The organism is Microbulbifer maximicatervae (SeqCode), from assembly GCF_052466985.1.
The window spans coordinates 4,629,217-4,686,887 of the sequence record NZ_CP174298.1; the positions used below are offsets into that span (position 1 = coordinate 4,629,217).

Here is a 57,671-nt window from a genome sequence, read left to right on the forward strand (position 1 = left end):
GCTGGATTTGGTTTCGCCCAGGGTTGCCGGTGAAATTATCCAGTTTTGTACCATAGCTGGCGCCATTAATATGCATTAATTCTATGCCCCAGCGATCGCTGGGTCGCCACACTCCCGATATTTGCCATGCATGGGTCGAGTCGATTTGCCAACTGCTGTTGTATAAATCCCATTGCTGTAAAACTCTATATTTAAGCGCTGTGCCCTCATCGTTTGGCTGGACATAAGTCAGGCCAAAACGAACAATAAATTCACCCCATTCGATATCACGCCAATCATCTTGGGCATGGGTCGATAGTGCTGAGAGAGTGAAAAGTAGAGTAATAATTCCTTTATTAATTCCTTTTGCGGTCATCTCGATATCCATCTCTGAAAATCCGGACACAGGCAAAACAGCTTATCTGCCATAGGTGCTTTGGTTGATAATTATTGGCAGTGCATGGGCCAAGTACCCCAAAAAGTAGCAGGACTGAAAAAGACCGCAGGGAATTTTTCAAAATTTGAGGCCTAAATTATCTAGCCAGGTTTACAGAGAGAAGGGGATTTATAAGAGAGAAAGAATAATGCGCTTGGTGCCTTAGGGGGGTATAAGTGTCTATTTGGGTTTACAGGGAAATTTCCACTGCGAGTCTTGGGTGCAGTGTATTCTTTCCCTCTTTTCCAATGATAAGGCTGGGCTACGGGAGATTACCCAGGGGCACTTTTTCCAGATTGCGGGCGTACTCCAGGAACTTCTGTGCTGCTGGTGATAGCGGACGTGATTTGCGTCGAGCTAAATACCAGTGGGTGACAATAGGAAGTTCTTCGACATCGAGAATTGACAAGCCTGCGCGTCCGCCAAATGCCAGGGTATGCTCCGACAATATAGAGACCCCCAGACCGGACATAACCGCGTGCTTAATGGCTTCATTGCTCTCAATGGTCATACGGAGCTTGAGGTCTACATTGCGTTTGCGCAGGAACTGTTCAATGGCATGGCGTGTACCGGAGCCCTCCTCCCGATGAAGGAACTGACAGCCTGCAAATTCTTGCAGGGAGATTTTTTTGCGGGAGGCCAGTGGGTGGTTCTCAGGCGCTATCGCCAGTAAGCGGTTGGGTAGAAACTCCACCAGCTCCAGGTCCTGGCTCTTTGGAGGGTGGCTGAATACGTAGAAGTCATCTTCATCCTCACCAGTGTAATCAATGATCTGTTGGCGGTTGCCCACCCTGAAGTGGATATCCAGTCGCGGATGCTGCTGATAAAACTCCCCGATCAGGTGGGGGATAAAGTATTTGGCGGTGGTCACTACTGCCAGTTGTAAGCTGCCGGTATCCAACCCTCGCAATTGGGCCAGTTTCAGGTCCAGATACTCGTAACTCTTCAGGATGTCCCGGGCACTTTCTACCAGGGTTTGCCCGGCCTCCGTAAATTGCAGTTGCCTGCCCACCGAGTAATACAGAGGTAAACCCACCGCATCGGAGAGTTTGGCCAGTTGCATCGATACGCTTGGCTGGGTTAGGTGCAGCTTTCTGGCTGCGGCGCTGATATTGCCCAACTCATAGACACAGAGCAGGATCTCCAGTTGTCGAACGGTTCCAATGCGGGCATGGGCACGAGTTAGGGGCACAAAATCACCTGTATAGGTTTGAGTTTATAGTTTACATAATAAATATCTATTTTTATCTATCAATAGCAATTCCGATAATGCGTCAATTTCAATAACCAGTGGGGGCATTATCAATGCAGAGATCACAACTCTTCTTTGGCGTGGTTGTCGGCTTGTTAGTTTTATGCGCAGGCTTGTCAGTAAATCTTGCCGGTATGAACGGGGTTCCCTTGATGGCTGTAGGCCTAGTGGTGGTTCTGGCCAATGCTGCTTACTGGCTGATGGCGCAGCAAACCCCGAAACGCATACGTATCTCCAATAATCGCTCCAGACAGCGCCGGGGACAGCGATAGAGATGCAGTTGGATATTGTTGTTGGTTTCTTTCTGCTGGGCGCCTTTGCCCAGCTGGTTCGCAGTGACCTGCGTTTACCCAAAGGTCTTTACCAGAGCTGCGTTATCTTCCTGCTAATCGCCATCGGCCTAAAAGGTGGTGCTGCTTTAAGTGCGTATTCCGCTGCCACCCTGGTTCCCCAGTCCCTGGCGGTGGTGGCTTTTGGTGCTCTGTTACCTCTGGTGGCTTTCCCTATCTTGCGCTGGATTGGCAAGTGGTCACGTGTAGATGCGGCGGCAACGGCGGCGCACTATGGGTCTGTCAGTGTTGCCACCTACGCGGTGGCTGTGGCCCTGCTACAGTCACAGAATATTGAATATGAAGCGTATTTCCCTCTGTTTGTAGCACTTCTTGAAGTCCCGGCAATCATTGTCGGCATGCTGTTGGCGCGGCAATCGATGGGCAGTTCGAGCAAGCGCCGGGTGTTTCACGAGGTCACCTGCAACCAGGGAGTACTGTTGCTCCTGGGGGGAATCGTTATCGGAGCCTGGGCTGGAGAGCGCACCGCTTCAGTAATGCCTTTGTTTGGGACCCTGTTTCATGGCATATTGGCGCTCTTTCTGCTGGAAATGGGGCGTGTCGCTGCGGCGCGGTTGGCCGATGTTAGAGGGCAGGGTGCTTTCCTGCTCAGCTTCGGCATTTTTATGCCGCTGATTGGCGGTGCCGCTGGCGGTATCTTGGGGAGTTTGTTGGGTTTGTCGCCTGGTGGTATCTTTCTGCTCGCGGTGCTCGGTAGCAGTGCCTCTTATATCGCTGTGCCTGCGGCTATGTCCGTTGCCCTGCCGCAGGCCAATGCTAGTGTGTCCATCACTTTGTCCCTGGCAGTTACCTTTCCTTTCAATGTGCTGGTGGCGATTCCCGTCTATCTGGCGCTCGTTCAATATTGGAGTTAATCGCAAGTGAAGCCGATTCCCTTTGAAAAAGTCACTATCGTAATGGGTTCCCGCTCAGATTGGGCCACCATGAGCAACGCGACTAAGCCTCTGGAAGAGCTCGAAGTTCCCTTTGCTACTGCTGTGGTTTCGGCCCACAGAACTCCCCAGCGTATGGTTGAGTTTGCCAGCCGTGCCCACGAATCCGGTACCGAAGTGATTATTGCCGGCGCCGGCGGCTCCGCCCACTTACCGGGTATGATCGCTGCTTTGACTCCCCTGCCTGTGATCGCAGTGCCGGTTGAGAGCCGTTTTATGACGGGTATGGACAGCTTGTTATCCATTGTGCAGATGCCTCGCGGTGTGGCGGTAGCAACCCAGGCGGTTGGTGCTTCCGGTGCCTACAATGCAGGCTTGATGGCTGCGCAGATGTTGTCTTTGGCTGATGCGGAATTGCAGAAGCGCCTGATCGCCTGGCGCGAGCGTCAGACCGAGCAAGTTCCAATCACGGTAGAGTGATAGGAGATCGTTGTGAGTAAGAGACGAGTCGCCATTATTGGCTGTGGGCAGTTGGCACAAATGATGGCCCAAGAGGGGCAACCTCTCGGAGTAGAGTTCAGTTTCCTGGCTGAGACCGGTGAAAACACCGACTGTGTAAAGGGACTGGGGACTATCGTGGAGATGGAACCGGAACAGGACCCTGAGGCCTTGTATCAGGCACTGGGGCGCCCGGAAGTGATCACCAGTGAGAGGGAGCAAGTGAGCGTTGAGTTGCTGCGCTCTTTTCAGCCCTTCTGTCCGGTATATCCGGACCCGCATATTACAGAGAAGGCCCAGCACCGCTTGCGAGAGAAGCGAGCACTTACAGACTCTGGTCTGCCTGTTGCACCTTTCGCAGCAGCACAGGGTGAAAAAGAGCTGCGGGAAGCGGTCGACCAACTGGGATATCCGGCGTTTATTAAGAGCTGCGAAAATGGCTACGACGGTAAGAACCAGTGGTGCGTGAAGAACGCTGCAGACTTGGATGCTGCCATTCCCCAAGCTGGTGATCAGGAGTGTGTGGTTGAGGCTGGGGTGAATTTCGCCTGTGAAGTCTCCATTATCGGTGCTCGTTCGGCATCCGGTGAAATCAAAGCTTATCCGCTGACGGAAAACCGCCACCGCAACGGCACCTTACTGCTGTCCACCGCTCCCTACGACAACCCGGAGCTGCTCAAGGCCGCAGAGGGTTACCTGGCGACCCTGCTGAAGGACTGGGACTATGTGGGTGTATTGGCCGTTGAGTGTTTTGTCAGTGAGAGCGGCCTGATTGTCAACGAAGTGGCACCGCGAGTTCACAACAGCGGTCATTGGACCTTTGTCGGCCCTGAGGCCAGCCAATTTGCCAATCATATCCGCGCGATACTGGATATGCCCCTGGGCGATACTGCCTGCCCGGTGCCGGTTGCGATGGTCAATATGTTGGGGGTTGATGCAGCTCCAAAGCAGGATAACGATGGTGTTTGGCTGTACGGCAAAGCACTTCGCCCTGGGCGCAAAATGGGTCATGTCATTTTACAGGACCCGGATATGGAGCACCTGCGTCAGCGCAGCGAAAGTATGATTGAAGAACTTTACGGCGAAAAGATTTAGTGCTTACTGAATATTGCGCATCGGGTTCTTGAACTTGAGTTTGTAGCCGGTACCCCGCCACATGGGAGTGCCGGCTCGATAAGCCGCCCGGGCAATCATATGGACACCAATTGGCACTGTAAGTAATAAGAATAAAATAGCGGCAATGGCCCTGGCTGTCACCTGAGCGTCACTAAAAAGAATTGCTACGCCCGCCAGCAGTAATCCGCAACACACCGTAGCCCCTTTTCCCGATGTACTCATTCGAGTGTAAAAGTCCGGCATTCGCAGCAAGCCCAAAGCGGCGCTGAACCCAAAAAAACTGCCCACCAGAATTATCAAAGCGATAAAAATTTCATCAAATGTCATCATGATCCCTATGGCTGTGGGTGACTGTGCGCGAGCCGCTTTTTTCAATAAAACGGGCAAAGGCCACACTCACTAAAAATGCGACCAGGGCCAGGGCGATAGCAGCGTCCAGGTACACGGGTTGTCCCGAGGCGATTGCCAGTAGTGCACAGTAGGCTACCGCCAAAATATTGAGAACATCCAGGGCGACAACCCTGTCTGCTAAGGTGGGGCCCAAAGCGATACGCAGGAAGCACATCACCAGGGCGAGTAACAATAGAAAGGAAGCAATATTGATTGCTACTGTGACCAGTGGCGAATGAATATCGATAATTGTGAGAAACATCAGGAAACAGCCTCCTTAACCCGTTTCTCAAACCCCTCCCTAATCTCCTCGCGAAAGGTTTCTGGATCACTGACAAACATAGTATGTACGATTAAGGCATCATTGTTGGGCGTGACATCCAATACCATAGTGCCCGGTGTCAGCGAAATTAAGTTAGTGAGAATAAAAATCTGGTTTCTATCGAGCCTCTCCATGGGTAGTCGTACTACCAGGGGCCGGCTTTGCAAGCGGGGCGAAAAGACTTCGTAGGCGGCACGCAGGCTGGATAAAACAAGCTCCTCGATAAAGAAAAAGAATAAATGAGCCAAACGGGGCAAGCGGGTAAAGTAAGTCTGTGCCCCGGGTAATATAGGTGAGACTCGCAGTGCCAAAAACCCGATCAGAAAACCAAAGAAAAAATTTGCCATGGAAGCATTGCCGGTCAGGGCTGACCAACTGATCGCGAGCAATAAATTTAATAGAAAAATACGCATTTCTATTTATCCATTCCAAAGTTAATGAGTGGTACCTGGTAACACGGCATTCAGGTAATCATCAGGCTCCAATAACTCTCCGGCAGCCCCCAGAGAGTATTCGATGAAAGGCTCGGGAACCAATCCCAAAGCCAAAGTGATTAATGCCAATAACGCGACTGGCAGCAGCCGCTGGAAGCGCTCTGCGCCGCTGAGGCTATATAAATTTTTGCAGTGCTCCTGGGGGTGTGGCTTCCAGAATGCCTCTGCCCATATTTTACTCATTGAAAACAGGGTGAGCGCCCCGGTAATCAGTGCGACGGCAGCGACGATATAGGCGGCCTGGTCGAGGCTTGCTTTGACTAATAGCAGTTTCGCCCAGAATCCAGATAATGGTGGGAAACCCGCTAAACTAAATGCGGCGATAAAAAAGAAAGTAGAGAGAAGTGGGCTGGCGCGATATAAACCACCAATTTCATTGAGCTCATAACTACCCGTAAGGCGTTGGGCAGTACCGCTGATCAGGAATAAATTTGTCTTTGCCACAATATTGTGGACCATGTAGAACACCGATCCGGCCAATGCTAAAGGGCTGTTCAGCGCTAATCCCAATACCAGGAATCCAATCTGGCTGATGATATGGAATGCGAGTATCTTGCGGAACTCGTACTGTGCCGCTGCACCCAAAACTCCCGTCAGCATAGTAAGTAATGCAGCCCCCAACAAAATATCCCGGGTGAATTCCAAATCATTGGGAAATATTAAAGTAAAGGTGCGAATTAGCGCATAGACGCCGACTTTGGTCAGAAGACCGGCAAATACAGCGGTTACAGCGACCGGTGGAACATGGTATGAAGCGGGCAACCAGAAAAATAGTGGAAATATTGCCGCCTTAATTCCAAAAGCGCAGATAAAAATAACTGCCAATGTCGAAATCGCGACGGGGTTTTGTACCTCGGCCAAAGAAATATGCAGCTGCGCCATATTAAGGGTGCCGGTGAGTCCATAAAGCAACCCGATAGAGGTCAGCATCAACAGCGTGGATACAAGGTTTAATGCTACATACTTGATGCCACCGTCCAGCTGTATTTTTTCCCCCCCCAGTACCAGCAGTGCGAAAGAGGCAATCAGCATCACCTCAAACCACACATACAAATTAAATAGGTCGCCGGTGATAAAGCTACCGCTAACACCGGCCAATAACAGTTGAAAGAAACTGTGAAAGCCAAGTTTCACCCGTTTCTCACTGATATCTGAAATGGCAAATAGAGAGACACACAAACCCACGATGGCACTGATCAACAGCATTACCGCACTGAGCCGATCGGCGACCAATGTGATTCCGAAGGGAGCCTGCCAGTCTCCCATTTGCCCAGCTTGAGGGCCCTGGCTTTCTACCAGGACAAGAATATAAAGGTTAATGCAAAGGGCGGTAAGGCACCCCAATATCGAAATACCAGAGCAAAGGTATCTACGGCCTCGAGCGGGAAATGTGATTAACGCCGTGGCGATAGGGATTAGGAATGGCAGGGCCAATAACCAACTCAAGTGGTCTTCTTCCTCTTGGGTTTCACAGGCTCGGCAATACGCATGCTATCCACATCTAATGTACCCAGCTCACGGTAAGCCTGGGCGATCAGGGCCAGGGCAAAGGCCAGCAGGCCGAAGCCAATTACGATCGCAGTTAGGATCAGGGCCTGGGGTAGGGGGTTGGCAACGATAATTTGTGGGGCTTCCTGGCCCTCGGGTACCAGGGGTGGTGAGGCGCGAGTCAACCGCCCGGCGATAAAAATTGCCAGGTTGGCGGCATTGCTAATTAGTACCAAGCCAAATAGATAGTGCAACAGGTGGCGGGCAAGCATCAAATATACGCCGGTAGCAATCAGAATACCGACGACAACGGCGAGGGGAGACTCCATATCAACTGGCCTCTTCCAAGGCAAAAATGAGTGTGAGAACGGCTCCGAGTACCGTCAGGTAAACCCCAATATCAAAAAACAAAAGATTGCTGATAATGATTCCGCCATCTTCCTTGCTGCCTACTATGGCAAACCACTGTCCGGAAAAGGGACCGTCTCCCCAAAATAGAGCCATCAATCCAGATAATCCGGCGATGACAACCCCCCAGGCGGCGAGAGTCCCTGGAGGTATGCGCAGAGCACTTTGTGCCGCCTCCATACCCCAAGCCATGGCAAATAAGGCAAAAGCAGAAGCGGCAATTAATCCAGCAATAAATCCGCCTCCGGGATAATTGTGTCCACGCAACAGCATATAAATGGAGAAGACCAAGATCAGGGCTACCAACACACGGGTCGCTGTCTGTAGGATAATAGAATTCACTGCTTGCCCCGTCTTAAATGATGACCGAGTAAGGTCACCGCAGCGACAGCCGCGGTAAACACCACAATAATCTCCCCGAAAGTATCCAGGGCCCGGAAGTCCACCAGAATGACATTGACGATATTGCGCCCATGAGCCTCGGGTACAGCAGCTTCCTTGTAAAATTCACTCACAGGGCTCTCGAATGGGGTTTGCAGAACCACCAGAATGCTAATGGTAAATAAAAGGCCAACTGTGGCACCCAGCAGTGCATCCCTGGGACGAAAGCCTTCCTTCTTGCCGGGAGTAAATACGGGCAGACGCGGAAGAATCGCAGCAATTAATACCAAGTAGAGTGTTTCCACCAGAATCTGTGTAATGGCCACATCCGGTGCACCAAAGAAGAGGTAAATTAGAGCGATACCCACACCGAGAGCGCCGAGAGCGCAAATGGCGGTGAGAGGTTTACGCGCAAAACCCGCAGTAAATGTACCTCCTACCGTCAGCAGTATGGCTGCCCACTCTTTTAAATTAAGTCGTGGCGCAGTGTATTCGAGTGAGAAGTGGCCGGTATGAACAAAGGCATAAAAAAGGGCCATCGAGAGCGTAACAAAAATGACTGTGAGATAACGACGCATAATTCCATTTTGCAATATGCGTGTTTGCAGTGCGGCAAAAGCTTTTAATAGTTCTAAGGATTTATCCCACAGTAGATCGGCGCTAGTTGGCGCATGGGTAAAGTCCCAGTTTAGCCAGGCACGCATACGTTTTAAATTGACATACATAATCACCCCGAGCACAAAAGTAAGAATGCTCATCAGGAGTGGAATGTTAATACCGTGCCAGAGTTTCAGGTCGATGGTTTCCGGAAGGCCAAGTATTGCTGTCAGTGCCGGTTCCACCAGTCCGCCACCGACTAAGTCCGGGGCCAAACCAAATGTGAGGCCGAAGGCGCTTAAAACCAGTGGGCTTATCCACAAACCAGGAGGTGCCCAGCGAATACGACTGGCATCTTTGGGGGGAGGGCCAAAGAAAGGTTTGATGGCCACCATGCCGGCTACTGTCACCGTTACCGCATTGGCAAAAATTGCTGCTGTGCCCACCAGTGCGGGCTCTGAAGCTACCGCCAACGCACCTTCATATTTTAGTTCTTTACCAATAAACCCAAGGAACGGCGGGAATCCGGCCATGGATAGGGCTGAAGCCAGTGCAGCTATAAAAGCAAAGGGCAATAATTTCGCCAGACCGTGCAGCCTGGTTAAATCCCGGGTACCTGTCTGCCGATCGATAATGCCCACCACCATAAACAGTGCGGCTTTATAAAAAGAGTGAACCAGCAAGAAAGTAATTGCAGCGGCGACGGCAGCTGAAGCATCAGAACCCAGAAACATGGTGATAGTGCCCAGAGCGATCACGGTGGTATAAGCGAGGGCCAGTTTCAGGTCTGTTTGACGCAGGGCGGCCAATGCCGCTACTGCGGCAGTGGCAATACCGGTGCAGGTTAAAATCCACTCCCAGTATTCAGTGTGAGCCAGTACCGGATGTAGGCGCGCAAGAAGGTAAATACCGGCTTTGACCATAGTGGCGGAATGTAGATATGCGCTCACCGGTGTTGGCGCCGCCATGGCATTGGGCAACCAAAAATGGAAGGGCAGCTGTGCCGACTTTGAGAATGCTCCGATAAGTACCAGTATCAAGATAGGAAGATACAGTGAACTGGATTTAATCTGTTCCCCTTTAATTAACAATTCTTCAAGATCATAGCTATCGACAATCTCTCCCATTAATAGGAAAGCAGTTAGTAAGCAAAGCCCCCCTAAGGCGGTCACTAGTAAAGCCTGTAAAGCTGAGCGTCGTGCAACAGCACTGGAGTGGTTAAAGCCAATCAGGAGGTAACTTGCGACCGTCGTCACTTCCCAAAACACAAATAAAGTAATGAGATCGGATGCCAATACCAAACCCAGCATTCCGACCATAAAGAGATAGAGATAGAGAAAGAAGCGCCGCAATAGTGGATTCCCGCGTAAATACTCAGCGGCGTAAATGGTGATAAAAAAGCCGATACCGCTGATTAATAAGGCAAATAAAAAGCTGAGGCCATCAATATAGAAGCGTAGGGATACGCCCAGTTCTGGAACCCAGCTAATGCCAAAAGAAAACTCTCTACCAGCGGAAATATCGGGCAGATGAAAAAGCAATGACAAGGCGATAATGGCCGGAGGAATCGGAGAAAGCAGGGAGATCCATCTTCCCGGCGTTTTTTTATCGCCATTGCGACTTTCCATGTCGCCTTCTGATCCCATTATTTTATCCCTGGTGACTCGATGCCTGTATACAGCAGTGATTCACTGCCAAGTTAATAGTTTAGGTGTAAACCAGAGATTGTCGCTTTTAGGGTGAGTAGTCTTGTGCTTGTGAATATGAACATGCCGGTTAGATAGAGTTTAATGCCTATTACGAGAAGCGGTATCTTAGAGCAGGTTTACAGCCCAAAAAGAATTAGTCTGTTGATAGATCACCTATTATCGAGGCAAGTCGAACCATAGTGCGATAAGATCATTTTCTGAAGCGGTTAATTCTATTTTTTCCCGATAAATTCCCAAGCCATCTCCCGCCACTAGCAGGTGGCTGCCATTGAGTTCGGCATTACCAGTGATGATATGCAGATACCCTGGTCGCTTTAGAGTATCCAATTTTAAACGTTCACCAGCGCGTAATTGGAGACGAAATAAGCTAGCATTCTGATGAATAGTTAGTGAATTATCGCGTCCATTGGGCGTTACCAATGGAGTTAATGCCCCAGTTTGAGTGATTGCCCTTTGTTCATAGCTGGGCTGAATATTTTTCCGGTTAGGTTGAATCCAGATTTGTAGGAATTTAAGGTTTTTAGTCTTTGAGTGGTTATATTCTGAATGAGTAATACCTTTACCCGCACTCATTCTTTGAATTTCACCAGCGGGAACGACAAAGTGATTGCCTTCGCTATCCCGATGCTCGATCGAGCCCTCCAGAATATAGGAAACGATTTCCATATCCCGATGTCCATGGGCGTCAAACCCGGCCCCTGCTTTTACTGTATCATCGTTGATAACGCGCAGTGCAGAAAAACCCATGTGTTTTGGGTCGTAATAGTGCCCAAATGAAAAGGTATGCTTGCTGTCTAGCCAGCCAAATCGGGCTTGACCGCGTTCTTGTGACGGTCTGAAGTAATACATAGCCAGCTCCTATTAGTGCAGTAAATAGAATATTAAGGCTATGATAGTATTTTGCGGTATAAGGGAATATTGGGTAAAAAGAAGCTTATTATTCGTATCAATAGAATACTCAGCCTTCCTCAGAGGTGGGCATATCTAAAGTGAGTAATCGAAGCTCGCCAATAAACTCCCTCGCCACGGGGCCTAATTTATCCTGGTCTTTAAAGTTCAGGTAAAAGCTGCTGGAGCGCACTCCACCATTTTTCAAGGGGAGTCGATTTAAAGTGCCATTCTCGAGTAGTGTGGAGACCATTGGCAATGGCAGCCAGGCGAACCCCATTCCCTGTACAATTAAATCCACGGATGCCCGTAGACTGCCCACTTTCCAGCGTTGCTCTGCCCCCAGCCAGCCGGAATCCCTATTGGTCTGCAGTGCGGAGTCCCGCACAATAATCTGGCGATAGGACTTCAAGTCTTCATAGCTCAGCTCGTATCCCAGCTGATGTAGTGGATGGTTCTTATGGGCTACAGCCACAAATTCGATGCGACAAATCTCATCGTTGAGGGCATTCTTCATGCGGAAGGCGGAAAGTCCCAGATCTACCAGCCCCTCCTGGATCAACTCATTAGTGCCGGATAGTACTGTATCAACGATATCAATATTCACTTGTGGATAAATTGCGGAAACTCTCTCCAGAGCCTGAAAAACGACACTTTGGGGAAAGGCGCCATCTACGGCAATGCGCAGCTCGGATTCCACTCCCTGGTTAAGGGATCCGGCAATATCCTCAATACGTGAGACTTCATCCAGTAGGTATTGGCCCCGGCGTAGCATTAAATTACCGGCTTCAGTAATTACTACTTTTCTACCCGAGACTTCAAACAATTTTACGCCGAGAGCAGCTTCCAGATTGCTAACTGCATTGTGAATACTGGACTGGCTTTTGTGAACGTGGGAAGAGGCCTGATTAAAGCCGCCGGCATCTGCGACAGCTTTAAACATTCGCCACTGTTCCAGAGTGGTTTTTTGCATCTGGGTACTCTTTGAAGGCTGCGAAGGGCTGTTCCAAGGTTTAAGGAGCCTGGGGCAGCCCTGAATATCCTGACTGGCCCAGGCTGGATAGGCAAGGGTTTTTAGCTGCGGTTGTGAGAGCTGTTGTAATCGATTTCCGGCCCTACAGGTACAACCTGGGTTGGGTTGATCGATGTATGGCTAAAGTAGTAATGACGTTTAATATGGTGGAAATTTACTGTTTCAGCAACTTTCGGCCACTGGTATAGCTCGCGTACATAGTTACGCAGATTAGGAAAGTCCTCCAGTCTCTGGCGGTTGCACTTGAAGTGTCCATGATAGACAGCATCAAAGCGAATAAGGGTAGTGAACAGTCGCCAATCTGCCTCGGTAATTTCTGTTCCGACCAGAAAGCGCTGTTCCCCTAAAATTTTCTCAACCTGGTCTAAAGCAGAGAATAAATTATAGTAAGCACTCTCGTAGGCTTCCTGGGTTGTGGCAAAGCCGCAGCGATAAACTCCGTTGTTTATATTCTCATAGACCAGTTGATTAATGGTATCTATATCCTGCTGCTTCTCTTCGGGGAAAAAGTCCTGTGTATCGCCGGTAATGGTATTAAACGCTCTGTTGAACATGCGGATAATTTCAGAGGACTCATTGCTAACGATACAGTTTTTTTGTTTATCCCAGAGTACTGGTACCGTCACCCGGCCCGAGTAGTCAGACTTGTTACGAGTGTATACTTGGTGCATAAACTGACAGCTAAACAGAGTGTCCCCGCTGCTACCTTCGTCGACGTTAAAGCTCCATCCCTGATCGAGCATATCGGGGCTTACTACCGAAACATCGATATGCTCTTCCAGTTTCTTCAGCTTGCGGAAAATAAGGGTGCGATGGGCCCAAGGGCAAGCCAGTGAAACATATAGGTGATAGCGGCCAGACTCCGCCTTAAAGCCGCTGTCACCACTGGGACCTGAACTGCCATCAGCAGTCACCCAATTGCGCAGTTGCGCCGCTTCGCGCTTGAAGCTCCCACCAGAATTCTCGGTGTCGTACCACTGGTCGTGCCACTGGCCATTGACTAACAGTCCCATTTTTTACTCCACAATCGGTATTTTCTGGTCCAGAGGAATTTATTGCTTGGTGCTTTTGCGGTGATCCAAGCTGAAACGCCCGGCGCCATGGGCTGCCACTACCAAAAAGCCGCCGGCAATCGCCAGGTTTTTGAAAAACATCAAAAACTGCATCTGATCGCCCAGATTGTTATGGAACAAGGCGGCAGTAACTAAGCTAAAGCCAGCAAACGCCAATGCGGTCAGGCGAACCTGGAAGCCGGCGACTAGTGCGAGCGCACCACCTATTTCAAATAGAATAACAAGCGGCAGCAGAAATTCTGGCAGACCGCCATAGGTTAGGTACTGTGCACTGCCCTCATAATTTTGGATCTTGTTCATTCCCGCCAACAGGAAGATCGCCGCCAAGCTGATACGGCCAGCCAAGTCAGCACTTGCGGAAAACAGGGAGCTGCCGTCGATATTGGCGCTTGTGGATAAAGTGGATGTGCTCATGGTATCGCTCCTAAAACTGTGAATTTTGCGCTACTCAGTAGTCGCTGCTGTGAGTAAGAGGCAGTTTACAGAGGATCGATAGAATGAAAATTGGTTAAATTCGACCAAACCATTCGAAAAAATAGAATGGTTGCTGAGCCTATCTTATCATTAGGTGCAATAGGGCCTTAGTTCAGAAATGATAACCGATGCCCACCGAGTAAACCCAAGGGTCGATATCCACATCGACATTGATGCGGTCGTAGTCGTTATCTTCTGTGCGGAAGCGAATTTTTGCCTTGGTATCGATACTTAAGTACCAGATAGCCGCATTAAACAGCCAGTTGCTCTCTCGTCCAAAGGCAATATCTACGCCCACTTCACCTGCCAGGCCCCAGGAATTGCTCAGGCTCAGGGATGCTCTTGAGTCTGCACCCAGGGCCGTATCGAAGTAGTTTTGTGCCGTGCGGCTGATATCTTCATCGAAGAAATGGGTGTAGTTAATTCCCACACCAATATAGGGCTGCACCCAGGACTCGGTGCATACCGGATACCATTGTAAGCTGAGGGTTGGGGGAAGGTGCTTGATGTCCCCCAGGGATACCCGACCCAGTGGATCACCGGTATCCGGGTCCGGTAAACCGCGCACATCAAGATCGTGCCGGAAAGGTACAGCTGCCAGTAATTCCAGTCCCCAATGGTCTGCAAATAACCAGGTACCAGTGATGCTAGCGGAGTAGCCTGTATCCACGTAGACCCGGGTGTAGTCCAAGGGGGTGCCATTTAGGTGAAGTCTGCCAGAGTCGTCGTTTGGATCGACCGCAGCAGCGCCAACGCGAACGATAAAATCTCCCTTTTTATAGTCCGCAACCGACTGACCGGTAAGCAATAGTACCGTGCAAAAAACTAATGTCAGATTGATTCTTTTCATGCCCAACTTTCCAGAAGTACGACTGAAAATATGTAGGAGGGTTGATAGCAACAGGCATACTGTAATCTATCGCTAGATTATTAGTGTAGATGTCTTGGAGGTCTGGGTTTATAGATAGCAAGAGCTGAGGCGCAGTAATTTATTGGTATAACTTAGTAAGCTTCTGCTGGGAATAAATTCCTATTTTCTGAGAAAGATTGCCCAGAAAATGGTTTGGTTTCCTATTGCGGGGATAATTGTAGAATCGGTTAATTTATTGAGTGAAATTGCCCTGTATTATTTTGTGTTTTTACGTTGATATGTATTTAGCGATTCCTGATCAGTGTATTTTGCTTGATGTGCAGTAAAACTCACTATCAATGATCATATAAGACATCAGGCTAGAGATTTAATAACATGCTTAAGATAATACAGGGAGCAATGCAGCTCACAGGGCGACTATCCCCAAAGTTATCGGCAAATATTGCAATGTATCTGTCTTCACGACCCAGACGCTATTCTGACTCCGAGCGTGAGAGGTCGCAGCTGGCCCAAGCCAAGAAGGTTACCTACCGGGGTGCTTTAGGCACAGAAAACACAGCCTGGTCCTGGGGTGAGGGCCCTGTAGTGATTCTATGCCACGGCTGGGAGGCCAAAGCCGCAAAAATGGCAACCCTGGCAATGGCAATTGCCGATCAGGGTTTCCAAGCGGTAGCCATCGATGCTACCGCTCATGGCCACTCTGAGGGCAAGGTTTGTAATTTCGATATTATGGCGAAAGATATCTGCTCTCTAGCCAGCCAGTTTTCGGAAATATTTGCCATCGTCGGTCACTCGATGGGCGGAATGATGACAATGCGTGCTCGGGAGTTTGGACTTAAAGCCCAGTGCTACGCAATACTTGGCTCACCGAGTGCTCCCTTGCCCATTATAGAAATTATGAAAAAAATGCTGAAGGTGAGCCCTGGAACAGCAGAGTTATGCCAAGACAAGATTGCCAGTCAAATAGGATATTCTTGGCAGGAGTTGTTGCAGTGTAAAATGTATACACCGGAAAAGACCCCGCTTCTGATGATTTACGATACCGAAGACGATGAAGTGCCGATTTTTCATGGAGAGAGAATTCATAAAACCTGGCCCGCAGCGGAGATGATCAAAATTAGCGGCGTCGGGCATCGGAAAATAGTTTGGGATGTTGAAGTGATAGAGCTTGTAAATAATTTCCTTCAGCAGCAGAAGAGTAAAAAAATAGTAGTCAAAGGTACTTTAAATAAAATAGCGTGAATACTGATAAAGTCTACATCTTATAAAAATGGGCCTAAACGGCCCATTTTTAGTTGTGTGAAAGAGAGCTACGTTTAGGATTTACTATTTTGGGCTGCCAAAAATTTTTGATATTGATAGGCCGCCCCCAGCATACACAGCCCCACTAACATACAAACGACTATTTTTTGTATTAGTGAGAAGTCCTGCATATCCCAGAGCACAATCTTCAGTGCAGCTATACCATAGATAATTAGTGACAACTTAAGTAACTTCTGGGTTTCAGGCTTTAACGTCTGGAACAGCAGTAGGGTCGCATGGACAACGAGAGCGAAAGAAACTGCCGGTAGCCACATGGCATCAAATAGCTGTGCTAATAGAGCTACGTAAACAATAATCGCGGTAACATGCACCAGCCACATATTTGCCATTCGGTGACCAGACCATACGGCTCTCGTAGGCAGGGTTTTGTGGTAAACCAGCAGGACAGCGATGCAAAGAGAGACCAGGTTATAGGCCCCAATCCACTCGGCATTGTGCGATTTCACAATCACAGCTGCGACTTGAATCAGCGTGATTGATTCAAAAATACCCAGTGTCAGCATGTAGAAGGGCGTAAGCTGGTTGCGTAAAGGTGCCAGTCTGGGCCTGCTGAAAAAGAGGCTTCCAAAATACAGCTGGGTGAGTAGTAATGACAGCACAAAGTCATGAGTTAAAGTGTAACTGACAGCTATCAGCACTGCCGCAAAATAGTAGAAGGCCATCGGGAATACAGGCTTCAGCGCCCAGTGAATAGCATGCTGCCACTCCCTACCTGCGGGGTATCGCTTTAAGCCTTGGCCAAGCCATATGAGCCCTATGAAGCTGGCGACTCCCAGTATTAGCCCCTCCATCGCCTTGCCCTGCCAGCCGACAAACTCTTGTAGGAGACAACCGCCGATAGTGATAAGGCTTGCAGCAGAAATCAAAATGCGAACTTCTTGTTTTAGATGTTCCATCCGCAGCCATGTGTAGAGGAATAGGGCAATACCACACGAGAACCACATAGCAACAGTGAAGTAGTCACTGGCTTTATACAGTATGGTAGGTAAGGCAATAATGGGCAGTAAAGCGTAAAAGAGTTTACGCAGTGCCAATGCCAGCTTCTGCCCTGGTGATTGTATTTTCAGCTGGTGATAAAGCTCCGCAAGCAACCAAAGTCCCAGGAAAGCTTCAATACTGGCGATTTTTCCGTAGGGGATTTGATCGTAGAAATGAAGGTTGCCTACAACCGATGCACTGGCTAACAGTGGGACAAACAACAGAAGGTAATGCCAGAGACCGAGCCACTCGCTAAATGCTGAATTCATGCGCTGGCTACGCCAGATCAGGAAAGTCATTGGCAGTGGTGCCAGCAACCACATCCCTTGCGGCCAGATAATACCCACCGATAGCAGGAAGCTCGCAGATAAAAGCAGTCCGAAAGTATTATCTGCGATATAAGTGAAACGTTGTTCTGCGGGAGTGATTTTACCGGCACTACGGCGTAATAGCTGGGTGAGCGCAAAGGCCCCAGCACTGAGGGTCAGCCAGTTAGTCCAGCCTGCACTCACCTCTAAGGATAATAGTAGTGGAGCAGGAACCAAGCTCTCAGCCACCCATACGAGAGCTTGCAAGAATAAGGTTACGCCGGCGAGGGCTAGAGCGATATAGCCCTCAGTTCGCACACTGACAAAACCAAAATGTATTCCAAGGTAAATCAGCAGGAGGCCCTCCAGGCACCACACAATGCCCAAAAATTCAGGGCTGCAAAGTGCCAGAATAGCCAGGCCTGTTAACAAGCCCCCATGGAGTAAAGCCATTGCGAGGATACTGCGGGCCGAGGCACTATTAACATCGTAGCCGAACAGGTGGCGTGAGTAGATGGCGAGCGCGGCCCAGGGTATTAGGTTGAGTAACCAAACCACACCTAGTGCATTAGCAGTGGGTGCTAGAGACCAGCTAATATGAATAAATAGCACCAGGTTTGCTACCAGCAAACCGAGGCGCCTCCTATCCATTTCCTTGCCACTAAGCCCACCCAGTATGTAATGGGCAAACCCGTAGAAGAAACCATGCAGTATCAGTAACAGACCCCAGTTTGAGCTAGACTCGCCCAAGTTTGCGACTGAAAACTCGAACATCCCTGCGCTGAGCACCATGGTGACCACTGCCAGCTGAGGCCATTGAATCAACTTGGACAAACGCAGCATTGCGAGCGCGAGTACCAACAAGTAGCTGAGATAAATAACTGCGGATGGATCAAAATGATTGGCCACCAAGGGCATCGTGGCTCCACCCAGCAGAGTCACCATGGAAACAACCCGGGTCTCGAATAGTAGGGCGAGTAAATAAGCAACTCCGGTAGTTACTACAAGCAGCCCTACGCCGATGGGAATCGGAACCAACTGATAGTAAGGCCCAGCAAAGTAACCACATAAGTAAAGCAGTATGACCCCGAGAGCGATCAGTCCTGAGCCGTAGTCCGCCATGTTGGGCATGCGCCGCCTGAACATTACCCCACCAGTAGTAGTAGTCGCTGCTACCAGGAAGCCCAAAGTCACTTTACCTACAGGCCCCAAATAGGCATTGAAGGAAAACTGCAGCAGGTAAGCAAAGCCAAACACCAGCGCCAGGATACCGGCAGCGGTCATAAAGAAGACAGGAGCCTTCCCTTGGCTTTGGTAGTGCCGGTAGAAACTCATCAGGGAGCCCCATACTCGGCTAATGGGTTCCAGAGCAGGTTCCAATAGGCTCGGTAGCTCTTCAGATAGCCATTTGGCCTGTCTACTTGGCTTCTCGGTTCTGTTAGGAGCAGCGGCAATAGTACTTGCTGGCTGGGTTGGAGTTTCAGGAGGAGGGGGAGTAGGTTGCTCTATCGACGGGGATCTGGAGGGATGAGTACCCATCAATTGGGATTGCTCATCTTCTGGCTCATCCACTGTCGGGAGCTGGCTTGCCAACTGATCCATTGTATCTTGCTGCATTTGCGCTTCTAGAGCCGATAACCGCTGTTCGAATATCTCAATACGGCGGCGATTGTCTCGCTCCAGCAGGGCCAGTTCCGCGCGAAGTGACTGCAGTTCACTTTCCATATATCTTTCACTATTGTTTTTAGTGAGAGTATCTCTCGTTACGCTCGGCTACAAGTATATGTAATCAAGGTTTTTGAAAGACCTTTTACCAGAGGTTAATCGCACAACGATCTAGTTTCAGTGAGTTGTTCACGTAATATGCCCGAATAGCCAAATGAGAACCCCAGAATGGGTAATGAAATCGATACCTCAAAGTGATACTGATTGTTAATGATTGATTTGCCTGCGCAGATACTGGGTCTCAAGGCCGAGGGAATTGGGATATGAAGAATAGAAACTGACAGGGGAACCCAAAACCAGTTTCCTTCCTCTATGGAAACGCCAAGACGGATATTAGTTATCCCTGTTTTCTCAAGCCAATAACCAGCTTCTCCTCTTGTCCCTATAGGTACAAATTCCGAGATCATCGGATGGCTATTTGAGAAGGTACGAGACCAGATTAATTTATCCGGAGTGTGCTGGATGTTTACTGAAAAAGGAGAAGCATTGGTGTTTTTCGGGACACCCAGCTTTCCTGCAATTCGTTTGCCTATAATTCCAGCTAATCCAGAACCAAACTGAACTTTAACTTCTCCAGAGAGCATTGCCCCTGTTGTATGTAGGCGTTGCAGTGGCGGGTTTAGCTTGCTGAAGTCGGAGCCAAACCAATTGGTGACAGCATTTACCATGCTATTTTGATTGCATTGCTAGTTTCTCAATTAGCATTGGATCTTAGCTGTGTCGTTTCACGGTAGCGTGCTAATTCGTTCAGAAGCCACCTTTGGGATTCTTCTTTAGGCTTATCGGCACACTGAATATGGTAGGGCTTACCACTAAAGGTGCTCTTGGCCGCACTTAGCCTAATAAAATCCTCCGCGCTATCAATTTTGTTGGAGAAATACTTATATTTCTTCTCCATATGCTCCACTGCTTCCTGGCTGGTGTGCTCACTATCGTTGCGGATAAAGGTACACTCTGAAGCAGAGACAAACTCCATTAGGTGGTTTATTTCGTTGATAGGAGTATCTGCCTGAGCCAGGATGGAGGACGTACTTAGTGAGATAATAGTAAGTAAAGTTGAGAGACTTTTAATCATTTTCCCATTACTTGGCTGTGGAGCATCAGGGGAGTTCATTAGTGGGCCGAGAACTGGCATAGGGTCAAGAGGGGCTCTATACCAGAACTATATATCAAAGTCAGCAGCTCGGTGCTTTAAGCGTTCTTAGTGACTACCACTTTTGCAGCGCACTGTACGCTCTTGCTACCTTCCTCTCCAATAACTTCAGAAGATTCAGTCAAAATTTGTGAGACGGTAAGTTCAGAGGCAGAAATCACCTCCATCATTTCCTTCTTACAGTTGGTGATGTTGATTGCATTAGAAAGAGCTGGGTCATAGCTGATTTTATGAGAAAAGTCTCTTTCTTCTTCACCATTACGGCTTCGCTTGATGCTTTGGAACGCCTCTTTACCTGCATCTACAGTGTCCCCGATAACGTTACCAGGCTGTACCTCGAGCGTCATACAGGAAGTGGTGGCCAAGGCTATTGCAATAATGGTTAAGAATTTGTTCATTTCTTGTTTAGGCTCTGGAAATTGTAGTGTTTAACCCTTAATAGAACGGTAAGCCTACCGTTCAGAAGTCTAGAGGATCATTCTACATGAGTGGCCGTATAGAGTCGTAACAGAGCTCGAATTGTAGTTAATAATCGGGTAAGGCTGATTGCATATTGTTCAATTTGGTTGATAAAAATACATGTAAGATAGAGCTTCCTTGCTAGGAACTAGCTCTGGAAGTGGCTCTTAGTGGTTTTTCCATAATTAGTATTATTGAATGGTTCCTAGCTATATTGAACTTATTGTCTTCTACTCAAATTTCGACACTCGTTCGTCCTATAGAAATTTATGAGTCAAAGGGTCGCTGACCTGCGTAGGTATTCAGTTTCTAGTCTTTTCTTTAAAATTCCTGGGGAGATCAAAAAGGTTTTTTCACCCTAGTTATTAATAAAAATGATAAGAAGAAATTACTACTTATCCTCTAGGATCACTTTGTTCAAAGGTCTATACAGTGAATGCCCGGTCATTAACCTAGTTGGTACGATTTGTGTGTAAAATCTATAAATATCCTTAATTTTTCCATAATTTTCTTTGCTAAAGTTGCGCCCCATAAAAGTACAACAAAAAATTTTTGTTAAAAGTTCTTGGGGAGTTCATTTAATGGGTAGCTTTAAAAAAGTTCTGTGCTTCAGCTCTATCATTGCTATTTCCGCTTGTGGAGGTGGAGGCGGCGGTGGCAGTTCGAATGAAGGTGGTTCGGGTGGTTCGGGTGGTTCATCTAGTGGTTCAACTAATAGCGCCCCTGAGTTTGTCTCTGCAAGTGAAGTCACTACGGAGGAAAATAGTACCGGTACTTTGCTTACACTATCCGCTAGTGATGCCAATGGGGACAGCATTAGTTACAACACTATTGGCGGCGAAGACCAGTCCCGATTTCTAATAGATAACGGTAACCAGTTGCGCTTTGGTTTTGCTCCAGACTTCGAGAATCCTGCCGACGCAGATGGAGATAATATCTACCAGGTGACAATCGAGGCTAGCGATGGCAACGGAGGTCAGACGAGCCAGGAAATTGTGGTAACAGTTACTAATGTTAACGATGGCGCTCCCGAGTTTTCATCTGCAACAGAAGTTACAGTCGAAGAAGATGTAAGCGGGGTTTTTTACACCGCTATGGCTCAGGACCCAGATGGAGATGAGGTCACATTTTCATTGAGCGGCGATGCTGATACAGCATTGTTTTCTATTGATTCTGCTAGCGGTGAACTTAGCTTTAACACGGCTCCAGATTTTGAGTCTCCCGCAGATAGTGATGAAGATAACCTTTATCAGTTGTCATTAAATGTGGCAGATAGTGAAGGGTTTTCGAGTCAATTTTCGCTGCAAGTCGCTGTGACTAATCTGCCGACTCCCTCAGCTCGCATTATTTTCCCGACGGGCGGGGCTAATATGGGCGGAGAGCTTTCCAACATTGCACTCTCTACTAGGGTCTTAGATCTGGAAAGTGGTGAAAGTGCCTCCGAGCATTTGGTCAGTATTGCTATTGATGGCCAGTCACCAGCTGAGGATATCACTAGTCCGTCCGTTTGGTATCTCGATAGTCCGATTAATGAAGGTAGCGAGACATACACCCTTTCTGCTCAGTTTGTCACTGGCGAAACGATTGTAGATTCACTTTTCGTAAAGAACGAGCAGTTGATATCGATTCCAGTTAGTGTGTCCTACGATAATTTGCATGGAAACTGGTATTTTGCCGACGGGGGTAGGGACACGATATTTGAGGTCGGCACAGACGGTTCCCGTCGAGTAGTTTCAGGACCGTTGGTCGGCTCTGGTCCGGTTTTAAATCCCATCGATATGGAGAAAAATTTTCCAGAAGTACGTACCGACCCTGCCGATGATTTTTTTGTCGTGCTGAATTACGACGGCAGCATCTACTCGGTACAACGCGACACCGGTGATCGCACACAATTGACCACCTGGCCTCAGCCAATTCCAGAGATTTCCACAGGCTTCAAAAGGCTGACTCTAACAAGCTCTGGAGGTGAAGCTTACGCAGCAAGAACAGTTGAAACTTTTGGAAGTATTGATACTTATGGTGAGATTATTAAATTTGACTTGTCGAGTGGTGATCACTCTGTAATATCCAGCTCCAGTTCAGCATCCCCGGTGGGTACTGGGCCAAATATGCTATCTTCGTTTGGTATCGCATTAGATGAGGCGAATGGACAGCTATATGTGGGTGATCTTGTTTCTGGCTCTATTTTCAGGGTAAACATTGCCAGTGGCGATAGAACAATTATAAGCGGCGATAGTGTTGGCAGTGGTGAATCTGCATTTCCTTCAGATTTGATCGTCGATCTTGACAGTGATCAAATTTATGTCACTGGTGGCGAAAATGTTCTGCAAGTGGACATAGAAACTGGCAATCGATCAGTTGTAACCAGTGGAACTAAGGGCGAAGGGTTACAGCTAGATTACGCAGCAGCAATTGGCCGGGGTGCTGATAGCGATCACCTAGTGGTGTCTGGAAGGGCTGTTGATCCGGTAATTATGTCCGTCGAGATCAGTACAGGCGATAGATCTATAGTTTCCTCCAACAAAGTTGGTATGGGGCCCAGTTACAAATGGCACGATGTAAATTATATCCTCTCGACAGATCAGCTACTGGTGATATCTGAAGGCGGTGGTTCAGCTCCGGGAGAAGGTGGCAGCGTAGCCGCAGAAATTGATTTGCAGAATGGCAACCGTGCGATTGTATATCACTTTGCCCCTAATGATTCTCCTCGCATAGTAGCGTCCACAATTGTCCCCGGCGAGTCAGATGGTCATGCCTATATATTTGATGAGTACTCAGATCGACTGCTCAAGATTGATCTAGTCAACAAAGGGAGTGAGGTAATTTCTGCGGCTGACATTGGTGAGGGCCCAGAATTCTACGGTCTCGTAGCGGCTATGGAGCTTGATGCCACCAACAATCGTATGATTTTGTTGCAGCGCTCTGGTCTGATGAGTGTCGACCTTGAAAATGGCGACAGAGAAATTATCTTCGATAATCATACGGGTTCAGCTCCTTACTTTGATTCTGTCGATGGCTTAGCACTGGATCTCGCTAATAATCGTGCGCTCGTCAGCGACTCTGGAAAAGGTGGCATCTGGCAAGTAGATCTGACTACTGGTGACAGGAGAGCTTTTGCCTCGTCAGTGCATGGCGGCAGTAATACACAGGTCCCTACTGACGTTGTCTTGGACACAATTGGCAATCAGCTTCTGGTGGGCACCGAAAGCGGAAATCTGGTAGCCATTGATCTAGACAGCTTTTCACAATCAACCCTGACTAGTGGTAGGAACTGCGATACTGATTGCCGTGGTGGCGGTATTGCGGTGTCGAGCCTAGACTCCCTTGCTGTTGACGCAGAAGGCCGTCGACTCTTTGCCTATGACAATGGAATGTTTGGTATTAAAGGAGTCGTAGTTATCGACTTGCGTTCTGGTCAACGTGCGTTGGCTTCCAAATAATATCCAGACGGGTCCCGAATAAAAGGGGCCCGATTTTTCTACTCAGAATTGTAAGACCTCTATATCGGACGTTGGATTTACAAGACGATTCTGGATCGGTATTGGAGGCCTTGCTTAAATGGCAAGTCCTTTAAAAAACTGCAATAAATAATTCTACAGTAGCTCAATAAAAGAAGCCCCAGAAAATAGAATTCTCTGAGGCTATCTATTTCTAATCAATAAGCGCTTATGTCTTTTAAATAGCGCTGATAGACTTTAGAAATATTTATAGAAATTCCACTTACAACTAGCAATTCATAATGAACGAGCCCAATCTACACCAGATCACGGCTGGTATAGAGGGTAGTCCGTATACCCCACATCGGTACCGCCATACATAGTTTCCGGATCAACCTGATTGAGTGGCCATTCATTGCGAATACGCGTGGGAAGATCCGGGTTGGCAATAAAAGGTCGGCCAAAGCCAAAGATATCTCCATTACCTGCGTCAAGCACCCGCAAAGCTTTTTCGGGGGAATACTTTCCTGCATACATGATGCGCCCGCCAAAGATTTCACGTACTTCTCGATAGAAATTCTCAGGCAAATCAGGTGCATTATCCCAATCCGCCTCGGCCAATGACAGATAGGCAATTCCAGCTTCATTTAGCAGCTTAATAGCTTCGATATAGGTCTTGTGGGGATCACTCTCTACCAGACCAAGGTAGACTCTGTCCTCATCGGTACTTTCGAAAAGCGGTGCAAACCGAACACCGAGCCGTTCGCTGCCAACTTCTTTTGATACCGCCGCAACAATTTCTTTAAGGAAGCGCAGTCTGTTCTCCAGGCTACCACCATACTCATCATCGCGATGATTGGTATGTTCTGAAATAAACTGGTTCACAAGGTAACCGTTGGCACAGTGTAGCTCAACGCCGTCGAATCCGGCTTCCATGGCGTTGCGCGCGGCCTGGGCATAAAGTTGAACCAGTTCTTTAACTTCCTCTGTTGTCAGCGTACGAGGCTCACTGGGTTCAGCCAGGGTGCCTTGTCCTGGGCCTGTCTCGATAAATACCTTAACAGCGTCTGCGCGGATAGCAGATGGCGCGATGGGTGCTGCATTGCCAGGCTGTAGTGAAGTGTGGGATACACGCCCAACATGCCAGAGCTGGGCAAAGATGATACCGCCTTGATCGTGCACGGCTTTGGTCACTTTTTTCCAGCCTTCGATCTGTTCCTTTGAATAGATTCCAGGTGTCCAAGCGTAGCCCTGGCCCCTGGGTTCGATTTGTGTGCCTTCTGTAACCATAAACCCAGCACCAGCACGCTGTGAGTAATAGTTAGCCATCAAGTCATTGGCAATATTACCAGGCTGACTACTACGTGATCGGGTCAGGGGTGGCAGAACAATACGGTTTTTCAGGGTGTAAGGGCCCAGGTTGATCTCACTGAATAGTGACTCGTTTTTCATAATGACCTTCCTGTTAAAAACTGACTGCAGTGAGTGTTTGAAAAGACACAGGTAAAAAGCAGCGGTGATAAGGGCAACTGAATAGCCCCAGCCAGTTTTGGCTGTGCCTTGCGATGGTGGGAATACTAGAGATGCAAGCATACAATTTGAAACAACTACTCTTTGTCTCGGTTACAAATATGAATGGTATAAGCCGTTTGGACCTAAAACAGCTACGTATACTAGAAGCACTGCTTCAAGAGAGAAATCTATCCCGGGTTGCTGAAAAGGTGGGGTTAACCCAGCAAGCGATAAGCGAACAGTTGCGTAAGCTGAGAGAAGTGTTTGATGACCGGCTGTTTATCCGGCAAGGCAACGGTATGGTGCCCACCCCTGTTGCTGAGCAGCTGGGAGGCAGGATCAGTAGTATTTTGAAGGATGTAGAGTCACTGTTAACCCCAATAGCGTTTGATCCGGCAACTTATAGAGGGATTTTTAGTATTAGTGCCACGGATTACGCGATTCAATCGGTACTGCCCGAGCTATTAGAGGTCGTCCGTAAATCTGCCCCGGAACTTAAAGTTATCGTCAGGGACTTTGAAACAGATAATCTCAATCAGTTAATGGTGTCTGGTGAGATCGACTTAGCGCTCACCTTTCCTGATTTCATACCGGATGACCTGCCATACAAATTGCTATTTGAGGAGCAGCATGTCTGTATCGCGGGAGAAAAGTCTCCACTGAAGGGTAAGTCATTAACATTGGCAGATGTAGCAGAGCTTCCGCAACTGATCATTTCACCATCACGGGCAAACCTCAAAGGATCACACGATGAGTGGTTTGCGATGCAGGGGCTAAAACGCAATATTGTTATGTCGATACCCAGCTTCTCTGCCGCCCCAGATATAATTGCAGCTACAAACACAATTGCGTTCTACCCCTCAAGACTACTACCCAATAAAAAAGTTATTCCTCTTAAGTTGGACACGCAAACACCAAAATTTGAAGTTATAGCAGCATGGCATAGTCGATCTAACCACAGCCAGCTTCATATGTGGATGGTTGAACAGCTTATGAAACTTTTTAAGTAGCCATGCAATTTAGTTGATAGAAAAAAAGAGTGATATCTTGAATTAAATCGCGGTTGGGAAGTAAGATGGTTTATAGCTAACCATCTTATTTTTGAAAACTAAAATAGGCTATATTTCTATTCCCGTAAGAATAACTCTGCCACTTCCTTTTTAGCGGCAACAACATAGGTAATCATTAGGTTTTTCTGATTAATATCAGTCAAGTAATCGATGTCTCTATGCATTGTTCTCAGAATAGAAAAGTTACTGGTGTCGAGGTCGTATGCCCATAACTGGTCATCTCGATTGATTGAGTAAATCACATTCTCTTTGATCACAAACCTTTTCTCACTGCCCTGATGAATCAGCTCTTCGATTAGCTGGTCTTCCGCAGGGCCGGGCTGCCAGAAGCGGTTCATATGATCCATATAGATCAGCCGGCCATCCTCGCTTCTTTGGGCCCAATTAACTTGGGTATCGTTGATAATACTTACTTCGAGATTATCCAGGTTTACTTCTGCAAACTTTGTAACACCTTTCACCGTTAGAGTTAACAGTGCGAGGTTACTCACACTATCCCACTGAAATAGTCGGTCAACTGGATGCGCTAGTGAGAAGGCTTCTCTGCTACCGTTCAGGGAGATTTTAGTCAGTATCTGATTGGCACTCGCCAGTATGCTTTGGCCGTCGGCAGACCAGTTAATGCCGTAGATATTGGTATCCATTGGAAACTGGCTGACTTGCCGTAAATCGCTGCCATCAGTTATCCACACCTGGTCTTCACCGGAGCGCCTGGATGTAAACGCAATCAAGTTGCCATTGGGTTGAAAAATGCCATCATCTTCCCCCAAAATCGACCGTGTTGTGCTTGGGTAGAGTTCGCTGACATCTTCTTCTGAGGGCGTATCGATCAACTCAGGCTGTCTAAGAGGTATAGAGGCAATGTCACTATCGTATCGGCCCTTAATCAGAAGTGCCCTCTGCCCATTTGGGTGGAATTCCGGCGAGCTGGCAGACTGATCCAGGGGTAAATCAAGCTTACTGACCTTTCCATCATAAGTGAGAGAGAAGAGTCGCCGCCCTGTGCTAAAGATTAACTCATCTGTAAGCGGTGAAAAGTTAGGGGATATGGTCCTGCGTTGGGGGATTTCATCCGGATAGTTGATCGGGTGGCTAGATAAAAGCGCCCCCTTGGAATCCAGCATATCTATATAAAGCTGGCCATCTTGATGATGGCTGGTTACGGCTATTAACCCTTCACTTATTGAGTAATCAAAATAGGCCAGGTTTCCATTTTCCAGGTCATAAAGGACTCGACTGGCATTATCCTTTACTGAATAGTTGATCAACCGCCAACGGTCGGTCTCTTTGTGCAAAATAGCGAGATCATTATTATTTAGCCATACCGGGTTCTTAATCGCGGAATTTCTACAGCGCATTAATACATTTGGCTGCTGTGGGCTGGCTAATGCCTTTTGAAAATCCAGGCTTACCAGGTTGTAACAAGTATTTTGGGTTAGCGGTATGGTGCAGTCTTCTTCAGAAATAAATACCAGTTTCTTGCCATCCGGTGATAGTGTATGGCGGCCATAAGTACCCCATTCTGGAGTTAACTCTGTTTCCTTCTGTGTATGAATATTTCTGGCCCAGATTTTATTAACGCAGAGCTTATCTAAGTAACGATTAAATATAATATATTCACCGTCAGGCGAATAAGAGGGGCTAAACTCTTTACGGTCAGTTGCAGTTACCGCCTGTAATCGATCAAATACAAGCTGAGAGCTTTGCTCGGGCGGAGAGTGTTTAAATATAACAAATACTAATAATACCAACCCGACAAGTGCAAAGATTGGAAATCGATTTGGTTTGATCGTCTGGGTTTGGTGGTTTGGATTAACCGGTGTTATATCTATTTCAGGCTTAGGGGAAGTGGGGGAGGGAGCTTCTTCTTCCGGTGCTGTCTTACCCTGTGGAATAGAATCACCATCTTGCCAAACAATATCGCATTCCAGGCTATAACCCTGTTTCGCATGGGTCCTAATATAAGACTGCTGCTTCCGATCTTCCCCAAAGGCTTTTCTAAGTTGCGCAATACTTCTTTGCAGCGTATTGGGTGTGACTATTGTATCCGGCCAGACCTCAGACAGTAGCTCATCCTGGCTCACAACTTTTCGCTGATGTCTTGCTAAGTGGGTTAAGACAGCAAGGGCTTTAGGGGGGACAGTTTGCGAGTGCTCATGTCGGGTGATCTGGTTTCTGGATAAATCAACAAAGAAGTCACCGACCCAATATTGTGAAGTCATTGATGTATCTACCTGAACAAAATATGAGCTAAATTTTGGCAATGGATACTAGCATAAACCCTGATTACAGCTAAAGTAGACTTTGTAAGTTATTGATAAGTAAGCACTTTATGGTAACAGAACAAAGTCATTCAAAAGTCAGGGGCACTTCAGGTGTTTCATAGGCTCCTTGTTTAGATTGAACGCTTCTTCGATCACATGTAACGGTATAAATACTGATATGAAAAAGCGTTTACTAGTCGCCTTTCTCCTGTTGCTACCTATCGCTGCCCTTGAAGCAGGTGAGCATAAAGCCCTGGAGTTATCCACAATCCAAGTGATACCCATTCAGGACTCCGGCAATAACAGGGAATACGAGCTGTATATCAAGTTGCCTGAGAAATATGAGGAGAGTGACACCAAAAAGCATCCGGTCATTTATTATACAGATGCTTTGTGGGCGGTTGAAATACTATCGGCCACCACAGAGTATGCACTGGAAGATGCAATTTTGGTGGGTATTGGCTGGCGGAAAGGTATGCCAGCTGATGAAAATGAATGGTCGAGTCGATATCGGGACTTTAAACCAGCACTACCCTCAGATGATAAAGCTAACGATAAAGAATCCTTTAAAGGAGAGGCCCATCAGCATCTCGCCTTTATCAGAAATGACGTTATAAAGTATATCGAAAGCAATTACCGCGCGAATCCAGATAATCGGACATATTTCGGTTACTCATTTGGTGGTCTCTTTGGAGTCTATGCCTTAATAAGTCAACCGGATACTTTTCAGAACTACATTATCGGTAGTCCATCAAGATTGATAGGCACTTATATGGATTCTCGTCTTGAATTAGAGCCTAACAAACCATTGATAGAACTACCAAAACAAACCAATGTATTTATTGCCTACGGCGCTTTAGAAAAGGAGCTGGGTGCAACGGTAGAAAGGTTTGTTAGTGAGTTAAAGAGCCAAAAGCTGGCTAACTTATCCATAGAACCGGTGGTTATTGAATCGGCTAATCACACAACGGCGTTTCCAAAGACTTCGGTGCGCAGTATTTATTGGCTTGCGGATAAAGTGAAACACTAATCAATAGTATATCGATCCATATTAATAAACCGTTAAAAATTTAATGCAGGATATAAAATGCTTATCAAGAAGCTAATCACAATCGGGTTAACGTACGGGATATGTACTACTGTAAGCGCAGGAGACCTACAAGCACCAGAAGTCAATATGGCCGACTATAGTAGCGACCTCACAGGCCTGGAGAGATCAATTCCCAAGCTTAAAAAAGCATTTATTGATACAGCCCCAGCGGATAGAAAAGACGGTATTCCTGTTGGTGAAATCGATACCATCAAAGAGAGCTTGGAAAAACTGGCACAGGAAATAGCAGACAACCAACATACACCCTACGATAGCCTACTAATTGCTCAAAATAACAAACTGGTATTTGAATCCTACTACTCCCTTGGTCGTGTTAATTTTCCGCACCCACAAGCCTCTGCCAGCAAGGCCTATACAGCCCTGGCGATTGGGCGGGCGATACAGTTGGGCTATTTAACCATGGAAGACTTAGACAAGCCCGTCACTTCCCTCCTGAAAGGGCTGGATAGGACGAAGCTTGTTAAAGGCGCAGATCTTGTGACATTGAGCCATGCCATGAGTATGCAATCTGGAATTCGTATTGATGAAAAAAAACGGGATGCCTTACTGGAAAATCCAGAGCATTTGACAGGAAAAAAGCTGGCCCAAATCTATTTAAGCCATAGCAAACCGATAACCTCAGAATCGCAAACCTACTTATACCAAGGCTCAGACCCAATGATTGCAATGTTGGTGCTGGATGCTGTGGTTCCCGGTTCCGCGAGCGACTTTATTAAAGAAGAGCTGCTAGAGAAGATGGAGATCGACAACTATCACTGGGAGGAAGCCGTCAGTGGCGTGCCCCAGGCAGGGTCAAGGGCCATGATGACATCTCGCAGTATGGTTAAGTGGGGCACCTTGGTACTCAATAAAGGCAGATGGAATGGCGATCAGTTAATCCCTGAAGCGTTTATTGCTAAGGCCACTGGAAAAGTGGCTGTTCCCACAGATGATGAGTTTGACTATACCAATTTTTCGTACGGCTACTTCTTCTGGCGAACGCCTCTGAAGGTTGGCAACAAGAAATATATCGCAAAGTTTGGCTGGGGCGGTGGTGGCCAGTATGTCATGGCTATTGAAGACCTTGATTTGGTAATTGCCGTCACCGGCCACAGAGATGATGACAAAACCCTGGGCTTGATAGAGCAACGTATTTTGCCGGCTTTTGCTTTATCAATTTAACCTCAAGCGGCTTAAGAAAATGATTTACCGAGGATAGTCGAAAAGCAGTTGTGGGCTCATTGCCTGGTTTTTATAGCCACTTCCTTGAGGTGGCTTTATTTCAGATCGATGATCCTGCCCAGCGACAACGGACACACCACTAAGCGACTGCTTGTTGGTATATAGGTACTTCTTAGATTGCCAAGATAAGTTTCTAGAATCCTCAACTACGGCCTTGTAATATTGCTAACCACTGCCTTTAAAGCCACATTCTAGTTTTACTGGGTTAACTTATGAAGTCACTGTCTCCAGCGTTACAGGCCGCTATTGAGAATGCCTACGATACCTTCGCTCGGTACCCGCGTTCCGCACATGTCAGTGGTTGTCCATGCTGTATCTCAGAGGAAGACCATAAAGCGCTAAATAGTGCACCTCTGGGCGAACTTACCAGCAGTGATCTTGAGAGATATACCAATAAAGCTATGACCACCTGGGGTGGGGTCGAAGATTTCAAGCATTTCCTACCCAGGATTCTTGAGCTTATTGCCACTGATACGCCATTAACGAGCTATAGCGAGATCATCGCCGGCAAACTTGTATATGCAGACTGGAATATGTGGCTAGAGCCTGAGCGAAGGGCCGTGACTCTATTTTTAAACGCATGGTGGCAGTCGGAACGCTGGGATGCCGGTAATGTAGAAACCTGCTTGGCCACACTTGCCTGTGCAGGATGCGATATTTCCAAGGAGCTTAGGGAGTGGTGGGAAGATGATTCTCCTGATTCCCGGCAATGCATCATCGAATTTTTAGCAAGCCAGGTAGATGTACTGACCCAGGGTGAGTCACCCTCACCCTTTTGGAGCGAAGAGGGCACCAAGACTTTGAAAACTTGGTTTCACAAAGTTGTACAGGTGCCCGTATTACTTTCGCTCGCCTTGGAGCATCCCACCGACTCTGAGTATGAATTATATGCAATAGCATCCATGCGTCTCGGGAGCAGCGTTGCTGATACTTGGTTTGAAGAGTACCAAGCCCGCTATCTTATTTAGAAATGATGAGAAGTATCCGTTGCTCAATCATTTCCATCGTCCACTTTCTGTTCCTTTCGGATACGCCTATAAACTTCCTCACGGTGAACCGGTAAGGATTTGGGAGCGATTATACCTACCCGCACCTGATTACCTTTAACTTCTAATATCGTGATTGAGACGTTTTCCCCAATCCTGAGGTTCTCGCCAGTACGGCGGTTTAAAATCAACATATTGGTTTCCTAATGAGACGCAAAGCATTGGCAAACCTCCCGCAACGGGAAGGCCAGGAAAGTAAGAACGGTTGCAGGTATTAGGAGGGGCGCGAGAACGGTAGGCGTAAAAGAAGAAAAGGCGGGCGCTAGACTCCCAGTGCTTGGGGAATCGCCTCAGGTTACTGAATTTGCAACCTTTTATTGAAGACGAGCGGGTTTCTAGCGTACCATTCATGGAGCCACTTTGATAACTATGGTATCAATTTGGTTAGCTGGCCCCGGGTGTTGCCGCACCCTGGGTCAGCGCCTTTTACTTACTCTTACGTCACGCTACCGTTCTCCTTTGAGAATGGGTCTTTTATATAACTCTTGATGTTCTTGTTTTATCTTGGGCTGCTGGCTTGTCGAAGCCGATTTGATCACGGCCCAAAATATTGATAAATATCTTTCGATTCTACGCAGCTTTGACGCTGAAGAAAACTTAATAAAATCCAATAAGATTATTTGTGCGCCTATATTTTATTGGTTGTCTGGTTCTATATCTCACAGGTGATTGGTATATTGGTCTGTAGATTTTTTCTAGTTGATGTGATTTGTATTTTTAACTTGCTAGAATTTCTTGCCTCTTTGATGAGGTGGGGCGGTTTTATCAAAAGAGCTGAAAGGTGGATGATGAAAAGTGGAATTTTAATATTGCTGCTAGCCTCTTTTTCTATGATTGCGCAGGCAGGAGTTCCTGACGTATTAAAAGCGGATAAAGCAGATTTTATGTATTCTCTACCGGAAACATTTGGTGATACGAAACTGTCTTTCCATGTGTCCAGCAACCAGCTTGCAGGTTTGACTGTTGCTTACAAGGACCATAATGTGCGTGCCCAAAAAGAATTACTTAAGGGTATATCTTCGCCTTCATGGGACTCTCTTACTGTGGCTTATGAAGATGTAGACGGTGATGAGGTTATTCAACACTTTTCCTTCTGTTTTTATGAAGAGTCAAAGTTAGGCACTGGTAAGCAGCCGAGATTTATTGTCTATTATGTCTATGAAGAAAAAATAGATAGAAGAATTATTGATGATTTTAGTTCACTGATGGCGGGAAACTGTTGGCCAGTTTTATTGAGCCGCCGAGAATAATAGCGCTAGAGAAACGGATAGATGAAAGGCCGGTAATAGCTGGCATTGGACTCGATGGTGAAAAAAACTTTAAGTGCTGTTAATCCTATTGGATTCTTCAATCCATTGTTGGTTAAAGCCTGTTCTTTTGGTATAGCCGATGAAAATATTCATTAATCTTTCCATGCAGCTCTCAAGATCTACTTCAAACTCTAACTCTTCGTCGGCCTGGTAATCTTCAGCTGCTTGGTCTGCCATGTCCCAGAAAAACTGGGTGAGCTTTCTGGCTTCGTTAGCGGAAGTGATATCATTTACTCCGAGTACGAGATCCTCGGCAAATTGATTTTCTAATTTTCTGGAATAATATAATACCACACCCTTGATAGTGGTTTCGTGCTCGCTAAACTCAATCATCGCTTGCAAATATTAGGTTTTCATTTTGCTCAATATGCTAATTATCTTGTATGGATTAACTTTCCAATTGATTGTGCCACTAACGTACAAATTAGAAAGAGGTTAGGAGGTCTTTGTTGAATATAAGCCCCTTAAGGCCTAGCTCTTCTACTAAACTTTTGAACTTATCTCCACAATAGAGCGCTGAACAGCGGTCAAACTTGCTCTTGAAAATTAGATTGTCTTTAACGCTACTTTCATCAAATCCTATGCTTTTAACTCCCATCCATAAATTATCCACAATGTCTGCTTCGCTTACACTTTTGTCCGCCTGCACAGTATTTAGGCAGTTGAAAACAAAATAAGTCTGATTGTTGATGGTGAGTGGTAGAAACTCCCCCAGTGAGCTGAGGTGGTTTTTCAGTTTGTCATAGGCATACGGGGATAATACTAAGTTTGCGCCATTCCATGTTGTAATATCGGGGTTTGCATCGTTGTTAAGCCCGATGTCTACAAACTTTGCGCCTATATCTACCCAATAATCTTTAAGAGAGATATTGTCCCAGCTATAACTGTAGAACTCATCTTCACCCAGAGTTTCATCAAGAGTATCGCCAAGTTCTTCAAGGTCTAAATCTAAGTTATAGAAATCCGTGTAATTAAAGCTGATTTTATATGTCACTTCGGCCATCCCATTATTCACCTTATATATGGGATGGTAGGATTTTAAGCATTATCAATTTCATCATCCCACTGCTTTTCATAGCCTGCTTCTTCCAGGTAGCCGCCGAGAGTGTTGTAAAGCTTCTCAGTCCAGTATTCAGAGCTTCCTTCGCAGGGGATTTCTACACCCTGGGCCGATTTCTCAATCATGGCCCAGAAGAATTTACTTAGATGAGAGGCTTCTTCTGCAGAGGAAACGTATCCACGTTCGATAATTTCGCTGGCCTTAATATCTTCCAGGATTTCGGCAAAATATATCGCGACGATTTTTTCTTCTGGATATCTATATTCGATCATAGTGTGAATCCTGCATCTTTAATGACCGACATTCGGTCTGCTATCCAATTTAATTTTTCCACTAGCTGGTGCACTAGCATTTTATCGGTAACAGTAAGAAAGTGATGTCCTTTCTTCTTTTGATCTGGCACAAACTTCAAGCCTGGAGGAATGTCCGCTGCCTCCAATACCCAGTAAACATGTACTGCCGTACTAGGATTGTGTTTCTGCATCATTTTATGCAGACCCTTTAAATGTTGCCAGTTTGAAGAAAATGAAAGCCCCATTTGTGAATGGGGTAAAACCCATTGATAGTCGGGAGATAGGTACCAATCTTTTACTCTAAGGCCCTGTACCAGTTTCTCTCCAGGGGGAGTATTCTCCGGGTCATACAGTGTGGGATGGTTTTCTCCGACAGTAGGTCGGGCAACGAACCCCTGGAATTCTTTAATGATTTCCCGAAGGTCCTCCATAGTTCTAAACTGGTGGATGTATTGCTTAGTCATTGCTTCCGCTATCCTGCTAATTCAATTCCTTTTTATATTGCTCTTATAAAGCTAGCCGCCAATTAAAATCAAGTTAAAAGTAACTTTAATCGATCAGCTAATTGATCAGTGCCAACCCTCAGTATTTCAAATCGAAAGTTCATAGAGGGAAAGTAATAAATCAACAAACTCAATGAGCTTAGGCTGGATAAGAGGAGGGCAGCAGAGTGTTTCACCAACTATGGAAGCTGATCAGAAACTAGCCTGTGATGAGCAACTTCACTTAGTAAAGTTCTTCTAGGGTTGGTTACTTATCGATGCAGACACCGCCTCAGCGATCATAATTCAGTCACGCAACACCAAAATAGGGTACTGAGGCCAATACTTGTGCGATATAGGAAAGCCTTCACTCCTTTAAATAGCCGATAAATTAGCCAGTTTTGAACCTTGGCTAATCTAGCTAATTTAGCTAGATTAGCTAGCTGTTTTTACATCATCGAATCCGGACATGTACGAATCCGAAATCTACCAACAAATCCGCACTGCCTTAGAGGCTGCTCCCCGCAACCAGTACACCCAAGAGCTGCACTTACAGATGATCAAGTACGCCGATCAGCTGCAGAAAATCACCTCCAAGGAGTTCTGTGAGGGCGTGGGCCTGCGGCAGAGCTTTGCTACTGAGTTCAGCAAGATGCGTAATCTCACCCAACGCCTGAAGGCCGCCGGGTTAAATACTGAGCAGTTGTAAACGGCTGCGCTCAGAGCGCTCAACGACAACGAATACTTTTAAAGAATACTTAGGAATTACCGCTTAATGGCCATTAAGAAGACCGCTCTCTACTCCTCCCTCTGGGCTAGCTGTGACCAGTTGCGCGGTGGCATGGATGCCAGCCAATACAAGGACTATGTACTCACCCTGCTGTTTATGAAGTACGTATCCGACAAGTACAAGGGCGACCCCTACGGCATGATTGTGGTACCCGACGGTGCCAGCTTTGAGGATATGGTTGCCCTCAAGGGTGATAAAGAAGTTGGCGATAAACTGAACAAAATTATCAGCGCCCTAGCTGAGGAGAATGATCTCAAGGGCGTGATCGATGTGGCCGACTTTAACGATGAGGACAAGCTCGGCAAAGGTAAGGATATGGTGGACCGCCTATCCAAGCTGATCGGCTTGTTCGAAGGGCTGGACCTATCCGCCAACCATGCCGACGGCGATGACCTACTGGGTGATGCCTACGAATACCTGATGCGTCACTTCGCCACCGAGTCCGGCAAGAGTAAGGGGCAGTTCTATACGCCCTCAGAGGTCTCCCGTATTTTGGCCAAGGTGGTGGGTATCACCAGCGATACACCGCAGGATGCCAGTGTTTACGATCCTACGTGTGGTTCCGGCTCCCTGTTGCTTAAGGCCAGCGATGAGGCCCCGCGTGGTCTGTCGATCTTCGGCCAGGAGATGGACAATGCCACCAGCGCACTGTCACGCATGAATATGATTCTGCACAACAATGCCACTGCCAAGATCTGGAAGGGTAACACCCTTTCCGAGCCACAGTGGAAAGAGGCAAATGGCCGGCTTAAAACCTTCGACTTCGCCGTGGCCAACCCACCGTTTTCCAATAAAAACTGGAGTAACGGCCTTAATCCAGAGCAAGACGAGTTCAACCGCTTTACCTGGGGTGTGCCGCCGGAGAAGAATGGCGACTACGCCTTCCTATTGCATATCCTCACCTCACTGAAGAGCACCGGTAAGGGCGCGGTGATTTTGCCTCACGGGGTATTGTTCCGTGGCAACGCCGAAGCGCGTATCCGCGAGAACCTGATTAGACAGGGTTATATCAAGGGGATTATCGGCTTACCGGCCAACCTCTTCTACGGCACCGGTATTCCCGCTTGCATTATTGTGGTGGACAAGGCGCAGGCCCAGGGCCGTGACAGCATCTTTATGGTGGATGCGAGCAAGGGCTTTATTAAGGACGGCAACAAGAACCGCCTGCGCAGCCAGGATATCCACAAGGTGGTCGATGTGTTTACCAAGCAAACTGAGCTGGATCGCTACAGCCGGCTGGTACCGCTCAGTGAGATTGCTGCAAACGACTACAACCTGAATATCCCGCGCTATATCGATGCCTCCGAGCCGGAGGACCTGCACGATCTCAGCGCGCACTTGCAAGGGGGTATCCCCAATGCCGATCTGGACCGGCTCAGCGCATTCTGGGAGGTATTTCCGACCCTGCGCCAGAGCCTGTTTGAACCGCTGCGCGATGGCTACAGCCAGGCCCTGGTGGAACCCGGCCAGGTGAAGAGTACCCTGCTGGCGCACCCAGAATTTAACGCTTTTCGCGATCAGGCACTGGCACCCTTTACCCAGTGGACAGAAAAGCAGCCCTTTGAAGAGCTGCAAGAGGGTGACAAGCCCAAGGTATTTATTCACGAAATCTCCGAGGCGCTGCTGGAGGCCTATATACCGGTGCCGCTGCTCAGCCGCTACGACGTCTACCAGATTCTGATGGACTATTGGGCGGAGACTATGCAGGACGATGTGTACCTGATTACCCAGGGGGGCTGGCCGGCCGCTGCACAATTGCGCGTGCTAGTGCCTAAGAAGGGGGAGAAGCTGCAGGAAACTCCAGACCTGATCGTCAATAAAACCAAATACAAGGCAGATGCGATACCGCCACAATTGATTGCCGAGCGCTTTGCCAGCCAACAGCTGGCCGAAGTCAACGCCGCACAGAGCGCGCTGGACGAAGCCACTGCCGAGCTGGAGAGCTATCTGGAGGAGCACGGCGGTGAGGACGGCCTGCTGAGTGCTGCTATTAACGAAAAAGACAAAATCACCAAGGCCAGCGTTACCGCGCGTTTGAAGGAGATTTTTGATTACGAAGAGGAACAGGTTCTTAAGCAGGCCAAGAAACTGTTCAATGCGGAAGCTACCGCCAAAAAATCCCATAAAGAAGCGAAAGAAGAATTGGATAAGCGAGTACTGGCCCAGTACGGCCAGCTAACTGAGGAGGATATCCAGTCGCTACTGATTGATGATAAGTGGTTAACTAGTCTTGAAGCTGCTATTCAGGCGGAAATTGAGCGGGTGACTCAGCAGCTGGCAAACCGCTTAAAAGAGTTGGAAGAGCGCTATCACGATCCGCTACCGCAATTGACTCAGCAGGTGGAAAGCTTAAGTGACAAGGTGGCTGGGCATTTGCGGGCAATGGGATTGGAGTGGTAACTATGGATACGAGAATATCATCAAGTGGCTACAAAAAAACTGAATTGGGTCTTCTTCCCCATGATTGGGAAGTTCATAGCTTCTCCAAGGTCACCAATTTAATTACATGTGGAATCGCAGCAACTCCGGCGTATGTTCCCGAATCCATAGGTTGCCCTTTTTTATCAAGTTCCAACGTAAAGAATGGACGAATCCTGTGGGATAATTTTAAGTACATTTCCCCAGAATTACATAAGAAACTCTATAGGAACAACCCTCCGTTAAAAGGGGACGTACTTTATTCTCGCGTTGGCACCATTGGTGAAGCTGCTGTAATTGAAGCGGAATTTGAATTCTCTATTTACGTATCCCTGACCCTTATCAAGCCACGAAGGTCTTTTCTAGACAGTTATTACCTCTCACAGCTATTAAACAGTGGGCCTTACAAGGTTAGGGCCCAGGAGCAAGTATATCTCGGTGGAGGTGTGGGCAATCTAAATGTCGATGTTGTTCGGCATTATCCCATCCCGTGTCCACCCAGAGTTGAGCAGCTCGCCATCGCTAACGCTCTGACTGATACCGATACGCTGATCGAATGCCTAGAAAAACTAATCGCCAAAAAACAAGCCATCAAAACCGCCACCATGCAGCAGTTGCTAACCGGCAAGACCCGCCTGCCGCAGTTTGCCAAGCACCCAGATGGCACGCCTAAAGGCACCAAGCAGAGTGAGTTGGGGGAGATTCCGGAGGATTGGGGCACTAGATCAATTGGTGATTTTACTGATTGCACTGCGGGTGGCACTCCTAGCACATCTAACTCTACCTTTTGGGGAGGCGATAACCCATGGATGAGCTCGGGGGAGCTCCATCTTAAACGCGTTTACGATGTAGCAGAAAGAATTACAAACGAAGGTCTAAAAAGCTCTAGTACGAAGTATATCCCGCAAAACTGTGTGTTGGTTGGTCTCGCAGGTCAGGGTAGGACAAGGGGAACTGCTGCGGTAAATTGTATTAAGCTGTGCACGAACCAATCTATTGCTGCAATTTTCCCGAGTGCAGAACATGTAACAGAGTTCTTATTTTACAACTTGGATATGCGATATGAAGAGTTGCGTTCTCTATCAACTGGAGACGGTGGGCGTGGGGGATTAAACCTCACAATAATCAGAGGTCTCAAGGTCGCAATGCCACCACTAGGGGAGCAAGAGTCTATTGCGGGAATACTCACTGACTTGGATCGTGAAATTGATAAATTAAAGGAGGGTATGAAGAAAATCCGCCAGATCAAACAGGGTATGATGCAACAACTGCTTACCGGCAAGATCCGCCTGGTACAGCCGGAAGCAGTTACCGTGTGATGATGGACGCTAAGCAAGCTGGCCCGCTATTTATCGGTTGGGATGTCGGCGGTTGGAATTGTGATCGCAATGCCAGTAGTCGCGATGCGCTGGTGGTACTGGATAGTGAGCGCACTATTCTCGGCCAGCCCTGGCGCGGCAACTTGCGCAAGGCGATTAATGAGGCTGGTAATACCCAGGAATGGATTCGGGCACTGCTGGATTATTGCAAGATTGAGACTACCGCCGATATACCACCGATCCTATTGGTCATCGATACACCACTGGGCTTTTCGCAAGCATTCCGGCAATTAATTTCTGGCGAGTCTGTAGCAGGGCCCATTGAAGACTGGAATACGAACCCCTATCTATTCCGCCATACCGAATGCTTTTTATTTCAGCGTGGATTAAGGCCGCTATCGCCGATCAAGGATATGATCGGCAGCCAGGCCACCAAAGGGATACATGCACTGGCTCGTTTTGCCCCAGAAAATCCAAATACCGGAGTCTGGACCAGTGGTGGCGGGCTGACCGCGATTGAAGCCTACCCCGCTGCCTGCAAACCCTCGCCACTTATTCGTGAATTGCTTAGCAGCTATCGCACGGCACCGGCCGGTCAACAGCTGGACCCGTGGGATATGGCTGGCTTCGGTTTCGGTATTAATCATGAAGACAAGCGCGATGCACTGCTCTGCGCTCTGGTGGCTTGGTTATTTCACTATAAATCAAATGCCCTCTGCCCTGCAGATGTAGATGTGCCAGCAGGTGAGGGTTGGATTTTTGTTCCCGAGGATGCGCTGACAACAATCTAGTGTGAACAGCTTTAGGGAAAGCAACATAGAGCAATAAGGATAAAACACCCCATGACTCCAAAACGCAGTTTTTACCGCATTATGGCGGGTGCTAGATGTGCATTTGCTGACGAATGTCACCGCGAAGGTTATATAGGCGGTGACTTAAGTATTCAGGAAGACCTCTCTGGCCGTTTGCCGGAGAGTTTTCGGGATTTCAATCGGGACTTTATTCCGATCTATCTGTCCGCCAACCCAGATAAGAAAAAAGTCGCCGCCGGCCTCGCCTGTGGCATGTTGCATACCATTTGTAAGGGAATGCAAGTTGGCGACATAGTGATCTGCCCTAGTGGCAGTGGCCTCTATTATGTTGGCGAGGTTAGCAGTGATTATTATTTTGCCCCCGGCACTGCACTGCGCCATCGACGCAAGGTTAACTGGTTTGATAAGGGGATTTCCCGTGAAGAACTCAGCGAACCCATCAGAAATTCTGCAGGCTCCATCGGCACAGTCTGCAATCTCACCAAATATGCGGATGAATTAGAAAGTTTACTTGCGGGTAAACAGCCACCAGCGCTTGTACATACCGATAGCACCGTGGAGGAGCCTGCGGTCTTCGCACTCGAAAAGCACCTTGAAGAATTCCTGATAGCCAACTGGCAGTACACCGAGTTAGGCAAAGACTATGAGATCTTCAACGAGGATGATTTGTCGGGACAGCAGTATCCCACGGATACCGGACCCATTGATATTCTCGCGATCAGTAAAGATCAAAAGACACTATTGGTTGTTGAACTAAAGCGCGGCCGGGCCAGTGATGTCGTGGTGGGGCAGGTGCAGCGCTATATGGGCTATGTGCAAGAGGAGTTGGCGGAATCGGGCCAAACCGTTAGGGGCGTAATTATTGCACTTGAGGATGACCTGCGCATCCGTCGCGCCCTGAGTGTTACCAGTAATATTGATTTCTTCCGCTATCAAGTCAGCTTCAAGCTGTTTTCGAGCTAAGGGGTTGCAGTTGTAAGAAAAGGGTGTTTAATCAACGGGTTGGCGCGCTTTAATTTTCCTAGAAGATTAAGTGATTTTGAATTGGCTTGAATGCAGATGGAGTGGCAATGAGTAACGTTGGACAACGAGAGCGATTGACTCAGCAGCGGGTGATCAAACTTTTTCAGGAAGAACTCAATTATCGCTACCTAGGTAATTGGGAAAAGCGCGAGAACAATCGCAATGTGGAGCAGGTAATTCTGTCGTCCTGGCTGCGTGAGCGCGGTACCAGCGAAGCGTTAATCGCGAGGGTGCTACATCAACTGGGAGATGCAGCCGCCCTGGGTGAGGGTAAAAAGCTCTATTACGCCAATAAAGATGTCTACAGCTTGCTCCGCTACGGGGTTAAAGACAAGGAAGGGGCCGGTGAAACAAATCAAACCGTATGGTTAATCGACTGGGAAAACCCGGAGGCCAATGACTTCGCTATTGCCGAAGAGGTGTCAATTAAAGATGAGAATAGGAAACGCCCAGATATTGTTTTGTATGTCAATGGAATTGCGCTGGGGGTACTTGAGCTAAAGCGCTCTTCTGTGGGGGTGTCCGAAGGTATTCGCCAAAATCTGGACAATCAGAAGAAAGAGTTTATCCGAAATTTCTTTACCACTATGCAGCTGGTGATGGCAGGGAACGATACCCAGGGCTTACGCTACGGCACCATAGAGACGGCAGAGAAGTATTATCTGGAGTGGAAAGAGGATGTGACCAATCCCTATTCCAATCCACTTGATTTCCATCTCAGCTTGATATGTAACAAACGGCGTTTCCTGGAGTTGATTCACGACTTTATTGTCTTCGATGCAGGAGTCAAAAAAACCGCTCGCCATAATCAGTACTTCGGTGTGCAGGCGGCGCACAGACATGTCCGCAGGCACGAAGGCGGCATTATCTGGCATACCCAGGGCTCCGGTAAGAGCCTGACAATGGTGTGGCTGGCCAAGTGGATTCGGGAGCAGGTTAAAGATTCGCGGGTGTTGATTGTTACCGACCGCACCGAGCTCGATGAACAGATAGAAGCGGTCTTTAATGGTGTTGATGAGAATATCTATCGAACCAAGAACGGCGCCGATCTGATCGCTACCCTCAATGACCCGAGTCCCTGGCTTGTATGCTCGCTAGTGCACAAATTTGGTCGAAATGGCAAAGAGGATACCGAGGAAGAAAAAGATAAAGCCACTGATAACTTTATTAGGGAGGTGGCCGGGAGCCTGTCTAGTGACTTTGCCCCCAAAGGGGATCTTTATGTTTTTGTGGATGAATGCCACCGCACACAGTCTGGCAAGCTGCACAAGGCGATGAAGAAGATCCTGCCGGAAGCCATGTTTATTGGCTTTACCGGTACGCCGCTGATAAGGGCTGATAAGAAAAAATCCCTTGAGGTATTCGGCCCTTTTATCCACGCCTATAAATTCGATGAGGCGGTTGAGGATAAAGTGGTGTTAGATCTGCGTTACGAGGCGCGGGATATTGATCAGCGTATCACTTCACAGAAGAAAGTTGACGATTGGTTCGAGGTGAGAACCAAAGATCTGAGCCCACTGGGCAAGACAGCACTGAAACAAAAATGGGGCACGATGCAGAAACTGCTTTCCAGCAAATCGAGACTGGAGCAGATAGTTAATGATATTTTAATGGATATGGAGACTAAGCCCCGGTTAATGGATGGCCGAGGTAATGCGATGCTGGTATGTGCCAGTGTGTATCAGGCGTGTAAGGTTTTTGAATTGTTCAACGGCAGTACGCTTGCTGGTCAGTGCGCTATTGTTACCAGTTATAAGCCTACTGCAGCAGCTATTAAAGGTGAAGAGACTGGTGAGGGGCTGACGGAGAAGCTCTTCAAGTACGATGTTTATCGTAAGATGCTGGCGGATTTTTTTGAGCAACCGGAGGAGGAGGCGGCAAGCCGTTCAGAGGAATTTGAGAAAGAAGTCAAGAGGCGCTTTAAGGAAGAGCCGGGACAAATGCGCCTGTTGATTGTGGTGGATAAACTGCTCACTGGTTTTGATGCGCCTTCCGCTACCTATCTTTATATCGATAAGAAGATGGCAGATCACAATTTATTCCAGGCTATCTGCCGAGTGAATCGTTTGGACGGCGACGATAAGACTTACGGCTATATTATCGACTATAAAGATCTATTCAGATCTCTGGAAAAATCTATCCAAAACTATACGTCAGAGGCCTTTGAGGGATATGACAAAGAAGACGTTACCGGATTGCTAAAAGACCGTTTGTCAGAGGCGAGCAAGGATCTGGATGATGCGCTGGAAATGGTGAGAGCATTATGTGAGCCGGTTAAGGCTCCACGTAATACCGCTGATTATATCCACTACTTCTGTGGCGACGATAAACAGTCTGCCGATGAGCGCACTGAGAAAGAGGCTCTGCGCCTGACGCTATATCAAAGTGTTGCCAAGTTACTAAGGGCCTATGGCAATATCGCCTGCGAGATGCAGGATGCTGGTTACTCCTCTGTACAAGCAAGCAAAATCAAAAAGGAAGTGACTTATTTCGAGAAGGTCCGCGATGAGATTAAGCTGGCCAGTGGTGATCTGGTTGAGATGAAGCGCTATGAGCCGGGTATGCGCCATTTGCTGGATATGTATATCCAGGCCGATCACAGCGAGACACTAATGGACTTCGAGGAGTTAGGGCTAATCGAGTTAATTGTTAATCGCGGTGCCGATGGGCTTGAGAAGTTGCCAGAGGATATCCGTAAAGACAAGGTAGCAATGGCCGAGACCATTGAAAACAATATCCGCAAGAAAATTGTGGATGAGAACCCGGTCAACCCCAAATATTACGAGAAAATGTCTGAGCTGCTGGAAGAGCTGATTGAGCAGCGGCGCAAACAAGCTTTGGATTATCAGGAATATCTTGAGAAGGTAAGGGTGCTAGCAAAGGATGTATTAAAGCCAGATGAAACCAAGTATCCGACATCGATGGATACCCCTGCTAAACGAGCGCTCTATGATAACCTGGGTAGAAATGAGAATCTCGCCACTAAACTTGATACCGCCATCCGCGATACCAAAAAGGATGAGTGGGTAGGAGATCGCTTTAAGGAGCGCGAAGTGGCGAACGCCATTCGAGAAAAGTCAGTTGGTTATGACGTTGATGTGGATAAAGTGATGGAACTGGCCAAAGCCCAAGTGGAGTATCAGTGAGCCGACCTGACACGATCAATATGCAGGTTGGTAGCCTAGCGATTACGATAAACCGTAAGGCGATTAAGAACCTGCATATCAGTGTATTGCCACCTGAGGGTGTGGTGCGTGTCTCCGCGCCTGAACATTTATCTGATATTGCTATTCGACGCGCGATAGTACCGCGCATTCCCTGGATTAAAAAACAGCAGCGTAGTTTTCTTGATCAGCCCCGCCAGTCGGAACGCGAAATGGTCAGTGGCGAGAGCCACTACTCTTTTGGAAAACGTTATCGACTGGCAGTGGTTGAGCGTCGAGGGCGCCATGAAATTTATATTTCAGGCAAGAGTAAGCTGGAACTTCGGGTGAACCCAGGTACTAGTCACCTTGGGCGAAAGAAAGTACTTGAAGACTGGTATCGCAAGACCCTTAAAACTGAAGTTGGCCAACTACTGCCCCGCTGGCTGGATGCAATGGGGCTGGAAGGCTGTGATTGGCGCATTAAGCGAATGAAAACCATGTGGGGCAGCTGTAATATCGAGGCACGCCGTATTTGGCTTAATCTAGAGCTTGCCCAGAAACCATTGGAATGCTTGGAGTTTATTCTAGTTCACGAGCTCGTGCATTTGTTCGAACGCCATCACAATGACAGGTTCCGAGCTTTAATGGATTCGTACTTGCCCGGTTGGCAGGAGCGTCGGCATCTGCTTAATAGTTCTCCTTTGGCAAATGCAGAGTGGAGTTACTAATTCTTTTTCTTTGTTTTTATATCGTCCTTTTCTTTTACCTCGAAGCTTTATGAGGGGGCTAAAAAGAACTAAGTCTTTCGCTAAAAACTTTTGCTAAATTGGTTTCTACACCTCTAGGGTTTTCTGCATCGTTAAGTAGATCAACACTTAATTGGTTGACATGGCAAATAGGGTTTAAAGGTAAATTGTTGCTTGTGAGTCAAGGTTATAGGTATGGTATAGGGCGAAAGAAAGATTATTGAGTTTTTTGAATTTACTCATTTTCTTGAAAATTATCGTGTAATTATTGACAGAACAAATGGCGCACTAAGCTATCCCAATAACTTGTAGCAATGGTACTTCGTTAATTGCAGACAGAACTCGGCTTAAAACTGATTTGTGCCTGCAATGCAAAAAACTGTCTGCTAATGAATTTCCATTTACTTACGATAAAGTTGATAAAAGGCTACTTACTTTTCGTTACTAGGTTGTGCACCACTAAGGTTTGTCGCGAGGTATTGGCGGCGCTGCGTCAAAAGAAGACTGAGCGTGTACACCGTCGCAGAAACCGCATGGGTTGCCCGGGCGTGCAATGGCCACCCGAGCAACCGCGCGATTTACTCCGGTACTGCGATAATTAGGAACGACACGTGCGATTCGCTGTTTTCTTGAGTGTGCTTGCTGTTTCCCGAGTCGCCGTCGCCGATCAGTGCGTGTGGATTGTGCAGTATGACCTGCGAGCCTGACGTGGAATAGGTTTCCGAACCTCCGCCGACTTGCCGGATATCGTGGTCACTGCTGTCGTAGTGGACGCGATAGCCAGACAGGAATACTGCCGCGTCGCTTATGGGCTGGCCCATCTCGACATACACGTCATCACTCGTTTTTTGGAGGTTTGTCACGTACTTTGCGATCAGAGGGGGGCTCTTGCTCAGCTCAATGAGATTGCCATCAATCGATGCGATGGCATTGTTGCCCGAGTCATCGTGCATCTGTGCAGTCGATTGGATACCCACTTCGTAGTTGTTAGGAACCGCGGTGGTTGCATCGAGCTCAATGGTGCGAACGTGGTGTGACTTTGGGGGTTCGCTCGGATCGTTGTCCTTGTGGTACTCGCACGCCCAGCCTCCAAGGGCAGCATAAGCCTCTGGCTCATCGAGGGGGATGTATGGGCTGGTTGATTCATCGGGGATACCGGTGATGGTTCTCGGTAAGATCACACCGTCTTTAGGGCCGTCGACCACTGCGATGCAGGACAATGTCAATTGGGAGGCTGAGGGGCTTAAACCTTTCTTCTGGCCGTACAAAGTGGCGTCAGGAGTGACGGTTAGGACGGCATTCTTGTTGTGAACCTGGGTGAGTGACAGGCCCAGCGTTTGCGTCTGGTGGTCCGTGCTTCCTTCGTACTTGAAGAACCAGTAGGTGGCGGCAACGATAAAGCTCGTCACTTCTGAGCCGTATCTGCTGAAGTCAAACCGGAACCTTCCGCCGTTTTCATCCAGCTGCTGATTGATCTGCATCATCTGAATATTCGGAGGCGCGATTGGGGTGGAATGAAGCTTGATTGGCATATAGGCCCAATCACCACCAACCTGGAGATAAGCGGGCGAATTCGTCTTCTTGACCTGGAAGCCGGGAATCGCGATGTCGACACTCCCTTTCTTCGAACTCAGAATCGAGATGATCAATTGAAGGACCCAGCCAAGCGGTACGAATGCCCACCAGAAGGGGAGCTTCGCTTTGGTTTTCACCTGAATGTTGAGCACATCGTCGTAGGCGTTGAAGCTTATCGTCGCAGAGAGCTTTAGGGTTTGGTAGACCCACAGGGTCATGGCCCCACGCTTCACTCTGATGTCGGCACTGATAACAAGATCGCCGTCGTTGTTGAACGCCGCTTGGAGGTTATTTTCTTTGATTTTGATATGCGCACCCTCAATCACATCCTCGACGTCGGTGTTGAGGTACATTTTTTCGGGGTAGGTATCGGTCACCGTCAGCTGCGATGAGGTCAGTGGCGTTGCTTCAGCAATCGCCGCAGCCACCGAAGTCAAAATGATGTCGTTGGATACGATGAGTGCGGATGTACAGTTGCTAGGGATAGTCTGTGGTAGAAGCGCGTCTATTGGCTGGCGATTCCCACGGCATATCCCAAGTCCGAACAAGTTTGAGTCGGAGCCGCCATCAAAGGCTGTATACATCACCCCGATATCCAGGTTCCCGGCGGGCAGGGGGGTGTGTTGAGCAACCGTGTACTTGATGGGCCAATCAAAACTTGAGATGAGTTGGTCGACTGCTCCTTTCATCGCGTCGGTAATGTCGAGGCCCTTGATCGACTTTGAGAGTTGAATATCGCTGAGGTCAAGTTCCATCATGTCCCAGTTGGGCTTCTGGATGGTCACGGTGACTTGCCCATAGTGGTTGATGCTGGCGCTGGCTTGCATTTTGTCGAGGTCAAGAACGAGCCGGGCGTGACCGGGGCTTTGGCCCTGCGCATCTTCGATATTGCTTGTGATACCTGGGAACTTGATGAACCCTGTGATGGGCAGGTCGAGCGTCGCCTTTTGGTCTTCGGGAGCGATGAAGGCGGGACAATCAAATGCGAACTCGTAGCGAACCTTGGCGGGGCCCTTGCCGACACTTCCGCTGAAGGACCATTGGCCAGAGTCGCCTTCGAAGAGCTCGCTAATCCAATTGTTGACCGCTCCTTGAGTCGAGGCACTGATCAAGTCCCAACCCTGTGAAAGGTCTGGATCTGGCGAGGATTCAACTTCTTGAAGACCTTGCTGCTCTTCAATTTCTTCTTCAATTAAGTCACTTGGTTCTTCTCGGTCAAACAGGCCGCGCAACTCCTCGACCATCTCGACGCTCGGGTCGCATACCCGCTGAAAAGTCGCAATTGGGTCGAGCACGAATTGACGTGCATTGCCTTCAGATTCACCGAGCCACTCGAGCATACGAGCTTCATGTTGCAAGAGGTTGCCCAGGACGGGGTCGCGTTGCAGTGGGTTTGCTTGAGGTGTTGGCGTGAATTCGAAAGAGAGAGAGGTCGAACTATCTAATTGTGTGGCTTGCTTGCCTAGCAGGCGCTGCAGGTCGTCAGGAGAGAGTGTGAGGGACGCGGTTTGCTTTTTGAGGCGGCGCTGCAGGCTGTCGGGAGAGAGTGTGAGAGTCTCTTCCATGATGATGCTCCGTAATCTTCATTAGTTTGATTTTTTTGAAAAGGCGAGTGGCCGAGTAACACCACGAGCCCTCTTTGATGCGGCAATCGAACATCAGGCCTACTAGAAAATTGCCACCCGCCCTAAGTTACTCTTCAAAAGGGCACCAGCCAACAAAGTCGAAGGCATTATCAGGGAAAATGTTGATGTCTTTTGTTTGATAGCATTTTTTGCGCCGTTATTGGGAGGTTCTAAATGAAGCCTTTCGGTGAAAAATTACGGGAATATTGCAGTAGCAAACACTTTTTCCATAGCTCTCGAGGTTATTGCTACTGGATGAGTATTGTGTGACGGATCAAAAATGCTTCATTGGATATGAAAGGCGGAGGAAGGAGAGGGCTAAATAACGTGCCCAAAAGCTGTTATCAGATTTTGAAGAGCTGGATAAGACTGGGCTTTTTAGTGGGGGTGGAAATGCGATGTTGCACGATATTCATGGTGGGAAACCTGCACGACTCTGGTCTAAATGATAAAAGAAAAAATCTAAACCCTATCTGGTAGAATCTAGTCAACATACTGACCTAATGTATACCGACTCTGTGTTAGCTGGGTTTTCTTTTTATCAAGCATTTTTAGCTCACTCTGTAGTGAGGCTTTAGCGGCAGGGCATTCGTAAAATCGAGGGATTGAATGTTCATCCTCTAGGTGCGGCAATGATTATTTTGTTGTTTTTAATTTAATTCCACTTTTATTCAATGTTTTTATGTTTTTTACTCGCCAATATCTTCATGCCAGATTTCAGGGTGCTGCTGGATAAATTCACTCATAAGATTAATGCAGTCAGAATTATTTAGGATGGTTAGGCTTATGCCTTCAGATCTGAGTAATAGTTCATCTCCCTGAAAGGTTTTGTTTTCACCGATAACAATATTCCTAATGCCGTATAGACGTATGGCTCCGCTGCACATAGGGCAGGGTGAAAGAGTCGTATAAAGCGTGCACTTTTGATACTCGACTGCTCGTAACCTTCCAGTTTTTTCCAATGCGTCCATTTCAGCATGCTTGCTAACACTATTCTGTTGGATACGCTGATTGTGGCCTCTGCCAATAATTTCTCCATCACGAACTACTACACAGCCGGTGGGAACACCTCCTGCGGCCAAGCCCTTGCGCGCTTCCTCAATGGCTGCTTGCATAAAAGCTTCGTGCTCAGACTTGCTCATGGCAGTCCTTTATTTAAGTTTTTAAGGGTGCTTGAAATATAGAGTGTAGAGCTTTATTGATACATTAATGACAGCAAAGGTGACGGCGAAGACTATTGCCAATAGGTTTGTATTTTTCGACTAGTGATGGCTCTTACTGATGTGAAAAAACCTTTATCGGTGTCAACAGGCGAGCGGCCTGCTTGATTGTTGATAAACCTTTCTCTCGTGTATAAGTGCATGACATGATCGATGGATGAGGCTTTGTTCCTTTTGATGTGAGTTCTTTAAGATATTGTTTTAAGCAGGTTAATGGGTAGAAATATGGGTATTCCTAACACGATATTGATTTGCCCCGCTTATTTAGAAGGTGCCGACAGGCATTGAGCCTGTCAGATGAAAATGTCCAGCGCCTAGCGAGCTGCCAAAAGGGAAATCGAGATTATCTATTGCTATTCACTCTTTTAGAGCCGACGTACATTGCAAATAAACGAAGGCCGATGGAAATTAAGACAAGCATACTTGGCGCTGTATGAGCGGGTATTGCCTTTAATTGAGTGATTTCTCTTTGAAGGGTCATCGTTTGGTGTGGGTTGGTCTGGTGCTTTGGAACCTGAATGACGTTTTTCTTAAGTAATTTATCGAACGACTCGATTTCTCCCGCAAGCATATCCAGGAGTTCCAATTCGGTCTTGCCTTCCCATGGTAGCTGTGTCCTATATGCGTCAACTGCTTTACCAAGCTTTTTCCACTCTTCTGCGAGGAAGGCTTCAAGTGATGAAAGGGTCCTAAGCTTCGAGTTCATGGATTGATTGACTCGGTAGGCGTTTTGTCCATGAGCGCCGGCCGCCATCACTCCACCAAAGTGCTGTACGTTATGTTTGGCGGTATTCAGGTTCCGGCTGATTAAGTTGAGTTGGTCCAGAGTGCGAACCAGAGTCTGATCAAATCTCGGATCTTTATCCTTAATCGCTGTCAGAGCGGTGTTAACCAGTCGACTCACCTGTATCTTGGTTGCATGTTCGTTGATGGACATATCCCTTTATCCTCGTAAATCCATTGAAGAATGTGTTCCACCTCTCTGATTTGAGATGAATGTGCCACATTCAGGTTTTTGCTTGATGAAAACGCGAATTCTAAATTAAATCTGCCAAGTGTCGCGGTCTAATAGAGTACGGGCCATTGCACGGGAGCCGGGGCGGTCATGGTTTCATTGTCATAGCCCAGTGACCAGGGCTAGAGCCTGTTCAGCAAGAGGGTTAATGTGTGGCTGGCCCATTTTCATTTTTCGCTGGGCAGTTTTATGTGCTTGGCATCCCAATTGATTTCCGTCCACTCAAGTTTTCGCAATTCTCTAGCGGGCAGAGTAAGAGAGGGGGTAGTTTTAGGGCTGCTCTTACTATTGGGGTCGTCTATGGCAGTTAGTAGGCGCCCGATTTCAGTAGGGTCTGCAATAGCTGCCAAGTGCTTTTTCTTGGTGGGGCAGTGGCGCAAACCTGCTCGCCCCCGCAATTAACCCCACTAAAAATGGCTGGATTTGGGTTAGATTAATTGGGATGGCCCAGATAAGCAAAAACCCCGGAAACACTAGGTTTGCGGGGTTTTCGTGGGCTGTCTGAGACAGCAATTTGGTGGAGATGGCGGGAGTCGAACCCGCGTCCGTCAGCACTCTGCCAGAGGCTCTACATGCTTAGCTCCGTCTATTGATTTAACCCATTACAGCCCGGCGGTCAGGACGTATAGGGCGATCCCGAAATTTGTTTAACCGCTTACCCACGGGTATGGCTTGCGGCGATCCAGTTCTGTATAACAGTCTACAGCGCGATACTGGAACCTTGCTGAAGACTGCTAAGGGACGAACCCTTAGTTAGTGCTTACTTAAGCTGCTAATGCAGTTTGTTGGGCACCGTAGTTGTCGTCGTTGGCAACTAATAAAATACAGCTTTGGATTTACGAGATTCGCTGCCATCTCGGCATGCACCCAAGGTTTCGTAACCGGCGTCGAATCCAAGTCATCCCCGATAAGAAACACTCATGTGTGTCACCTAAGTATACCCCAAAATTCACGTTAGCAATAAATTTTATGTAATTGGCATTTGAGCGATCAGAGTCGCTTTAGTCAGGCGCTTTGAGGGAGGGCTTAGGTGGGAAGGGAGTCCCCGGCGGTAAGGTACCGCCGGGAGGGAGATCAGATTAGCGAATGGACTGTACGAAAGCGGTCAGGATTAGCAGTGGGCAGACGATGCGCACATACCAGGGCCAGATCTTCCAGAACAGGGTGTTTTCGATATCTTCATGGCCTTTCTTGAGCTCACTCAGCAGCTGGTCGCGGCGCCAGATCCAGCCGGCAAAGATACACAGGGCAATACCGAGCAGGGGCTGGCCGTATTCAGTACTGATACTGACTGCCAGTCCGAAAAGGGCGTCGAAATTGTAGATGATGCCGCAGCTCACGCCAAAGATGATCAGGCCAACGATCGGGGTGGCGATGCGGCGGGGGATATTCAGGTTCTCGATAGAGAATGCCACCGGCACTTCCAGCATGGAAATGGAGGAGGTGAGGGAGGCGATAACCATCAGTGCAAAAAAGGCGATGGCGACGAATATCCCGGCTTCACCCATGGTGTCGAAGAGTGCTGGCAGCACTTGCAGGATCAGGCTCGGGCCGGCGATCAGGGAACCGTCGGCAGAGAAGATCTGGGTACCGGCTTCCTGGGCTACATACATGGCGGGCAGGATTAGCAAGCCCGCTGTGAAGGCGATGCCCACATCAATCAGGGTTACCAGGGCGCCGAGGCGCGGCAGGCTTTCCTGCTGGCTCAGGTAGGAACCGTAAATCAGCATGGTGCCTACACCCAGGGATAGGGAGAAAAAGGCCTGGCCCATGGCGGAGATCAGCAGATCCGGGGTGAAGTGGTCGAAGTTGGGCATCAGGTACACTTCCAGGCCGGTCAGGGCGCCGGGCTGGGTGAGTACGTAGCAGATCAACAGCAATAACAGGATGATCAGCGATGGCATCAACAGGGTGGACCAGCGCTCGATCCCCTTTTCAACACCACTGGCGATAATCAGCATGGTAAGACCACTGAAGATAGCAGTCATGATCATATTGCGATCGGTGCTGTTGCCGGCCAACCACTGGGCCGCCTCTTGGGCGCCAAACAGGCTGGCGAAAGGTTGGGCCAGGTGGGCCACCATCCAGCCCGCCACAATGGCGTAGAAACTCAGGATTAGGGAGGCCACCAGGATACCGCCGAAGCCGGTCAGGCCCCCGAAAAAGCGGCTGATGGGCCCGTTGGAAATGGAGCGCAGCGCCTGCACCATATTGCGGCGCGCGTGGCGGCCGATGGTGAGTTCGGCCATCAGGGCCGGATAGGCGAGCGCAAAGGCTAGAAATAAGTAGGCGACTACAAAGGCGGCGCCGCCGTTGCTGGCGGCCTTGGTTGGAAAGCCCCAAATATTGCCGAGACCAACGGCGGAACCCGCCGCGGCCATCAAAAAGCCAATATTCGAGCTGAACTGTCCTCGCGGTGCACTCATGGTAAATCCCGTAATTATTCTTCTAATAGTTCACTGTGCACTATTTGTGCGCCGAGCGCATTAGGCGCTGCTTTTCGCGGTTCCAATCGCGCTTCTTCTCAGTCTCGCGTTTGTCATGGCTCGCCTTACCTTTAGCAAGGCAGACTTCGCACTTCACCAGATGCCCTTTCCAGTACATGGCTGTGGCAACCACGGTGTGACCCTTCTGCTCAACAGCGGCGATTAGCTTGGAAAGCTCGCGCTTTGTGAGCAGCAGGCGACGGGTGCGGTCGGGCTCGGTGACAAAGTGGGTGGAGGCACTGGGTAGCGGCTGGATGTTGGCACCCAGCAGCCAGGCTTCACCGTTTTTGAAAATGACATAGCTGTCGGTCAGCTGGGCTTTGCCCTCCCGACAGCTTTTGACTTCCCAGCCTTTCATCTCAACGCCCGCCTCAAACTTTTCTTCAATGAAATAGTCGTGGCGGGCCTTCTTGTTGAGGGCGATGGTATTGGATGTTTGTGCTTTCTTTTTCTTGGCCATGAAAACTACGAGTGACTATATAAAACTGTGTCCAAAAAACTTCAGGGCCACGGTATTGATAAAGATAAGCAGCAGTATCAATGGGATAAAAGTGCCCAGGGAGAAGTTAACGTATTTTTGCGAAAACGAGCCTGCAAAGTTGCTGTCACCTTCTTGCAGCTCTTTATCAAAATTGGATTTCTTCCATTTGTAGATCACGAACAGACATACCAGCAAGCCGTTTAAAGGCAAGATGGTGTCGTAGAAGATGATCTCCACCAAATCGAAGAACGACTTGTTTGCGCCGGCCAGTTGTACAAACTCTGTAAACCAAGTGGCCATACCGAATGATACGGCGCAAGCGATGGCCAGTACAAATTGAACTGCCGCAACGATGTAGATAGCCTTCTTACGCTCCATGTTGCGCTCGTCGCGCAGGGTGGCGATAGGCACCTCGATAATGGAAACCAGAGAGGTAATGGCGGCAACCAGTACCAGGAAGAAGAAGATGGCCGCTACGGCGCTGGCGCCCATGTAGCCGATTCCGTCTTGCAAAGCGAGGAATATCTTCGGCAGGAACAGGAAGATCATACCGGCGGATGAGTCGCTCAGCTCTGTCGGATCAATCTGCGGGTTAAAGTGGAAAATACTCGGCAAAATCAGCAGGCCAGCAGTAAAGGCTACCAATGTGTCAGTAATCGCAACGGCACGGGAAGAACCGGGAATGGAGTCCTTCTTCTTCATATAGGAGCCGTAGGTAATCATGATGCCCATTCCCAGAGACAGGGAGAAGAAGGCCTGGGCCATGGCTTTACTGATTACGTTGCCGTCAATTTTGCTGAAGTCGGGTACCAGGTAGTACTGCAAACCTAGGGCGGCGTTATCCAGGGTTAGTACAAAGAACACCAGTCCCAATAACATTACAAACAGCATGGGCATCAGGGTTTTTGCGGCCCGCTCGATACCGTCTTTAACGCCCATAGCGAGAATGGCATTGATGATCAGCATCAGGACAACCAGGTAAATAAATACCGTGGGTGTATTGATAAAGTGGATAAAGAAATCCGGGGTGGCGAGCTTATCCAAGTTGCCGGAGAAGATTTCTACCAGGTACCCCATTACCCATACGGTGACCACCAGATAAAAAACCGCGATCATAAATGGCGTGATCAGGGCCAGCCAGCCGGGAATACTCCACAGCGTGGAGCCCTTGGATATCTGCCGATAGGCACCGACGGGGTCTTTATCTGAACGGCGTCCCATAGCGAGTTCGGCCATCATCACAGGCAGACAGATCAGAAATACGAAGAGAGCGTAGACCAGTAAGAAGGCGCCGCCCCCGCTCTTGGTGGCTGCTACAGGGAATGCGACCAGGTTGCCAATACCGACGGCGGAACCTGCTGCGGCCAGGATAAAGCCCAGCCTTGACCCAAAATGCTCTCTCACTGCGGTCATAAGTACTCTCGCTATTATTTTTTGAATGCTTGTAGTTTTTGTTACTGCGGCTGGGGCTAAGTGTGGCCCACCGGTAAAAAATGCGATTGTTGCAGGAATTGTCTTGCTTGAGTAGCGCCGACTGGCAAAATTAGCCGTTCAACGGTAATCCCAGGTAATTTTGCCTGATGGACTGGGTTAGACAGTAGGAATGACTGAAATAGAACGCAGTGCGCTGGTGATGTACAGCGCGGAACAAATGTTTGATCTGGTCAACGATGTGGCCAGTTACCCGCAATTTTTACCCGGCTGTCGCGCTGCGGAGATTATCCACAGCGATGACACCACTTTAGAGGCGCGCCTGGATTTGTCGCGCGCGGGTATAAAGCAGAGCTTTGTGACCCGCAATCAGTTGGTGCGTCCCAAGTCGATGACGCTCAAGCTGGTGGATGGTCCTTTCGAGCAGTTCGAGGGACTGTGGGAATTTACTCCACTGGCTGAAAATGCCTGTAAAGTGAGTTTTACCCTTTCGTTTTCGATGAAAAATCGATTGATCGCGGCGGCTGCGGGAAAAATTTTCAGTGACCTAGCCAACCAGATGGTCGCGGTTATGTGTGAGCGCGCGGAAGAAGTTTACGGGAAACCCCAATGACAGAAGAGAAAACAATCTCGGTGGAGGTGGTGTACGCACTGCCCCACGAACAGCGACTAATGCGTTTGTTGGTGTCTGAGGGTACCACTGCGCGGGAGGCGCTAATTCGCTCGGGAATTCCCAAGGAGTATCCTGAAGTCGATCCGGATACGGCAAAGATGGGTATTTTTGCCCAGGTGCTGGGGAGTAAGGGGCTGCCGCCGGCGGAAAGTTATGTCCTGCAACCCGGGGACCGGGTTGAGGTGTATCGCCCCTTGATCGCCGATCCCAAAGAGGCGCGCAAGCAGCGCGCCGAGAAAGCCAAGCGTATGGCTGAGAAGAAGAAAGGCGCCGAGGGGACTTCCGCTTAGGGCCAGCCTGTGGGCTGCCAGTCGCCGCTGGTGGCTACCAGGGAGTCTTCATCAAAGTAAACGCTAAAGGTCTTTTGGGTGATGTTGCCTTTCTTGTCGCGAAGGCGATTGACGTAATCCCAGCGGTTGGGGTTGTAAGTATCTTCCAGCAGCGGAGTGCCCAGAACAAACTGTACCTGGCGTCGCGTCATCCCTGGCTTTAGCTGATCCACCATCTCCTGGGTAATGATATTGCCCTGCTGCACCTCAATACGGTGTACACCGGGGAATTTTACGAGTGTGCAAGCTCCCAGCAAGCTGCACAGGAAGGCGATAGTGAGAAATCTCAGACTAGGCGGCATTCATTGCTCCATTATTCGGTTTCAAACGGCAGCGCTCACGCTGATTTCTTACAAACAGTCAGTTTAGTCTCAAGTGGAGAAAAAAAGTTCCTCCACTTACCAGTTCTGCCCTAAGTGAGCAGTACGGGGTTTCTCTGACTCCGTAGGGCATGGGATAATACCTGAAGAGTTGGCTCGCTGACAGACGGGACTCCAGGGTCGGAATCCTTTATAAATGGCCGCTGTGGGTTTGGGCAACTTCGGATAACTTTTAAAATCCTGCCGGGAAATATTGATACATGTCGAACGAAAACCAGGAATTGCGCAAGGCTGGCCTCAAGGTCACTCTGCCGCGGGTGAAAATTCTGCAATTGCTCGAAAGCACTAGTGAGCAGCATTTGAGTGCTGAGGATGTCTATAAGCTGTTGCTGGAGGCGGGAGAGGATGTCGGCCTAGCTACTGTGTACCGGGTATTGACCCAGTTTGAGAGCGCGGGCCTGGTAGTGCGCCACAACTTCGATGGCGGCCACTCCGTATTCGAGCTGGACCGTGGCGATCACCACGATCACATGGTGTGCACGGATACCGGTAAGGTTATCGAGTTCCACAATGAAGAGATTGAGGAGCTACAGCGCCAGATCGCTGAAGAGCACGGCTATGAGCTGACTGGCCACAGCCTGGTTCTGTATGTGACAGAAAAAGAGAAGTGATTCTTTCGGGTGCGGTATTCACCGCACCCTTCAAATGCTTACGCTGAGTGTTACGACTGGCAGGGTGGGGTGTAAAGCTCTGGGAACTTGCCAATTTTATCCGCGTAAAATTCCTTGAGCTTCAACAGCTCGGCTTCCAGGTTTTCACTGAATTGCGCTATCGGGCCGATGCCCACTTCTTTTTTGGGGAAGCTGATATAGCCCAGTA

The 57,671-nt window shown here is 48.3% G+C and carries 54 protein-coding genes and 1 other RNA gene (2 of these 55 only partly in view); 21 read left to right on the forward strand and 34 right to left on the reverse strand.

Annotated elements, in window-relative coordinates:
• Both ACJJI3_RS20370 and ACJJI3_RS20375 read right to left on the reverse strand, forming a co-directional pair.
• On the reverse strand, positions 1–385 hold the 5' end (the start) of the coding sequence (locus tag ACJJI3_RS20370; protein ID WP_444896092.1) for an OmpW/AlkL family protein. 410 nt of this gene lie to the left of the window's left edge; only the first 385 of its 795 coding nucleotides appear in the window; the start codon lies at positions 383–385; its stop codon lies off the left edge, out of view.
• A 292-nt stretch (positions 386–677) separates the two neighbouring features.
• Positions 678–1,607: a LysR family transcriptional regulator gene (locus tag ACJJI3_RS20375; RefSeq protein ID WP_444940755.1), complete on the reverse strand. Its 930-nt coding sequence runs from the start codon at positions 1,605–1,607 to the stop codon at positions 678–680.
• A gap of 113 nt (positions 1,608–1,720) precedes the next feature.
• Here ACJJI3_RS20375 and ACJJI3_RS20380 point away from each other — a divergent pair, with 113 nt between their 5' ends.
• The 4 genes from ACJJI3_RS20380 to ACJJI3_RS20395 are packed head-to-tail and all read left to right on the forward strand — an operon-like array spanning position 1,721 to position 4,482.
• Positions 1,721–1,939 carry a hypothetical protein gene (locus ACJJI3_RS20380; RefSeq protein ID WP_444918188.1) on the forward strand — a complete coding sequence of 73 codons (219 nt, stop codon included), beginning with the start codon at positions 1,721–1,723 and terminating at the stop codon, positions 1,937–1,939.
• A 2-nt stretch (positions 1,940–1,941) separates the two neighbouring features.
• The gene (locus ACJJI3_RS20385) at positions 1,942–2,871 is read left to right on the forward strand and encodes a sodium-dependent bicarbonate transport family permease (RefSeq protein ID WP_282931252.1); all 930 of its coding nucleotides are present in this window, start codon (positions 1,942–1,944) and stop codon (positions 2,869–2,871) included.
• Positions 2,872–2,877: 6 nt separating this feature from the next.
• Positions 2,878–3,369, forward strand: a complete 492-nt coding sequence (gene purE, locus ACJJI3_RS20390) for a 5-(carboxyamino)imidazole ribonucleotide mutase (protein ID WP_282931253.1) — start codon at positions 2,878–2,880, stop codon at positions 3,367–3,369.
• 12 nt (positions 3,370–3,381) lie between these two features.
• Positions 3,382–4,482, forward strand: a complete 1,101-nt coding sequence (locus ACJJI3_RS20395; RefSeq protein ID WP_444940756.1) for a 5-(carboxyamino)imidazole ribonucleotide synthase — start codon at positions 3,382–3,384, stop codon at positions 4,480–4,482.
• Between the two features lie 3 nt (positions 4,483–4,485).
• Here ACJJI3_RS20395 and mnhG read toward each other — a convergent pair whose 3' ends face one another.
• From mnhG to ACJJI3_RS20455, 12 genes are all read right to left on the reverse strand, one after another.
• Positions 4,486–4,830, reverse strand: coding sequence for a monovalent cation/H(+) antiporter subunit G (gene mnhG, locus ACJJI3_RS20400; RefSeq protein WP_413663319.1), 345 nt, complete (start codon positions 4,828–4,830; stop codon positions 4,486–4,488).
• Positions 4,820–5,155, reverse strand: a complete 336-nt coding sequence (locus ACJJI3_RS20405) for a cation:proton antiporter (protein WP_413663318.1) — start codon at positions 5,153–5,155, stop codon at positions 4,820–4,822. Before ACJJI3_RS20405 ends, mnhG begins: the two co-directional genes overlap by 11 nt.
• A complete protein-coding gene (locus ACJJI3_RS20410) occupies positions 5,155–5,628 on the reverse strand; it encodes a Na+/H+ antiporter subunit E (protein ID WP_413663317.1) in 474 nt (157 codons plus the stop codon). Before ACJJI3_RS20410 ends, ACJJI3_RS20405 begins: the two co-directional genes overlap by 1 nt.
• A 21-nt stretch (positions 5,629–5,649) precedes the next feature.
• A complete protein-coding gene (locus ACJJI3_RS20415; protein ID WP_444925922.1) occupies positions 5,650–7,155 on the reverse strand; it encodes a Na+/H+ antiporter subunit D in 1,506 nt (501 codons plus the stop codon).
• Positions 7,152–7,526, reverse strand: coding sequence for a Na+/H+ antiporter subunit C (locus ACJJI3_RS20420; RefSeq protein WP_444907269.1), 375 nt, complete (start codon positions 7,524–7,526; stop codon positions 7,152–7,154). The genes ACJJI3_RS20415 and ACJJI3_RS20420 overlap by 4 nt, the downstream gene beginning before the upstream one ends.
• A 1-nt stretch (position 7,527) precedes the next feature.
• The gene (locus ACJJI3_RS20425; RefSeq protein WP_444915528.1) at positions 7,528–7,947 is read right to left on the reverse strand and encodes a Na+/H+ antiporter subunit B; all 420 of its coding nucleotides are present in this window, start codon (positions 7,945–7,947) and stop codon (positions 7,528–7,530) included.
• Positions 7,944–10,229 carry a hydrogen gas-evolving membrane-bound hydrogenase subunit E gene (gene mbhE, locus ACJJI3_RS20430; RefSeq protein WP_444940757.1) on the reverse strand — a complete coding sequence of 762 codons (2,286 nt, stop codon included), beginning with the start codon at positions 10,227–10,229 and terminating at the stop codon, positions 7,944–7,946. Before mbhE ends, ACJJI3_RS20425 begins: the two co-directional genes overlap by 4 nt.
• Positions 10,230–10,448: 219 nt before the next feature.
• Entirely contained in the window at positions 10,449–11,141 is a 693-nt protein-coding gene (locus tag ACJJI3_RS20435) for a pirin family protein (RefSeq protein ID WP_444940758.1), read from the reverse strand.
• 109 nt (positions 11,142–11,250) lie between these two features.
• Positions 11,251–12,153, reverse strand: coding sequence for a LysR family transcriptional regulator (locus ACJJI3_RS20440; RefSeq protein ID WP_444940759.1), 903 nt, complete (start codon positions 12,151–12,153; stop codon positions 11,251–11,253).
• A 101-nt stretch (positions 12,154–12,254) separates the two neighbouring features.
• Entirely contained in the window at positions 12,255–13,226 is a 972-nt protein-coding gene (locus ACJJI3_RS20445; protein WP_444940760.1) for a glutathione S-transferase family protein, read from the reverse strand.
• Between the two features lie 39 nt (positions 13,227–13,265).
• Entirely contained in the window at positions 13,266–13,700 is a 435-nt protein-coding gene (locus ACJJI3_RS20450; protein ID WP_444940761.1) for a DoxX family protein, read from the reverse strand.
• Positions 13,701–13,872: 172 nt separating this feature from the next.
• Positions 13,873–14,610, reverse strand: coding sequence for an OmpW/AlkL family protein (locus ACJJI3_RS20455; protein ID WP_444940762.1), 738 nt, complete (start codon positions 14,608–14,610; stop codon positions 13,873–13,875).
• Positions 14,611–15,006: 396 nt separating this feature from the next.
• Here ACJJI3_RS20455 and ACJJI3_RS20460 point away from each other — a divergent pair, with 396 nt between their 5' ends.
• A complete protein-coding gene (locus tag ACJJI3_RS20460) occupies positions 15,007–15,873 on the forward strand; it encodes an alpha/beta hydrolase (RefSeq protein ID WP_444940763.1) in 867 nt (288 codons plus the stop codon).
• A gap of 74 nt (positions 15,874–15,947) precedes the next feature.
• On the opposite strand, the gene ACJJI3_RS20465 is transcribed toward ACJJI3_RS20460, so the two are convergent.
• From ACJJI3_RS20465 to ACJJI3_RS20480, 4 genes are all read right to left on the reverse strand, one after another.
• Positions 15,948–18,965, reverse strand: coding sequence for a DUF2339 domain-containing protein (locus ACJJI3_RS20465; RefSeq protein WP_444940764.1), 3,018 nt, complete (start codon positions 18,963–18,965; stop codon positions 15,948–15,950).
• 95 nt (positions 18,966–19,060) lie between these two features.
• Positions 19,061–19,633, reverse strand: a complete 573-nt coding sequence (locus ACJJI3_RS20470) for a DUF4166 domain-containing protein (protein WP_444940765.1) — start codon at positions 19,631–19,633, stop codon at positions 19,061–19,063.
• Between the two features lie 26 nt (positions 19,634–19,659).
• Positions 19,660–20,040, reverse strand: coding sequence for a DUF5329 family protein (locus ACJJI3_RS20475; RefSeq protein ID WP_444940766.1), 381 nt, complete (start codon positions 20,038–20,040; stop codon positions 19,660–19,662).
• 116 nt (positions 20,041–20,156) lie between these two features.
• Entirely contained in the window at positions 20,157–20,516 is a 360-nt protein-coding gene (locus ACJJI3_RS20480; RefSeq protein ID WP_444940767.1) for a hypothetical protein, read from the reverse strand.
• Positions 20,517–21,158: 642 nt separating this feature from the next.
• On the opposite strand from ACJJI3_RS20480, the gene ACJJI3_RS20485 reads away from it, so the two are divergent.
• Positions 21,159–24,017, forward strand: a complete 2,859-nt coding sequence (locus tag ACJJI3_RS20485; protein ID WP_444940768.1) for an Ig-like domain-containing protein — start codon at positions 21,159–21,161, stop codon at positions 24,015–24,017.
• Positions 24,018–24,341: 324 nt separating this feature from the next.
• On the opposite strand, the gene ACJJI3_RS20490 is transcribed toward ACJJI3_RS20485, so the two are convergent.
• Complete coding sequence (locus ACJJI3_RS20490; RefSeq protein WP_444940769.1) at positions 24,342–25,466, reverse strand: alkene reductase; 1,125 nt, start codon at positions 25,464–25,466, stop codon at positions 24,342–24,344.
• Between the two features lie 131 nt (positions 25,467–25,597).
• Between ACJJI3_RS20490 and ACJJI3_RS20495 the strand changes: the two genes are divergently transcribed.
• Positions 25,598–26,536 carry a LysR family transcriptional regulator gene (locus ACJJI3_RS20495; protein WP_444940770.1) on the forward strand — a complete coding sequence of 313 codons (939 nt, stop codon included), beginning with the start codon at positions 25,598–25,600 and terminating at the stop codon, positions 26,534–26,536.
• Positions 26,537–26,652: 116 nt separating this feature from the next.
• Here ACJJI3_RS20495 and ACJJI3_RS20500 read toward each other — a convergent pair whose 3' ends face one another.
• A complete protein-coding gene (locus ACJJI3_RS20500; protein ID WP_444940771.1) occupies positions 26,653–28,818 on the reverse strand; it encodes a winged helix-turn-helix domain-containing protein in 2,166 nt (721 codons plus the stop codon).
• A gap of 220 nt (positions 28,819–29,038) precedes the next feature.
• Here ACJJI3_RS20500 and ACJJI3_RS20505 point away from each other — a divergent pair, with 220 nt between their 5' ends.
• The 3 genes from ACJJI3_RS20505 to ACJJI3_RS20515 all read left to right on the forward strand — a co-directional run bounded on the left by ACJJI3_RS20505 (position 29,039) and on the right by ACJJI3_RS20515 (position 32,160).
• The gene (locus ACJJI3_RS20505; protein WP_444892003.1) at positions 29,039–29,890 is read left to right on the forward strand and encodes an alpha/beta hydrolase; all 852 of its coding nucleotides are present in this window, start codon (positions 29,039–29,041) and stop codon (positions 29,888–29,890) included.
• Between the two features lie 57 nt (positions 29,891–29,947).
• Positions 29,948–31,132, forward strand: coding sequence for a serine hydrolase domain-containing protein (locus ACJJI3_RS20510; RefSeq protein WP_444940772.1), 1,185 nt, complete (start codon positions 29,948–29,950; stop codon positions 31,130–31,132).
• Between the two features lie 272 nt (positions 31,133–31,404).
• Complete coding sequence (locus ACJJI3_RS20515; RefSeq protein ID WP_444940773.1) at positions 31,405–32,160, forward strand: hypothetical protein; 756 nt, start codon at positions 31,405–31,407, stop codon at positions 32,158–32,160.
• 23 nt (positions 32,161–32,183) lie between these two features.
• Here the strand turns inward: ACJJI3_RS20515 and csrA are convergent, their stop codons facing one another.
• Positions 32,184–32,372 (reverse strand): carbon storage regulator CsrA, encoded by a 189-nt coding sequence (gene csrA / locus ACJJI3_RS20520; protein WP_444940774.1) that lies wholly within the window; start codon positions 32,370–32,372, stop codon positions 32,184–32,186.
• A 651-nt stretch (positions 32,373–33,023) separates the two neighbouring features.
• Between csrA and ACJJI3_RS20525 the strand changes: the two genes are divergently transcribed.
• Positions 33,024–33,488: a hypothetical protein gene (locus ACJJI3_RS20525; protein WP_444940775.1), complete on the forward strand. Its 465-nt coding sequence runs from the start codon at positions 33,024–33,026 to the stop codon at positions 33,486–33,488.
• A gap of 69 nt (positions 33,489–33,557) precedes the next feature.
• On the opposite strand, the gene ACJJI3_RS20530 is transcribed toward ACJJI3_RS20525, so the two are convergent.
• The 4 genes from ACJJI3_RS20530 to ACJJI3_RS20545 form a co-directional block, all read right to left on the reverse strand.
• Positions 33,558–33,890, reverse strand: coding sequence for a hypothetical protein (locus ACJJI3_RS20530; RefSeq protein WP_444940776.1), 333 nt, complete (start codon positions 33,888–33,890; stop codon positions 33,558–33,560).
• A gap of 82 nt (positions 33,891–33,972) precedes the next feature.
• The gene (locus tag ACJJI3_RS20535) at positions 33,973–34,551 is read right to left on the reverse strand and encodes a hypothetical protein (protein ID WP_444940777.1); all 579 of its coding nucleotides are present in this window, start codon (positions 34,549–34,551) and stop codon (positions 33,973–33,975) included.
• Between the two features lie 35 nt (positions 34,552–34,586).
• Positions 34,587–34,880 (reverse strand): hypothetical protein, encoded by a 294-nt coding sequence (locus ACJJI3_RS20540; protein ID WP_444940778.1) that lies wholly within the window; start codon positions 34,878–34,880, stop codon positions 34,587–34,589.
• On the reverse strand, positions 34,877–35,365 hold the full coding sequence (locus tag ACJJI3_RS20545; RefSeq protein WP_444940779.1) for a hypothetical protein: 489 nt from the start codon (positions 35,363–35,365) through the stop codon (positions 34,877–34,879). The genes ACJJI3_RS20540 and ACJJI3_RS20545 overlap by 4 nt, the downstream gene beginning before the upstream one ends.
• A 487-nt stretch (positions 35,366–35,852) precedes the next feature.
• Between ACJJI3_RS20545 and ACJJI3_RS20550 the strand changes: the two genes are divergently transcribed.
• The 7 genes from ACJJI3_RS20550 (at position 35,853) to ACJJI3_RS20580 (ending at position 45,619) form a co-directional block, all read left to right on the forward strand.
• Positions 35,853–36,092: an HTH-like domain-containing protein gene (locus ACJJI3_RS20550; protein WP_444940780.1), complete on the forward strand. Its 240-nt coding sequence runs from the start codon at positions 35,853–35,855 to the stop codon at positions 36,090–36,092.
• 66 nt (positions 36,093–36,158) lie between these two features.
• Positions 36,159–38,573, forward strand: a complete 2,415-nt coding sequence (locus tag ACJJI3_RS20555; RefSeq protein WP_444940781.1) for a type I restriction-modification system subunit M — start codon at positions 36,159–36,161, stop codon at positions 38,571–38,573.
• A 2-nt stretch (positions 38,574–38,575) separates the two neighbouring features.
• Positions 38,576–39,910: a restriction endonuclease subunit S gene (locus tag ACJJI3_RS20560; RefSeq protein WP_444940782.1), complete on the forward strand. Its 1,335-nt coding sequence runs from the start codon at positions 38,576–38,578 to the stop codon at positions 39,908–39,910.
• Positions 39,910–40,701, forward strand: a complete 792-nt coding sequence (locus ACJJI3_RS20565) for a hypothetical protein (protein ID WP_444940783.1) — start codon at positions 39,910–39,912, stop codon at positions 40,699–40,701. Before ACJJI3_RS20560 ends, ACJJI3_RS20565 begins: the two co-directional genes overlap by 1 nt.
• A gap of 51 nt (positions 40,702–40,752) precedes the next feature.
• The gene (locus tag ACJJI3_RS20570; protein ID WP_444940784.1) at positions 40,753–41,685 is read left to right on the forward strand and encodes an endonuclease NucS domain-containing protein; all 933 of its coding nucleotides are present in this window, start codon (positions 40,753–40,755) and stop codon (positions 41,683–41,685) included.
• A gap of 107 nt (positions 41,686–41,792) precedes the next feature.
• Positions 41,793–44,891: a type I restriction endonuclease subunit R gene (locus ACJJI3_RS20575; RefSeq protein WP_444940785.1), complete on the forward strand. Its 3,099-nt coding sequence runs from the start codon at positions 41,793–41,795 to the stop codon at positions 44,889–44,891.
• Positions 44,888–45,619: a M48 family metallopeptidase gene (locus tag ACJJI3_RS20580; protein ID WP_444940786.1), complete on the forward strand. Its 732-nt coding sequence runs from the start codon at positions 44,888–44,890 to the stop codon at positions 45,617–45,619. Before ACJJI3_RS20575 ends, ACJJI3_RS20580 begins: the two co-directional genes overlap by 4 nt.
• Positions 45,620–46,215: 596 nt before the next feature.
• On the opposite strand, the gene ACJJI3_RS20585 is transcribed toward ACJJI3_RS20580, so the two are convergent.
• The 7 genes from ACJJI3_RS20585 to ACJJI3_RS20615 form a co-directional block, all read right to left on the reverse strand.
• Positions 46,216–48,777 carry a hypothetical protein gene (locus ACJJI3_RS20585; RefSeq protein ID WP_444940787.1) on the reverse strand — a complete coding sequence of 854 codons (2,562 nt, stop codon included), beginning with the start codon at positions 48,775–48,777 and terminating at the stop codon, positions 46,216–46,218.
• A gap of 749 nt (positions 48,778–49,526) precedes the next feature.
• Positions 49,527–49,979, reverse strand: coding sequence for a nucleoside deaminase (locus ACJJI3_RS20590; protein WP_444940788.1), 453 nt, complete (start codon positions 49,977–49,979; stop codon positions 49,527–49,529).
• Between the two features lie 421 nt (positions 49,980–50,400).
• Positions 50,401–50,994, reverse strand: a complete 594-nt coding sequence (locus tag ACJJI3_RS20595; RefSeq protein WP_444940789.1) for a hypothetical protein — start codon at positions 50,992–50,994, stop codon at positions 50,401–50,403.
• 593 nt (positions 50,995–51,587) lie between these two features.
• Positions 51,588–51,978: a transfer-messenger RNA gene (gene ssrA / locus ACJJI3_RS20600) on the reverse strand.
• Positions 51,979–52,151: 173 nt separating this feature from the next.
• Positions 52,152–53,498 carry a sodium-dependent transporter gene (locus ACJJI3_RS20605; protein ID WP_413663282.1) on the reverse strand — a complete coding sequence of 449 codons (1,347 nt, stop codon included), beginning with the start codon at positions 53,496–53,498 and terminating at the stop codon, positions 52,152–52,154.
• Positions 53,499–53,538: 40 nt separating this feature from the next.
• Complete coding sequence (gene smpB, locus ACJJI3_RS20610) at positions 53,539–54,018, reverse strand: SsrA-binding protein SmpB (protein WP_282931304.1); 480 nt, start codon at positions 54,016–54,018, stop codon at positions 53,539–53,541.
• Between the two features lie 15 nt (positions 54,019–54,033).
• A complete protein-coding gene (locus ACJJI3_RS20615) occupies positions 54,034–55,452 on the reverse strand; it encodes a sodium-dependent transporter (protein WP_413663281.1) in 1,419 nt (472 codons plus the stop codon).
• A gap of 190 nt (positions 55,453–55,642) precedes the next feature.
• On the opposite strand from ACJJI3_RS20615, the gene ACJJI3_RS20620 reads away from it, so the two are divergent.
• Positions 55,643–56,083, forward strand: coding sequence for a type II toxin-antitoxin system RatA family toxin (locus tag ACJJI3_RS20620; protein WP_413663280.1), 441 nt, complete (start codon positions 55,643–55,645; stop codon positions 56,081–56,083).
• Positions 56,080–56,433: an RnfH family protein gene (locus ACJJI3_RS20625; protein ID WP_413663279.1), complete on the forward strand. Its 354-nt coding sequence runs from the start codon at positions 56,080–56,082 to the stop codon at positions 56,431–56,433. The genes ACJJI3_RS20620 and ACJJI3_RS20625 overlap by 4 nt, the downstream gene beginning before the upstream one ends.
• On the opposite strand, the gene ACJJI3_RS20630 is transcribed toward ACJJI3_RS20625, so the two are convergent.
• Positions 56,430–56,774 (reverse strand): outer membrane protein assembly factor BamE, encoded by a 345-nt coding sequence (locus tag ACJJI3_RS20630; protein WP_413663278.1) that lies wholly within the window; start codon positions 56,772–56,774, stop codon positions 56,430–56,432. The genes ACJJI3_RS20625 and ACJJI3_RS20630 overlap by 4 nt on opposite strands.
• A gap of 278 nt (positions 56,775–57,052) precedes the next feature.
• Between ACJJI3_RS20630 and fur the strand changes: the two genes are divergently transcribed.
• Positions 57,053–57,463 carry a ferric iron uptake transcriptional regulator gene (gene fur, locus ACJJI3_RS20635; protein WP_282931309.1) on the forward strand — a complete coding sequence of 137 codons (411 nt, stop codon included), beginning with the start codon at positions 57,053–57,055 and terminating at the stop codon, positions 57,461–57,463.
• A 50-nt stretch (positions 57,464–57,513) separates the two neighbouring features.
• Here the strand turns inward: fur and ACJJI3_RS20640 are convergent, their stop codons facing one another.
• A protein-coding gene (locus ACJJI3_RS20640; protein ID WP_413663277.1) for a 1-acyl-sn-glycerol-3-phosphate acyltransferase crosses the window boundary here: on the reverse strand, positions 57,514–57,671 show its final stretch. Its footprint extends 442 nt past the window's final position; the window shows 158 of its 600 coding nt (coding positions 443–600); its start codon lies off the right edge, out of view; it ends in the stop codon at positions 57,514–57,516.

Bases quoted from the DNA above. Each gene is read 5' to 3' on its own strand.
- ACJJI3_RS20455 (WP_444940762.1), bottom strand. From the start codon at position 14,610: ATGAAAAGAATCAATCTGACATTAGTTTTTTGCACGGTACTATTGCTT.
- ACJJI3_RS20495 (WP_444940770.1), top strand. From the start codon at position 25,598: ATGCAAGCATACAATTTGAAACAACTACTCTTTGTCTCGGTTACAAAT.
- ACJJI3_RS20570 (WP_444940784.1), top strand. From the start codon at position 40,753: ATGACTCCAAAACGCAGTTTTTACCGCATTATGGCGGGTGCTAGATGT.
- ACJJI3_RS20490 (WP_444940769.1), bottom strand. From the start codon at position 25,466: ATGAAAAACGAGTCACTATTCAGTGAGATCAACCTGGGCCCTTACACC.
- ACJJI3_RS20620 (WP_413663280.1), top strand. From the start codon at position 55,643: ATGACTGAAATAGAACGCAGTGCGCTGGTGATGTACAGCGCGGAACAA.
- ACJJI3_RS20535 (WP_444940777.1), bottom strand. From the start codon at position 34,551: ATGGCCGAAGTGACATATAAAATCAGCTTTAATTACACGGATTTCTAT.
- mbhE (WP_444940757.1), bottom strand. From the start codon at position 10,229: ATGGGATCAGAAGGCGACATGGAAAGTCGCAATGGCGATAAAAAAACG.
- ACJJI3_RS20385 (WP_282931252.1), top strand. From the start codon at position 1,942: ATGCAGTTGGATATTGTTGTTGGTTTCTTTCTGCTGGGCGCCTTTGCC.
- ACJJI3_RS20410 (WP_413663317.1), bottom strand. From the start codon at position 5,628: ATGCGTATTTTTCTATTAAATTTATTGCTCGCGATCAGTTGGTCAGCC.
- ACJJI3_RS20565 (WP_444940783.1), top strand. From the start codon at position 39,910: ATGATGGACGCTAAGCAAGCTGGCCCGCTATTTATCGGTTGGGATGTC.
- ACJJI3_RS20590 (WP_444940788.1), bottom strand. From the start codon at position 49,979: ATGAGCAAGTCTGAGCACGAAGCTTTTATGCAAGCAGCCATTGAGGAA.
- ACJJI3_RS20545 (WP_444940779.1), bottom strand. From the start codon at position 35,365: ATGACTAAGCAATACATCCACCAGTTTAGAACTATGGAGGACCTTCGG.
- ACJJI3_RS20625 (WP_413663279.1), top strand. From the start codon at position 56,080: ATGACAGAAGAGAAAACAATCTCGGTGGAGGTGGTGTACGCACTGCCC.
- ACJJI3_RS20575 (WP_444940785.1), top strand. From the start codon at position 41,793: ATGAGTAACGTTGGACAACGAGAGCGATTGACTCAGCAGCGGGTGATC.
- ACJJI3_RS20470 (WP_444940765.1), bottom strand. From the start codon at position 19,633: ATGGTAAATGCTGTCACCAATTGGTTTGGCTCCGACTTCAGCAAGCTA.
- ACJJI3_RS20515 (WP_444940773.1), top strand. From the start codon at position 31,405: ATGAAGTCACTGTCTCCAGCGTTACAGGCCGCTATTGAGAATGCCTAC.
- ACJJI3_RS20500 (WP_444940771.1), bottom strand. From the start codon at position 28,818: ATGACTTCACAATATTGGGTCGGTGACTTCTTTGTTGATTTATCCAGA.
- ACJJI3_RS20615 (WP_413663281.1), bottom strand. From the start codon at position 55,452: ATGACCGCAGTGAGAGAGCATTTTGGGTCAAGGCTGGGCTTTATCCTG.
- ACJJI3_RS20555 (WP_444940781.1), top strand. From the start codon at position 36,159: ATGGCCATTAAGAAGACCGCTCTCTACTCCTCCCTCTGGGCTAGCTGT.
- ACJJI3_RS20595 (WP_444940789.1), bottom strand. From the start codon at position 50,994: ATGTCCATCAACGAACATGCAACCAAGATACAGGTGAGTCGACTGGTT.
- ACJJI3_RS20540 (WP_444940778.1), bottom strand. From the start codon at position 34,880: ATGATCGAATATAGATATCCAGAAGAAAAAATCGTCGCGATATATTTT.
- ACJJI3_RS20550 (WP_444940780.1), top strand. From the start codon at position 35,853: ATGTACGAATCCGAAATCTACCAACAAATCCGCACTGCCTTAGAGGCT.
- ACJJI3_RS20420 (WP_444907269.1), bottom strand. From the start codon at position 7,526: ATGGAGTCTCCCCTCGCCGTTGTCGTCGGTATTCTGATTGCTACCGGC.
- ACJJI3_RS20445 (WP_444940760.1), bottom strand. From the start codon at position 13,226: ATGGGACTGTTAGTCAATGGCCAGTGGCACGACCAGTGGTACGACACC.
- ACJJI3_RS20435 (WP_444940758.1), bottom strand. From the start codon at position 11,141: ATGTATTACTTCAGACCGTCACAAGAACGCGGTCAAGCCCGATTTGGC.
- ACJJI3_RS20485 (WP_444940768.1), top strand. From the start codon at position 21,159: ATGGGTAGCTTTAAAAAAGTTCTGTGCTTCAGCTCTATCATTGCTATT.
- ACJJI3_RS20465 (WP_444940764.1), bottom strand. From the start codon at position 18,965: ATGGAAAGTGAACTGCAGTCACTTCGCGCGGAACTGGCCCTGCTGGAG.
- ACJJI3_RS20510 (WP_444940772.1), top strand. From the start codon at position 29,948: ATGCTTATCAAGAAGCTAATCACAATCGGGTTAACGTACGGGATATGT.
- ACJJI3_RS20380 (WP_444918188.1), top strand. From the start codon at position 1,721: ATGCAGAGATCACAACTCTTCTTTGGCGTGGTTGTCGGCTTGTTAGTT.
- ACJJI3_RS20440 (WP_444940759.1), bottom strand. From the start codon at position 12,153: ATGCAAAAAACCACTCTGGAACAGTGGCGAATGTTTAAAGCTGTCGCA.
- ACJJI3_RS20585 (WP_444940787.1), bottom strand. From the start codon at position 48,777: ATGGAAGAGACTCTCACACTCTCTCCCGACAGCCTGCAGCGCCGCCTC.
- ACJJI3_RS20560 (WP_444940782.1), top strand. From the start codon at position 38,576: ATGGATACGAGAATATCATCAAGTGGCTACAAAAAAACTGAATTGGGT.
- csrA (WP_444940774.1), bottom strand. From the start codon at position 32,372: ATGTTGATTTTAAACCGCCGTACTGGCGAGAACCTCAGGATTGGGGAA.
- fur (WP_282931309.1), top strand. From the start codon at position 57,053: ATGTCGAACGAAAACCAGGAATTGCGCAAGGCTGGCCTCAAGGTCACT.
- ACJJI3_RS20480 (WP_444940767.1), bottom strand. From the start codon at position 20,516: ATGAACAAATTCTTAACCATTATTGCAATAGCCTTGGCCACCACTTCC.
- smpB (WP_282931304.1), bottom strand. From the start codon at position 54,018: ATGGCCAAGAAAAAGAAAGCACAAACATCCAATACCATCGCCCTCAAC.
- ACJJI3_RS20460 (WP_444940763.1), top strand. From the start codon at position 15,007: ATGCTTAAGATAATACAGGGAGCAATGCAGCTCACAGGGCGACTATCC.
- mnhG (WP_413663319.1), bottom strand. From the start codon at position 4,830: ATGACATTTGATGAAATTTTTATCGCTTTGATAATTCTGGTGGGCAGT.
- ACJJI3_RS20525 (WP_444940775.1), top strand. From the start codon at position 33,024: ATGATGAAAAGTGGAATTTTAATATTGCTGCTAGCCTCTTTTTCTATG.
- ACJJI3_RS20405 (WP_413663318.1), bottom strand. From the start codon at position 5,155: ATGTTTCTCACAATTATCGATATTCATTCGCCACTGGTCACAGTAGCA.
- ACJJI3_RS20450 (WP_444940761.1), bottom strand. From the start codon at position 13,700: ATGAGCACATCCACTTTATCCACAAGCGCCAATATCGACGGCAGCTCC.
- ACJJI3_RS20630 (WP_413663278.1), bottom strand. From the start codon at position 56,774: ATGCCGCCTAGTCTGAGATTTCTCACTATCGCCTTCCTGTGCAGCTTG.
- ACJJI3_RS20475 (WP_444940766.1), bottom strand. From the start codon at position 20,040: ATGATTAAAAGTCTCTCAACTTTACTTACTATTATCTCACTAAGTACG.
- ACJJI3_RS20505 (WP_444892003.1), top strand. From the start codon at position 29,039: ATGAAAAAGCGTTTACTAGTCGCCTTTCTCCTGTTGCTACCTATCGCT.
- ACJJI3_RS20605 (WP_413663282.1), bottom strand. From the start codon at position 53,498: ATGAGTGCACCGCGAGGACAGTTCAGCTCGAATATTGGCTTTTTGATG.